Source organism: Porphyromonas gulae, from assembly GCF_000765945.1.
Lineage (GTDB): Bacteria > Bacteroidota > Bacteroidia > Bacteroidales > Porphyromonadaceae > Porphyromonas > Porphyromonas gulae.
On sequence record NZ_JRAT01000022.1, the window covers coordinates 57,672 to 102,800 of the forward strand.

At 50.9% G+C, this 45,129-nt stretch carries 37 protein-coding genes and 4 tRNA genes (1 of these 41 cut by a window edge); 25 read left to right on the forward strand and 16 right to left on the reverse strand.

Annotation, left to right across the window (positions count from 1 at the left end; translation table 11 throughout):
* The 7 genes from HQ49_RS08300 to pflA all read left to right on the forward strand — a co-directional run.
* Positions 1–1,450, forward strand: partial view of a DUF6029 family protein gene (locus HQ49_RS08300; RefSeq protein ID WP_039419470.1) — the 3' portion only. It extends 311 nt beyond the left edge of the window; only the last 1,450 of its 1,761 coding nucleotides appear in the window; the start codon falls outside the window, past its left edge; its stop codon occupies positions 1,448–1,450.
* Between the two features lie 19 nt (positions 1,451–1,469).
* Complete coding sequence (omp28, locus tag HQ49_RS08305; RefSeq protein ID WP_026292211.1) at positions 1,470–2,339, forward strand: outer membrane lipoprotein Omp28; 870 nt, start codon at positions 1,470–1,472, stop codon at positions 2,337–2,339.
* 22 nt (positions 2,340–2,361) lie between these two features.
* Entirely contained in the window at positions 2,362–3,084 is a 723-nt protein-coding gene (locus HQ49_RS08310; protein WP_018965158.1) for a T9SS type A sorting domain-containing protein, read from the forward strand.
* A gap of 227 nt (positions 3,085–3,311) precedes the next feature.
* Positions 3,312–4,271, forward strand: a complete 960-nt coding sequence (locus tag HQ49_RS08315; protein ID WP_039419472.1) for a 2-hydroxyacid dehydrogenase family protein — start codon at positions 3,312–3,314, stop codon at positions 4,269–4,271.
* A 35-nt stretch (positions 4,272–4,306) separates the two neighbouring features.
* A complete protein-coding gene (locus tag HQ49_RS08320; protein ID WP_026292323.1) occupies positions 4,307–5,596 on the forward strand; it encodes an MFS transporter in 1,290 nt (429 codons plus the stop codon).
* A gap of 181 nt (positions 5,597–5,777) precedes the next feature.
* A complete protein-coding gene (gene pflB / locus HQ49_RS08325; protein ID WP_039419473.1) occupies positions 5,778–8,012 on the forward strand; it encodes a formate C-acetyltransferase in 2,235 nt (744 codons plus the stop codon).
* 198 nt (positions 8,013–8,210) lie between these two features.
* On the forward strand, positions 8,211–8,951 hold the full coding sequence (pflA, locus tag HQ49_RS08330) for a pyruvate formate-lyase-activating protein (protein ID WP_039419474.1): 741 nt from the start codon (positions 8,211–8,213) through the stop codon (positions 8,949–8,951).
* 246 nt (positions 8,952–9,197) lie between these two features.
* Here pflA and abc-f read toward each other — a convergent pair whose 3' ends face one another.
* From abc-f to HQ49_RS12260, 5 genes are all read right to left on the reverse strand, one after another.
* Positions 9,198–11,135 (reverse strand): ribosomal protection-like ABC-F family protein, encoded by a 1,938-nt coding sequence (gene abc-f, locus HQ49_RS08335; RefSeq protein WP_039419475.1) that lies wholly within the window; start codon positions 11,133–11,135, stop codon positions 9,198–9,200.
* Positions 11,132–13,219 (reverse strand): tetratricopeptide repeat protein, encoded by a 2,088-nt coding sequence (locus HQ49_RS08340; protein WP_039419476.1) that lies wholly within the window; start codon positions 13,217–13,219, stop codon positions 11,132–11,134. The genes abc-f and HQ49_RS08340 overlap by 4 nt, the downstream gene beginning before the upstream one ends.
* Positions 13,220–13,255: 36 nt before the next feature.
* Entirely contained in the window at positions 13,256–13,825 is a 570-nt protein-coding gene (gene def / locus HQ49_RS08345; protein WP_018965780.1) for a peptide deformylase, read from the reverse strand.
* A gap of 106 nt (positions 13,826–13,931) precedes the next feature.
* Positions 13,932–14,348 carry a Holliday junction resolvase RuvX gene (ruvX, locus tag HQ49_RS08350; RefSeq protein WP_018965779.1) on the reverse strand — a complete coding sequence of 139 codons (417 nt, stop codon included), beginning with the start codon at positions 14,346–14,348 and terminating at the stop codon, positions 13,932–13,934.
* Between the two features lie 32 nt (positions 14,349–14,380).
* Entirely contained in the window at positions 14,381–14,569 is a 189-nt protein-coding gene (locus HQ49_RS12260; RefSeq protein WP_039444518.1) for a hypothetical protein, read from the reverse strand.
* Between HQ49_RS12260 and HQ49_RS11470 the strand changes: the two genes are divergently transcribed.
* The 3 genes from HQ49_RS11470 (at position 14,501) to HQ49_RS08360 (ending at position 21,459) form a co-directional block, all read left to right on the forward strand.
* On the forward strand, positions 14,501–14,710 hold the full coding sequence (locus tag HQ49_RS11470) for a DUF1661 domain-containing protein (RefSeq protein WP_230587310.1): 210 nt from the start codon (positions 14,501–14,503) through the stop codon (positions 14,708–14,710). The two genes, HQ49_RS12260 and HQ49_RS11470, sit on opposite strands and share 69 nt — an antisense overlap.
* Positions 14,711–14,783: 73 nt before the next feature.
* The gene (locus HQ49_RS08355; protein ID WP_039419478.1) at positions 14,784–20,501 is read left to right on the forward strand and encodes an alpha-2-macroglobulin family protein; all 5,718 of its coding nucleotides are present in this window, start codon (positions 14,784–14,786) and stop codon (positions 20,499–20,501) included.
* Between the two features lie 13 nt (positions 20,502–20,514).
* Complete coding sequence (locus HQ49_RS08360; protein WP_039419508.1) at positions 20,515–21,459, forward strand: 2-dehydropantoate 2-reductase; 945 nt, start codon at positions 20,515–20,517, stop codon at positions 21,457–21,459.
* A gap of 135 nt (positions 21,460–21,594) precedes the next feature.
* Here the strand turns inward: HQ49_RS08360 and HQ49_RS08365 are convergent, their stop codons facing one another.
* From HQ49_RS08365 to HQ49_RS12770, 9 genes are all read right to left on the reverse strand, one after another.
* Complete coding sequence (locus tag HQ49_RS08365) at positions 21,595–23,211, reverse strand: ABC-F family ATP-binding cassette domain-containing protein (protein WP_018965776.1); 1,617 nt, start codon at positions 23,209–23,211, stop codon at positions 21,595–21,597.
* 272 nt (positions 23,212–23,483) lie between these two features.
* A complete protein-coding gene (locus tag HQ49_RS08370; RefSeq protein WP_039419480.1) occupies positions 23,484–24,503 on the reverse strand; it encodes an NAD-dependent epimerase/dehydratase family protein in 1,020 nt (339 codons plus the stop codon).
* Positions 24,504–24,671: 168 nt separating this feature from the next.
* Positions 24,672–24,926 (reverse strand): GlsB/YeaQ/YmgE family stress response membrane protein, encoded by a 255-nt coding sequence (locus HQ49_RS10875; RefSeq protein WP_080745579.1) that lies wholly within the window; start codon positions 24,924–24,926, stop codon positions 24,672–24,674.
* Between the two features lie 86 nt (positions 24,927–25,012).
* Positions 25,013–25,267 (reverse strand): GlsB/YeaQ/YmgE family stress response membrane protein, encoded by a 255-nt coding sequence (locus tag HQ49_RS08380; RefSeq protein WP_039419483.1) that lies wholly within the window; start codon positions 25,265–25,267, stop codon positions 25,013–25,015.
* A 27-nt stretch (positions 25,268–25,294) separates the two neighbouring features.
* Positions 25,295–28,153, reverse strand: coding sequence for an excinuclease ABC subunit UvrA (uvrA, locus tag HQ49_RS08385; protein WP_052073472.1), 2,859 nt, complete (start codon positions 28,151–28,153; stop codon positions 25,295–25,297).
* 124 nt (positions 28,154–28,277) lie between these two features.
* Positions 28,278–28,361, reverse strand: a tRNA-Leu gene (locus HQ49_RS08390).
* 33 nt (positions 28,362–28,394) lie between these two features.
* Positions 28,395–28,477, reverse strand: a tRNA-Leu gene (locus HQ49_RS08395).
* A gap of 86 nt (positions 28,478–28,563) precedes the next feature.
* A tRNA-Gly gene (locus HQ49_RS08400) sits at positions 28,564–28,639 on the reverse strand.
* Positions 28,640–29,058: 419 nt separating this feature from the next.
* Positions 29,059–29,397, reverse strand: a complete 339-nt coding sequence (locus HQ49_RS12770) for a DUF1661 domain-containing protein (protein ID WP_394331907.1) — start codon at positions 29,395–29,397, stop codon at positions 29,059–29,061.
* A 154-nt stretch (positions 29,398–29,551) separates the two neighbouring features.
* Here HQ49_RS12770 and HQ49_RS08410 point away from each other — a divergent pair, with 154 nt between their 5' ends.
* The 12 genes from HQ49_RS08410 (at position 29,552) to nqrF (ending at position 42,375) form a co-directional block, all read left to right on the forward strand.
* Positions 29,552–30,280 (forward strand): cell division ATP-binding protein FtsE, encoded by a 729-nt coding sequence (locus HQ49_RS08410; RefSeq protein WP_039419511.1) that lies wholly within the window; start codon positions 29,552–29,554, stop codon positions 30,278–30,280.
* Between the two features lie 17 nt (positions 30,281–30,297).
* Positions 30,298–31,638 carry an aspartate kinase gene (locus HQ49_RS08415; RefSeq protein ID WP_018965769.1) on the forward strand — a complete coding sequence of 447 codons (1,341 nt, stop codon included), beginning with the start codon at positions 30,298–30,300 and terminating at the stop codon, positions 31,636–31,638.
* A 28-nt stretch (positions 31,639–31,666) separates the two neighbouring features.
* The gene (lysA, locus tag HQ49_RS08420) at positions 31,667–32,815 is read left to right on the forward strand and encodes a diaminopimelate decarboxylase (RefSeq protein ID WP_039419486.1); all 1,149 of its coding nucleotides are present in this window, start codon (positions 31,667–31,669) and stop codon (positions 32,813–32,815) included.
* Positions 32,805–33,692 (forward strand): 1,4-dihydroxy-2-naphthoate octaprenyltransferase, encoded by an 888-nt coding sequence (menA, locus tag HQ49_RS08425; protein ID WP_039419487.1) that lies wholly within the window; start codon positions 32,805–32,807, stop codon positions 33,690–33,692. Before lysA ends, menA begins: the two co-directional genes overlap by 11 nt.
* A gap of 91 nt (positions 33,693–33,783) precedes the next feature.
* Positions 33,784–34,164 carry a BlaI/MecI/CopY family transcriptional regulator gene (locus HQ49_RS08430; protein WP_080745580.1) on the forward strand — a complete coding sequence of 127 codons (381 nt, stop codon included), beginning with the start codon at positions 33,784–33,786 and terminating at the stop codon, positions 34,162–34,164.
* A gap of 33 nt (positions 34,165–34,197) precedes the next feature.
* Positions 34,198–35,514: a M56 family metallopeptidase gene (locus tag HQ49_RS08435; RefSeq protein WP_039419489.1), complete on the forward strand. Its 1,317-nt coding sequence runs from the start codon at positions 34,198–34,200 to the stop codon at positions 35,512–35,514.
* 972 nt (positions 35,515–36,486) lie between these two features.
* A complete protein-coding gene (gene nqrA, locus HQ49_RS08445; RefSeq protein WP_039419492.1) occupies positions 36,487–37,842 on the forward strand; it encodes an NADH:ubiquinone reductase (Na(+)-transporting) subunit A in 1,356 nt (451 codons plus the stop codon).
* 30 nt (positions 37,843–37,872) lie between these two features.
* Positions 37,873–39,072 carry an NADH:ubiquinone reductase (Na(+)-transporting) subunit B gene (gene nqrB / locus HQ49_RS08450; RefSeq protein ID WP_018965761.1) on the forward strand — a complete coding sequence of 400 codons (1,200 nt, stop codon included), beginning with the start codon at positions 37,873–37,875 and terminating at the stop codon, positions 39,070–39,072.
* Positions 39,073–39,095: 23 nt separating this feature from the next.
* Positions 39,096–39,851: a Na(+)-translocating NADH-quinone reductase subunit C gene (locus tag HQ49_RS08455; RefSeq protein ID WP_039419493.1), complete on the forward strand. Its 756-nt coding sequence runs from the start codon at positions 39,096–39,098 to the stop codon at positions 39,849–39,851.
* Positions 39,835–40,464, forward strand: coding sequence for an NADH:ubiquinone reductase (Na(+)-transporting) subunit D (nqrD, locus tag HQ49_RS08460; RefSeq protein ID WP_018965759.1), 630 nt, complete (start codon positions 39,835–39,837; stop codon positions 40,462–40,464). The genes HQ49_RS08455 and nqrD overlap by 17 nt, the downstream gene beginning before the upstream one ends.
* A 39-nt stretch (positions 40,465–40,503) precedes the next feature.
* Complete coding sequence (gene nqrE / locus HQ49_RS08465; protein ID WP_039419494.1) at positions 40,504–41,118, forward strand: NADH:ubiquinone reductase (Na(+)-transporting) subunit E; 615 nt, start codon at positions 40,504–40,506, stop codon at positions 41,116–41,118.
* A gap of 18 nt (positions 41,119–41,136) precedes the next feature.
* The gene (nqrF, locus tag HQ49_RS08470; RefSeq protein ID WP_039419496.1) at positions 41,137–42,375 is read left to right on the forward strand and encodes an NADH:ubiquinone reductase (Na(+)-transporting) subunit F; all 1,239 of its coding nucleotides are present in this window, start codon (positions 41,137–41,139) and stop codon (positions 42,373–42,375) included.
* Positions 42,376–42,645: 270 nt separating this feature from the next.
* On the opposite strand, the gene HQ49_RS08475 is transcribed toward nqrF, so the two are convergent.
* Positions 42,646–42,717 (reverse strand) — tRNA-Met (locus HQ49_RS08475).
* Positions 42,718–43,062: 345 nt separating this feature from the next.
* On the opposite strand from HQ49_RS08475, the gene HQ49_RS08480 reads away from it, so the two are divergent.
* Entirely contained in the window at positions 43,063–43,329 is a 267-nt protein-coding gene (locus tag HQ49_RS08480; protein ID WP_018965756.1) for an HU family DNA-binding protein, read from the forward strand.
* A 189-nt stretch (positions 43,330–43,518) separates the two neighbouring features.
* Positions 43,519–44,094 carry an outer membrane beta-barrel protein gene (locus HQ49_RS08485; RefSeq protein WP_039419498.1) on the forward strand — a complete coding sequence of 192 codons (576 nt, stop codon included), beginning with the start codon at positions 43,519–43,521 and terminating at the stop codon, positions 44,092–44,094.
* Here the strand turns inward: HQ49_RS08485 and HQ49_RS12875 are convergent.
* Positions 44,069–44,524, reverse strand: a complete 456-nt coding sequence (locus tag HQ49_RS12875; RefSeq protein ID WP_080745581.1) for a DUF1661 domain-containing protein — start codon at positions 44,522–44,524, stop codon at positions 44,069–44,071. The genes HQ49_RS08485 and HQ49_RS12875 overlap by 26 nt on opposite strands.
* 9 nt (positions 44,525–44,533) lie before the next feature.
* On the opposite strand from HQ49_RS12875, the gene HQ49_RS11710 reads away from it, so the two are divergent.
* Positions 44,534–44,860, forward strand: coding sequence for a hypothetical protein (locus HQ49_RS11710; protein ID WP_160224195.1), 327 nt, complete (start codon positions 44,534–44,536; stop codon positions 44,858–44,860).
* Positions 44,861–45,129: the final 269 nt, after the last annotated feature.

Genomic DNA, 45,129 nt, shown 5'->3' on the forward strand with positions numbered 1-45,129 from the left:
TCTCTATAAACCGTTGCCGGGACACGAACCCGAAGTGGGACGCGGCATCCCTCACATGTACGTCAAGGGGAACTATCGCTGGGCAGAGCTGACGATGGGCGATTTCTACGATCAGTTCGGCAGCGGTATGGTATTCCGTACCTACGAAGAGCGCAACCTCGGTATCGACAACGCAGTCCGTGGGGGACGTGTCGTGCTGGCTCCTTTCGAGGGCGTACGCCTTAAGGCTATTGCCGGACAGCAGCGCAACTACTTTGATCGTACGGGCAAGGTATTCAATTCCGATCGTGGCTATCTGCTGGGTTCGGACTTGGAGCTGAATGTGGAGCGCTGGAGCAGTGCTATGCGGGACAACGACTATCATTTGGCTATCGGAGGCTCGTTTGTCTCCAAACACGAAGCCGATGAGGATATATACGTAGGAGTCGGAGAAGATCGTAAGCGACTCAACCTGCCGTTGAACGTGCCTATCATGGGCATACGTGCCAACTTCCAGAAAGGCGGCCTCGCTCTCTATGCAGAGTATGGCTACAAATACAACGACCCCTCGGCCGACAACGACTACATCTACCACGACGGGCAGGCCGCGCTACTCTCCGCTTCATACTCCAAAAAGGGAATGAGCGTCCTCTTGCAGGCCAAACGCTGTGAGAACTTTGCTTTCCGCAGCAAGCGAAGTGCTCAGCTTACACCGCTTATGATCAACTACATGCCGGCCTTTACGCAAGCACACACCTATACGCTGGCGGCCATCTACCCGTATGCTACTCAGCCTCAGGGCGAATGGGCTTTTCAGGGAGAATTGCGTTACAACTTTGCTCGCCGCACGGCTCTCGGCGGACGCTATGGTACGGGCTTGCGCATCAACGTATCGCATGTGCGGGGTCTGGACAAAAAGATGCTGAAAGAGAATCCTGACGAACTGATCGGAACGGATGGTTATACGGCTTCTTTCTTCGGCATGGGTGACCTCTATTACTCGGACATAGATGTAGAGATTACCAAGAAGGTAAGCCCCGGATTCAATTTCACGCTTACCTATCTGAATCAGATCTACAACAACATGGTGCTCCATGGTGCTGCCGGTGAGAAACATGAGAAGATCTATGCCAATATCTTCGTCTATGACGGTAAGTATAAATTGAGCAACAAGGTGGCCCTTCGTACCGAACTACAATACCTGCACACCAAGCAGGATCAGGGCGACTGGATCTACGGCATGGCGGAGCTATCCATCCTGCCCTCTCTGATGCTCTCCCTCTCCGAACAGTATAATATCGGTGAGACCAAGAAGCACTACGTCATGGGAGCCATTACCTATACTCACGGTGCGCACCGTGTGGCTTTCTCTGCGGGCAAAACACGTGCGGGAATGAACTGCTCGGGCGGTGTATGCCGTGTGGTTCCCGAGACTCAGGGTTTCTACCTTTCTTATAGCACCAATCTCTAATTAAACGAAGAAAACACGGATGAAAAAGCTATTTCTCTCGCTTACGAGCCTTGCAATGGTCTTCGCTGTTGCAAGTTGCGATATAATCGACAAGGATCAAACCCTCTTGCCGGCTCCGATCAACGTGACTCCTGACAATCCGGATGACAATCCTACTGAGATCGATATTACGCAGACGCATACAGAAAAATATGTCTTGGCCGAAGAATTTACCGGCCAAAAGTGTCTCAACTGCCCGAAAGGTCATCGCAAACTGGCGGCTCTCAAGGAGCAATACGGTAAGAGATTGACTGTTGTCGGTATACATGCCGGCCCTGCATCTCTCGTGCCGCCTCTTTTCCGTACAGAAGCCGGAGATGCATATTATAGCAAATTTGCCAATAATGCACCTCTTCCTGCCTTGATGGTTTCTCGCAAAAAGTTCGGCTCCTCCTACGTTTATGACAAGAGCTACAAAACGTGGGACGTGCCTATCGCCGAACAGATGGACCAAAAGGCGAAGATGAATATCTTTGCCGTGGCCGAGTATACCGATGCCCAAAAGATCAAAGTGACAGTAAAGGGCAAGATCCTGGAGGGAAATACACTCCCGAAGTCGATGGTTCAGGTATATCTGCTGGAGGACAAAGTGATCGCTCCCCAGACGGACGGTGGTGCTACCATACAAGATTACGAGCACAATCACGTGTTGCGTGCGGCTGTTAATGGTATTTGGGGCGAAGAATTTGTGGATCTGAAAGATTATTCGTATAATTACGCCACTGAACCGCTCTCGGGTATGTCTTTCGTGGCCGAGAACTATTCTGTTGTGGCCTTTGTGTACGATGCGCAGACATTCGAAGTGTATGACGTCGTGCAAGTAAAGATCAACCCCAAATCGGGCAAATAACGAACAAAACAAAAAAAGAAATATGAGGAAAATCTTTATCAGTATCGCATTGTTGATCGGTTTGGTTGCCGCCCTCAATGCACAAGTTGTGATCAAGGTGGGAGATGCCATCTTGGAAAACAATGCCACTGTAGATATCACAGCTTTTACGACAGAAGGTGGCACGGAGACCATGGATATAACCGGAAATGTTATCAATCAATCCGCTACACCTATCAACGTAATTGGCAAGATCACCAAGCAAGAAATGATCGGAGGCGGACACTTCACCCTCTGTTTCGGCCAGTGCATGCAGGAGGATGTTCCTGTTTCTCCTGTAGTGGAAGGTCTTGATGGTGAAGGAGAGTTCTTCTCTTTGCATTATGCATTCCCTGTTTCTAATGAGGGACATACAGGTGCTTTCACCTTTAGTTGCTTCCCCGAAAGCGGTGCCCCGGGCACAGAGCTCGCTACCGTTAATGTCAACTTCAAGTACAAAGGTGGTGGCACGGGCTTGACCAACATCGGGTTGGAGCGTATAAGTCTTATCCAAAGCGGCAATACTTGTACATTGCAGTATAACAGCAATGGCAAGCGTCTTGCCCTTGAAGTGTACAATCTTTTGGGCGTAAAGGTATTCACCTCTCAGCTGCCCGCAGGATCAGGCTCTTACACGCTCCCGGTACGTTTGCAGCGCGGTGTGCATATCTTCCGCATCACAGAAGGAGGCAAGCCTGCATTCGTTCAGAAGTATCTGATTAAGTAATAAAGGGAGTCTGCTCGAAGCCTCCAGATATGGAGGCTGAGGGTTTTCCCTCCTGACAAAAGAGGCTGCCTCGGAGTTCGATATTGACTTCGGGGCAGCCTCTTCGTTATATATTTTCCGGTACAAACTGTCCGATAGAGGATTAGGCTTAGCTCATCTTTGCAATGGATCAATTATGCAAGGAGTAGGCATTTGGTCTCTCGGTGCGGGCAGCATACGTTATAATCATGGCAAAGATATTAGTGGCTTTTGACACGGTAACCGAAGGATTCGATCGGCTTACCGCTCATCACGATGTGATTTTCCCTCCGAAAGGGCGTGACTTTACGCAAGAGGAAATTGCAGAGCGCATTGCCGATTGCGATGTCCTCTGCTCGGTGTTCGACATTCCGATCGGCAAAGATTTGATCGAGAGAGGCCGATCACTTAAGTTGATCGCTAACTATGCTGTCGGTTACAACAATATCGACGTGGCATATGCCACGTCGAAAGGTATCGTTGTGACGAATACTCCGCGTGCGGTAGTAGAGCCTACCGCGGATCTGGCGTTGGCGTTGCTCCTAAGCTGTACACGCCGTATTGCCGAGTGGGACAGACTTTTCCGCCACGATGGCGAAGCGGTGGGGCGGGGACGTCTCTGTCGTTTGGGAGTAAACCTCTACGGCAAGACTTTGGGTGTCTTGGGATATGGCAATATTGGAGCGGCAGTAGCCCGCCGATGCAAGGCGTTTGGGATGAACGTCCTCTACAACAAGCGTACTCGACTGGGCGAAGCCGAAGAGAAGGCTCAGGGGGTCACCTTTGCTGAGAAAGACGATCTGATTCGCCAATCCGATGTCCTCTCGCTTCATACTCCTCTGACTCCTGATACCCGACACCTGATCGGAGCAGCGGAGCTTTCGATGATGAAGCCCACGGCTATACTGATCAATACGGCTCGTGGCGCCGTGGTGGACGAGCGAGCTTTGGTAGAGGCACTGCGTGAAAAGCGTATTGCAGCTGCCGGACTGGATGTGTTCGAGAATAACGACATACCCTCCCCCGAACTCTTCACGATGGACAACGTCAGTCTGACGCCTCATATCGGAACCCAAACCTATGACTCTCGTGTCGAGATGGTACATGAGCTTTGCGATAATGTCCTTGGCTTTTTGCAAGGCGATCGTCCCATCAGCCGTGTAAACTGATTCCGTCTGCAATAACTAATTAATCCATATAGAAGATGAATACAACTCAACAGAACAGAAACTTTCTTCTGCCCATTATCATGATGATCGCCCTCTTCGGGATGATCTCTTTCGTCACAGGTCTGGCTAGTCCGATGGGAGTCATTGTCAAAAATCAGTTTCAGACATCCAACTTCATGGCCACACTCGGCTATTTTGCCAATTTCATCGCTTATGCCTTTATGGGCTATCCTGCGGGAATGCTGCTCCAGCGAATCGGTTATAAGCAGACAGCCTTGTCGGCCATTGCTGTCGGATTTGTTGGTATAGGGATACAACTCCTGTCCGGAGAGATGGGCAGCTTTGCTGTTTATCTGACCGGTGCATTCGTGGCCGGTTTCTCCATGTGTATGCTCAATACGGTAGTCAATCCGATGCTCAACACGTTGGGCGGAGGTGGCAACCGAGGCAACCAACTTATTCAGGTGGGAGGTTCTTTCAACTCCCTGATGGCAACGCTCGTCCCTGTGCTCGTAGGCTATTTTATCGGCAGCAATGTACAGCAGGCCAATATCAAGCAGGCTTATCCTGCTATTATCTTGGCCATGTGCATTTTTGCACTTGCATTTGTAGTGCTTTATTTCGTCAATATTCCCGAGCCGGCCGTCACGAAAAACAGCAGTACGGAGAAGCTGCCGCATAGTCCTTTTGCCTTCCGTCATTTCGTATTGGGTACGATAGCCATATTCCTTTATGTGGGGATAGAAGTAAGCATTCAGGATTTTATCAATAAGTACATGACTTCCTCTCTCGACAAAGGTGGCTTGGGCTTTGATGCTACGATTGCCGGCTCTGTCGTAGGGACGTATTGGTTCCTGATGCTGATCGGACGCATGGTCGGAGCTGCGGTGGGGGCAAAAGTCTCCAGTAAGGCTATGCTGACTTTTGTATCCTCATTGGGAATAATTCTCGTCCTGGCTGCTATCTTTACCCCGATCGGACTACAAGCCTCTATGCCGGTTTTCCGCTCTGATATATCATTCGGCCTTAACACCATACCGATGAGTATCGTTTTCCTTGTGCTTTGCGGTCTTTGTACTTCTGTCATGTGGGGAGGTATTTTCAACCTCGCGGTGGAAGGTCTCGGGAAATATACCGAAGCAGCTTCCGGCTTCTTTATGGTTATGGTTTGCGGTGGAGGTATTTTGCCTCTGATCCAAGGTTATTTTGCAGACTGGGTCGGCTATATCAATAGCTACTGGGTGATCGTTTTGTCATTGGTATTTCTGCTTTATTATGCTTTGGCAGGCTATCGCAATGTAAATAAGGATATTCCCGTGGCTTGATCGTAAGTTTCACATTTTCAGACAAATGAGTAGAATGGCTCTGCACGGTGGTGCAGAGCTGTTTTGCATTTTACCTATAAAAGGGGATTGCAGACTGCATTATCTCCTCAATCTTCTTACTATCTTCGTCCGCGAAATGAGAAAAATCATAAACGTAACCATTGCTTAACTATTAGAAAAAATGACTGAAACTAAAGACTTCAAGGCCGGACTTTGGCAGAACGAAATTAACGTTCGCGACTTTGTCCTCCATAACGTTACCCCCTATGATGGAGATGCTTCCTTCCTTTGTCCTCCTACGGAACGAACCAAAAAAGTATGGGATGCCTGTGTGAAAGCTTTGGCAGAAGAACGCGCCAACAATGGAGTACGCTCTATCGATGCTCACACCGTATCAGGAATCAATGCTTTCGCAGCCGGCTATATCGATCGCGATAATGAGACCATCGTAGGCCTTCAGACAGATGCTCTACTACGTCGTGCCATGAAACCGTTCGGAGGCTATCAGGTCGTTAAAAAAGCTCTTAACGAAAACGGGTTGGAAATGGACCCGGAAGTAGAAAAGATATTCAAACATTATCGCAAGACGCATAACGACGGGGTATTCGATGCCTATACGGAAGAAATCCGTTCTTTCCGTTCACTTGGATTCTTGACAGGTCTGCCTGACAATTACGCACGTGGTCGTGTGATCGGTGACTATCGTCGTTTGGCCCTTTACGGTATCGACCGTCTTGTAGAAGCCAAGACAGCAGACCTTCACGATCTGACCGGTCCGATGACAGAGGCGCGCATTCGTCTGCGTGAAGAGGTGAGCGAGCAGATCCGTGCCCTCCATGAGATCAAGGATATGGCCGCCACTTACGGATATGACGTGAGCCGCCCCGCTTATACCGCACAGGAAGCTGTTCAATGGGTGTATTTCGCTTATCTGGCAGCAGTGAAAGAGCAGGATGGTGCAGCCATGAGTCTTGGTAATGTGTCTTCCTTCCTCGACATTTATATCAGCCACGATCTCGACAAGGGTCTTATCGATGAAAGCTATGCTCAGGAGCTGATAGACCAATTCGTGATCAAACTGCGCATGGTACGTCACCTGCGTATGGAGTCGTACAACGACATCTTTGCCGGCGACCCCACTTGGGTAACTGAAGCCATCGGAGGTAGATTGGCAGACGGTCGTCACAAGGTGACCAAAACCAGCTTCCGCTTCCTCCAGACGCTCTACAATCTCGGACCGAGTCCCGAACCCAACATCACCGTACTCTGGAGCTTGGATCTCCCGCAGGGCTTCAAGGATTTCTGTGCACAAGTATCTATCGACACGTCTTCTATCCAATATGAAAACGATGACCTGATGCGTTCAACTCGTAATTCCGATGACTACGGTATCGCATGCTGCGTATCTTTCCAAGAGATTGGCAAGCAGATCCAGTTCTTCGGTGCTCGTGCCAACTTGGCTAAAGCCCTCTTGCTGGCTATCAATGAAGGTCGCTGCGAGAATACTGGAACGCTCATGATTCCGGGCATACCTGCGCTCAAGCATCAATCGCCGATGGACTATAATGAGGTGATGGCTAACTATAAGCTCGTACTTAAGCAGGTGGCACGTGTCTACAATGAGTCCATGAATATCATCCATTATATGCACGACAAGTATTACTACGAACGTGCACAAATGGCCTTTATCGATACGGATCCGACTATCAATCTCGCTTATGGAGCAGCAGGTTTGTCCATCGTAGCAGACTCGCTCTCGGCCATACGATATGCCAAGGTGACTCCACACCGCAATGCGGAAGGGCTTACCGAGGGATTCGACACCCAAGGCGAATATCCTTGCTACGGCAATGACGATGACCGCGTGGATATGATAGCGAAGGAAGTAACGCATCTCTTCTCTAAGATGCTCAAGGAGCTGCCTATCTACAAGAATGCACAACCCACTCTCTCTGTGCTCACGATCACGTCCAACGTCATGTATGGCAAGAAGACGGGTGCTACTCCCGACGGACGCGCCAAGGGCGTAGCCTTTGCTCCTGGAGCCAATCCCATGCACGGACGTGACGAGAATGGAGCCATTGCTTCGCTGACATCCGTTGCCAAGTTGGACTATCGCGATGCAGAGGATGGTATCTCTAACACCTTCTCGATCGTACCCCATTCACTCGGATCCAATCAGGAAGAGCGTGTGGAAAACCTCGTTGGCATGATGGACGGTTACTTCTCTAAGGGCGCACACCACCTCAACGTGAATGCACTGAACCGCGATATGCTTATGGATGCCATGGAACATCCTGAGAACTATCCGCAGCTGACTATCCGAGTAAGTGGCTATGCCGTGAACTTCGTACGTCTCTCTCGTGAGCACCAGCTGGAGGTAATCTCTCGCAGCTTCCACCAGAGAATGCGCTAACGGATAGCTGCCTCCAAGCAGAATGCCATTCGGCAAAAACAAGACCGATCCGATTCGGATCGTCGGGGATCTCTTAGAAAGCCATCTCGGATGACAAGGAGAATATCCCCAAAACCTTTCAAGAGGCTGTGTCGGGCAGGATGAAAGCCCGATGCAGCCTCTACATACTTTTCCAAAACAAATGACGAAAAACCAAATATGCTCCCTGTAATACGCGTCCATTCTTTCGAATCTATGGGGACATTCGACGGCCCGGGATTACGTCTTGTAGCCTTCCTGCAGGGCTGTAACTTCCGCTGTCTCTACTGTGCCAATCCGGATACTATCGCTCGAGAATGCGAAAAAACCAAATTCTTGCCGGGCGATGAAATCCTCCGAAGAGCACTCTCTGAAAAAGCCTTTTTCGGTCGTCGTGGTGGCATCACGTTCTCCGGCGGAGAACCCACACTACAAGCCAAGGCCCTCATTCCTCTCTGTCGGGAGCTGAAGCTCAACGATATTCATATCTGCATCGACACGAACGGCAGTATCATGAATCGTGATACACAAGTCCTGTTCGAAACTGTAGATATGGTTCTTCTCGATTGCAAGCAGCTCAATGCCGATCGTCACCGCATTCTTACCGGCCGGCAGAACACCGTTACCCTGAAGACTGCCGAGCTGCTGTCGGAGATGAAGAAACCGGTTCGATTGCGTTACGTCGTTGTGCCTGGCTATAGCGACTCGCCGGAAGACATAGATCGACTGGGACAGGCCTTTTCTCGCTTCTCCAATATCGATCGTGTAGAAGTATTGCCGTATCATACCTACGGGAAGCACAAATACGAAGCTCTTGGTTGGGAATACCAACTGGATGGTGTCCGGGAGCCGAGCCATGAGGAAATAGATCAAATTGTGGATCGATTGGAGGCTTATTTCCCTTGTGTCTGGGCCCAATAGCACGCTTTTTCCTTTTATCTTCTTCGGAGCAGTCCATTCTTGAACCCTCCAGAATAATCCGAAGAACCCTTTTCTACCGCTTTACGGATCTTCATTGTACTTACAACCGGAAAAAAGGAGATAAAGACGGTGCGAAAATCAAAGGCATTCGGACGGATGTGAAAGGTCGTCCCGGCTTCTATGGATTGGTAGCGAGATCGTCTTTTGGGAAAGGTGGCGAGGAGATAAGGGGCGGAGACATTGAAATTATCCTTGGGCTTCGGATAAAGCTTCGGAAGCCTGTTCCCAGTCCTCCATGGCCTTTTCGAGTTCTTGCTTCATGCGGGCGTATCGCTCGAACAGATTCGCATCGGTCGCATGCTTCGGATCATGTAGTTGCACCTCTATTGCCTGTAATTCCGACTCCAATTTTCCGATCCGCTCCTCGCAGGCTGCTACGGTTCGCTCCAATGTACGCAGCTGTTTGGCTACTTCTTTCTGCCGACGGTAGTCCGCTTTGGCTTCCGTTTCGGGTATCGCCTCCCGTGTGTTTTTGGTTTCGATCATAGTGGTTCGCTCCAGCTCCGTCAGTGTCTGCATACGGCGAGTCCGGAGATAGTCGTATATGCCTCCGAGGTGTTCGTTCACCCGTCCATCGGCAAATTCATACACCTTGCTGACAAGCCCATCGAGGAACTCGCGGTCGTGAGAAACTACGATCACCGTCCCATCGAAGTTCCTGATCGCTTCTTTCAGTACATCCTTCGAACGCATATCGAGGTGATTGGTCGGCTCATCGAGAATAAGGAAGTTAGCCGGCTGTAACAAAAGCCTGATAATAGCCAATCGTGCTCGCTCTCCTCCGCTCAGAACGCTTACTTTCTTCTCCGATGCTTCGCCTCCGAAGAGGAAAGCCCCGAGCAAATCGTTCAGACGCAGACGGATGTCGCCCACGGCCTCGCGGTCTATCGTGTCGAATACGGTGAGATCCCCCCTTAGCTCCTGGGCTTCGTTTTGGGCAAAGTAGCCCAGCTCTACATTGTGCCCCAGTTCGAGCTTGCCGGTGTAGTCTGTCAGCTCTCCCATGATACACTTGACCATGGTACTTTTGCCGGCACCGTTTTTGCCTACGAAAGCCACCTTTTCGCCTCTTTCGATGGTGTATGTGGCTCCGGAAAATACCCGATGATCGCCATAAGCCTTGGCCAAATCATCCACTATTAGCGGATAACTACCGGAAGGCTGTGCCGGAATGAAACGGAAGTGAAATGCCGAACGATCCCGCTCGTCTATCTCCACGCGCTCCACCTTCTCCAACTGCTTGATGCGGCTCTGTACCTGTACGGACTTTGTGGCCTTGTATCTGAATCGTTCGATGAAGTCCTCCGTATCGCGGATCATCTTCTGCTGATTCTCATAGGCTCGCAGCTGCTGCCGCAGTCGCTCTTCGCGCAGCTCCACATAGTGGCTGTAGTTGGTCTTGTAGTCGTATATATGTCCCAGTTCTATTTCGATAGTGCGTGTCGTGGTATTGTCGATGAATGCCCTGTCATGGGATACGAGGATAACGGCTCCTGCATTGGTGGCGATGAACTGCTCCAGCCAGCCGATGGATTCGATGTCGAGGTGATTGGTCGGCTCGTCGAGCAGCAATACTTCGGGGCGTTGGAGCAGGAGTTTGGCCAGCTCTATCCGCATACGCCATCCTCCGCTGAAATCGGCTGTGGGGCGGTGGAAGTCCTCCCGGCCGAAGCCCAATCCGATCAGGGTCTGTTCGATCGCGGCATGATAGTTGCCCTGTTGCATGAGAGAGAGGGTCTCGCTCATATTCGTATAATGCTCTATCAGCCGGATATAGTCCTCCGATTCGTAGTCCGTACGTCCGGCCATCTCATCGGACAGACGCTGTACCTCTACCTCTATTTGGCGAATATCGTTGAAAGCCTGTTCGACCTCTTCGTAAACCGTGCGTCCGTCCTGTAAACGCATCACCTGCGGCAGGTAGCCTATGCGGATCCCCTTGGGGCGTGCTATGTGTCCGGATGTCGGTTCTTCCATGCCGGCAATCAGCTTGAGCAGCGTACTCTTGCCGGCACCGTTCTTCCCTACAAGGGCGATACGGTCGCGCCTGTTGATGACGAATGATACCTGATCGAAGAGCAGACGGATGCCGAAATCGACAGTCAGATTATTGACGGAGATCATGACTTCGCGCTCATTCGTTTGATGATGTTGTACGCCTTGTAGAGGCCGTATTCGCCTGCCCGGCTCAGATCGGCGATGCCTTCTTTGGCCTTTCCGCGCGAAAGCAACAGCAGACCGCGATTGAAATAAGCATCGGCAAACTCCGGATAGGCTTTGATGGCGCGGTCGTAGTCCGACAGGGCAGCATCCGTATCGCCTCGTCTGGCCAACAGTATGGCACGATTGTAGTAGGCGTAGGCAAAATTCGGATCCAGCTCGATCGTGCGGTTCAGATCGCGCATCACCAGCTCACCGTCCACATCCGATATGGCAGGCTTACGCTCAGGGGCATCGGCTGCCACCGGTACGCCCATCGCATTGGTTCGCGGTGTCGTGATCAGAGCTTTTGTCGTGACATTCACCGTTTCGGCCTCTTGGTGGATAAAGGAGGCTCCCTGACGGGCCTCGATCAGCTTGGCACGTGCTATGGCTCGTCCGAAGTATGCGAGGGCAAACTGCTTGTTCAGCTCTACGGCCTGATCGAAATCGGCGATAGCCTGCTCCAAATTCTGTATCAGCATATAGTCCAAAGCACGGCGGAAACACATGTCGGCATTGCCGGCAGTCCTCTCTGATATTTCCGTTATGTCCTGTTCGTGATAGGCCACCTGCTCTTGACTCAGAGCCACCTCACGGTTGATCGGCTTGAGTCGCTTGGGCAGAACCTTCTTATCGTTGAAGCGGGTAATGGCTTCCGAATAGTAGATGCGCGGCACTTCATCGGAAGAAGACTGCTCGTAGTAGCTGAGGACGAATAGCGGCGAAGGCTGTACCTCTACGTCGTTGTCCTGAATCCGCCCACGTATCCGACTGGAATAGCGTGTGCGTTTCTCGGAGGATTTCTCGGATACGACCAGCAGGTTGAACTTCTCTATCGTTTCGTCGCTGTCCTCACGTGTCTCTTTGGCTGAAGTCGAAGAGCTGCTTTTTTTCGTGTTTTTGGTCTTGCCCTGTGCCGCTTTCTCTATGTCGAAGGCGCGCCAGTAGTCCCGTTCGGCTCCGCGAGTGTCGCCCAATGCCTTTTTAGCTTGGGAGCGAGCATAGTAGCCCACGACAAAGTCGGGATAGTGCCCCAGCACTTTGTCGAAGTCGGCGATGGCTTTTCGGTTCTCGTTGATCTGCGCAAGGAGGATGGCACGGTTGTAGAGCGCATGATAGTTCTCCGGCTCCAGACGGATCACCACATCGAAGTCCTCGATGGCATTGTTCACGTCGCCGAGGTAGGAGCGGAGCAAGGCACGGTTGAAACGTGCCAGCTTGTCGTTCGGCTTTTGGCGAACGACGTGGCTGTAGTCGTCCATGGCTCCACGCAAGTCGTTCGATTGGTAGCGGATGACACCACGGTTGATATAGTTGGACAGTTCGCTCGGCTCCAATTCTATGGCTTTGTCCAGAGCTGCCATAGCCTCTGCGTTGCGCTTGCTCTTGAGGTGCAGCATGGCCATCTGCGAATAGGCAGGAGCAAAGAGAGAGTCCATCCGAAGCACCTCGTTCAGTTCGCGAATGGCTGCCGCGGTATCCTGTTCGCCCAGCTCTATTGCGCTGAGAGCTATATGTGCCTGCTTGCTTTTGGGGTAGAATCTGAGCAGCTCGGCTACCCCTTCCCGTGCTTCGGCGTAGCGTTTGCTGTCGGTGAGCACTCCGGTCAGATTCACCAGCATGCCCTCATCGTTCGGCATCAGCTCCAATCCGCGGCGGTAGTCCTGAATGGCCGAATCGATCTTGCCCAGATTCTGCCGTGCCACGCCCCGAAGAAGATATGCTTTGGGGATGAGCGCATTGCGCTGCAGGCAGGCCGAAGCATCGGCTTCCGCCCCTGTATAGTCTTCCAGACTGATCTTGGCTATTCCCCTATAGAAGTAAGGCTCGGCCATCCATGGGCGCAGGCCTACCACTTGGTTGAAGTACCCGATGCTCACCACGTAGTCGTTGAAGTAGAGAGCGTTGCGCCCGATCGTGATCACCCGATCGACGTCTATCTGCGCCCGAGCTGTAGCCACAGAGAGCAGGAGCAGGAGGAAGAATAAGGAGCGTTTGAATGTCATAATCAGGAACCGGGGAGAAATGGATTCGGCTACGGCTTACCGCTTTTTGCCGGTCGGAGCTGTCACTACGCGGTACGAAGTCCGCACGTTGCCTTTGATGATATTTTGCAGCTTCCCTTTGATCAGCTGCTTGCGTATCGGACTGATGTGGTCGATGAAGAGCTTCCCGTCGATATGGTCGTATTCGTGCTGTACCACTCTTGCCGCAAAGCCGTGGAGCACCTCTTCGTGCGGCTGAAAGTCCTCGTCCACATAGCGAATGCGGATGGAGGTGGGGCGTTCCACCTTCTCGTGTATGGCCGGAAGGCTGAGGCAGCCTTCGTATTCGGTGCAGAGATTTTCGCCTCGCTCTTCGATATGGGCGTTGATCATCACGCGCTTGAATCCGGCACATTCGGGGTAATCCTCTTTCAGCGGATCGGCATCGATCACGAGTACCCTGATGGGTAAGCCTATTTGAGGAGCTGCCAAGCCGATGCCGTCGGAGTGGTACATGCTCTCCGTCATGTTGGCTATCAGCTCTTTCAGTTTGGGATAGTCCGGAGTTATATCTTCTGCTACTTTTCTCAGCACCGGATGTCCGTATAGGTAGATGGGAAGAAACATGATTCTATTGAATAGTCGTTGTGTCTTTGTGATTGTCTTTTCTCTTGTCTTTTGGTGGGGATCGCTACCACCCCGTCCCAAAACAGGGGAGGGGGGATCGTCTCGTTCATCTCTCGGGATTGTCCAGATACGACTGTAGGATGATGACTGCGCTGACCTCGTCCACCAGTGCCTTGTCCCGCCGTTTCATCTTGCCTATCCCGGCCTCCAGAATGGCTCTCTGCGCCATGCGCGAAGTGAAGCGTTCGTCCACGTACGTTATAGGTATAGAGGGGAAGGCCTGGGCAAGTTTAACGGCAAAGGGGCGGATATAGGACATCGATTCGGACTCTTCGTAGTTCATCCGGCGCGGCAGTCCCAGCACGAAACGCTCCACCGGCTCCCGACCGACATAGTCGCGCAGGAAGTCCAGCAGCGTATGGGTGGGTACTGTGGTCAGTCCGCCCGGAATGATTTTCAGCGGGTCGGTGACGGCAAGTCCCGTCCTTTTGCGTCCGTAGTCGATAGCCAGTATTCGTCCCATATCCGTGCAAAAATACGAAACTAAAGCCAGTTCTATTCTTTTCGATTCCCTTTGGATTCTGCAGCGCATTCCTGAACCGAAAAAACACGAACCGCAAACGCCCGAATTGCCGCCCCGCAATTACTGAAAACACGCGCCAAAACATTTTCGTTTTGGCGCGAAAAATTTTTCATTCCCGAACCAAAACGAAAAAAATCTCGCGCCACGTTTTTCACCACCATAAGCCACGTTTTTTACGCACCATTTTTGTTTTTCTCTCGCCCTGCCGCCTAAGGGGGCAAAGCCTTCTCGCCCGAACCTCGGTGTGCGGACTGCATCCCGTGGCGGTGTCAGCCTCATTGGACAGGGTGGATATTCGATAACAGGCTGGTTTACAACGAGACAATACTTTCCATATATTTGGGGTAATATGTCAAATACCAAAGCGACAGTACGATGAACATACGAGTTATCTTCAGTCTATTTCTTGCTTTGACTATCGGTCTTACTGCAATGAATGCACAGAATCCTTATGCTACCTTGGAAAAGGAGCTGGAACAATACCGTCAGGAACGCCGTCCGCGCAAGGTGGCTGAGACGCTGAAGAAGATCAGGGTGATGGCCGAATCTCGCCGTGATGTGCCCATGCTTCTGCACAGCCTGTTCCTCTATGACGATCCGGAGAACGACATCAACGACTATCCCGAGGAGTCGTTGATGAACGACCTCGACAAGCTCATGCAAGCCACATGGATCAGACCCGTGGATCGGGCCATGATTCTCTTCATGCGACTGAGGATGTATATGCGATACCGACAGCTCGGGCCTGCGTATATGATGGATGCAGTCCAAGGCAATCCGAAAGACAATCGTCTGAGCCTATGGAGCGAAAAGCTGTTCGAAGACGCTTTCCTGCGAGATTTCGATGCATTCCTTTCCTATCGCAAAGCCCTCCTGCAAGCCCGAACGGAGGACTTCCGTCCTTTGTTCGAATCCCAACCGAAAGAATGTGATGCACCTCCCCGTTCGCTCTATCAGAGCTGTATATCCGTCCTTGCCCTTGCTGTCGGTAGCAGTTCGGAAGCTGACGAAAAGATTTCGCATGCTCTCGAACAGGAACTGCGCCAAGCAGCATCTTATCTCTCTGACAGACGTGAGCGTCTCGAGATGGAGACCGACCGATTGGACTACGAGAAGCGGTGTCGAAAGCTCGATGATGCAGCTTCCTATCGTCGGATGGACGAGCTGATAGCAGCGTATTCGGATCTCCCCGATGTAATCGATTTGGTGGACAGACGGGTGAATGCTTACTGCAATGAAGAGGACTATATATCTGCTCTCGATCTGTGCAACAGCTATCTGTCCAAGTATCCGGAGGCTCCTCGTATCAACCTGCTGAAAAACTCTCGGGCTTCGTGTATTTTGGCTTCTTTCGTCAAGTGCGACTATCCTCTCCGGCTGCATACACGTCTTCCGAAGAGCATGCGGATTGCATCGCGCAATGTCGGCACTGTCCTCATCAGTCTGTACAGACTGAAAATGAATGCCTTGCAAGCTGCTGGTATAAAGCAGGAGGATCTGCACTCGTATGCGAAAGGAACACCTGTTTGGACGGAAAGCATCCGGACACAGGGCCGGGCCGATATGAAAATGGATTCGATCCGCTGTACACTTCCGGATCTGCCCAAGGGGGTCTATCTGGTGAAAGCCTCGGCAGAGCAGTGTGTACTCGAAGAGACCAAGCCGGTGCCCCAATACAGTCTGCTCCATGTATCGGATCTCTTCTTCCTCGCTCAGCAGGCCATGCCGGGTGTGCAGGTACTCGATGCGCTGACGGGCAAGCCCGTGGAGGGCGCATCGGTGGATGCTTCCATGCGTTATTCTACAGGCCCATCGGTTCATACCCTTTCTCCCACGGATCGGTATGGCCGGATCGATCTGCCGAAAAGCTACAATTGCTTCTTCCCCTATACCGACGGTGACCGCTCGCATCCCGTTGTTTCTGCTTACACCTACAAACAGGATCAGGTGGATCTTTCCAAGAAGAATGAGCGCAAGTATATCGTCTCCACGGATCGCGCCATCTATCGTCCCGGGCAGAGAGTCCTTTTCTTCGGGCAGTGCGACCGGATAGGTTATGCCGTGGAGGACGCACGTGCCATCGGTGGATCGGAAGTTGAAGTCGTGCTGCAAGATGCTAACTTCAAGGAGATCGGTCGGCTGCTATGCGAGGCAGATGAGATGGGACGTTTCTCCGGTAGCTTCGACCTCCCGGCAGGGATCTTGAATGGCCTGTTCGCACTACGAGTGGAGGGGAATACATATCCCTTCAGTGTGGAAGAGTACAAGCGGCCTACATTCGAAGTCGGTCTCCGGAGTCCCGATGCTGCATACGCTATGGGCGACTCCCTCCGCATACGGGGCGAAGCCAAGACCTTTACCGGAATCGGTATGCGAGGAGCTACGGTGAACTACCGGCTCAGCCTGACCCCCTATACGCGTTGGTGGTGGGGTAGGCCTGTGGCCGATAAGATCGTACAGACCGGTGAGGCAGTGGTCGATGAATCGGGGTACTTCGTCATACCTGTTTCGCTGTCTCGGCCGGAAGGGCGGGAAGACTATTCCTACTTCCTCTACACGCTATCGGCAGATGTGACCGCCCCCGGTGGCGAGACGCAGACCGCCGTACTCCGAATACCCGTGGGAAAAGAACCCAAGAGGGTGGATGTCCAAGTGGGTAAATATATTCGTGCCAACGAAGACAACTGGCTTGCCACCGATCTGCCGGATCTGACATTCACCCTTACCAATACTTCCGGACAGACGGTGCAGGGATCCATCGCTTACTTCCTGTGCGATAGCAACAATGAACGTATCGGTCGGCTTTATACCGCAGCTTCAGGTGTGGTGACGCCTGCTCCGGCCGAATGGGGCAAGTTGCCTTCGGGACAGTACCGATTGCGTTTTGGCGAGAGTGGCGGAGAGGATTCCGACTTTGTTACGAAGGACGTTTATCTCTTCCGTCCGAAAGATCGTCAGTTGTCGAATCCCTCCCAAGGCCTTTGGACATATGTGGCGGAGGAGAAATACGACAGTCACCGCCCTGCCCGCATCCTGGTCGGTGCCACTCCCAAGGATGCGGATGCTCAGGAGTTGTATCTGTTCTACGACCTGACTCAGGCAGGCCGATTCATCGAAAGGGAGATGATCGCTTGCCGGCCGGGTGAGATCGTCGAGATAGTGCCGATGCTTCCGGCAGCTCCGTTGCCGGAGAGTATGAATGTTTCTCTCTATTATGTATACGGAGGGAAGCTGTATAGTCGAAGCATAGATCTGGAACGCAGACTGCCCAAGCGAGAGATAAAGATGTCGTGGAGTACTTTCCGCGACAAGCTCCGACCCGGCGAGAAAGAGACATGGAAGCTCCGTCTCGCCGATGCGGAGGGCAAACCGCTCTCTCATACCATGATGGCTGCTTGGATGTACGATGCTGCTCTTGATAAGATCGTGCACAGTTCTGTTTTCTCCTCCCGATTCTTCTCTTTTGCCGACTCTCCGGCTTCTTTGGTTAGGTTGTCTTTCCCGAATAGCGGGTATCGGGTGTCGGGATCTGTGGAGGATTCTTACGTGCAAGTCGGTTTCAAACACCCTGTTTTCAAAACTCCCCAACTCTGTCTCTGGTCTGCTACCGGTTATAGATATGTGTCTTCGGATTATTATGATGAACCGGTGATATTGGGATATGGAGTTTCGCGAGCCAAATCGGTCGATGCTTTCCCGATGGCGGTGGAAGCTGCTCGGGCAGATGCCGCAAATGAAGCAAAACCTAAATCGCAGGAACCTCGGATTGAACAGCCCTCGCTGCGTACCAATTTCGCTGAGACTGCATTCTTCGAACCGGCATTGCTGACGGACGAACGGGGTGAAGTCTCCTGGTCTTTCACGCTGCCGGAGACACTGACGCGCTGGCACTTGCTCCTCTTTGCACATACGAAGGATATGCGGTTGGGCATGAAAGACGAAAGCGTGGAGGTGCGGAAAGACTTTATGCTTACACCCAATTTGCCACGATTCCTGAGAATGGGAGACAAGGGTACTGCCTCGGCTTCTATTCGGAACCAGAGCGAGACGATGCAGCAGGGCTTCGTCCGCATGGAACTGTTCGACCCTGCTACCGACAAGCTATTGGGCGGCGAGAGGCTTCCGTTCTCGGTGGAAGCCGGTGGTACGGTTACGGTGTCGTTTCCGCTCGATCCTGTCTCCGGATATGATGCTCTGGGTGTACGTTTCTTAGCCGAAAGCCAAGACTTCAGCGATGGAGAGCAACACTCGATCGTGCAACTGCCGGCTACGGAGCGAGTGGTGGAGACCATACCGCTGATTCTCTACGGCGGACAGTCCCAAACGGTGGATCTGGATAGTCTATTCCCCCATCGCAACGGCAGACCGGCTATGGGTACAATGGCTCTTCAGGTGGTGAGCAATCCGCTTTGGGTGGCCGTACAGGCCTTGCCCGTGATGACTGATGTACAAGAGGAAGATGCCGTTTCGGTGGCTTCGGCTCTTTATGCCAATAGTATTGCTGCTGCCCTCGTTTCGGGTCGCTTGCTGCATGCTCCTGCTTTGGGTGAGAGTTTGCGGCACTACTTGGCGCAGCCTTTGGATACACTCGCTTTACAAAAATCGCCCTTGTCCTCGGACGAATTGCCTTGGCGTGCGGAGATGCTGGCCGAACAGAACAATCGTCAGCGTTTGCAGGCTCTCGTGGCTTCGGATCGTCTGACATGGACGGAGCAGATGCTGACTGACAAACTGAAAAGGCTGCAAAAGTCTGACGGTTCGTGGGCTTGGCATCCTGAGATGTCATCCAACGATTATCTGACGGACTATGTGATGACGATGCTGGTACGTCTCTCCGCTCTTACCGCTGCACCGGAGCATAAGGTATTTCAGGCGGTGAAGCGTATGGGGTGGAATGCTCTCGATGATGCTGCCTCACGACTGATGGATAGAATGAAGGAATACGAAAAGAAATCCAAGAGTAAGTACAAAATACTGCCGGAACGAGCACTCAACTATCTCTATCTGCTTACGCTCGACAGTCGCAACCCCGGCTCTCGCGGTCATGCTGCCCGCAAGTATTTCCTCGATATACTCGGCCGATCCCTTCCGCATATTTCCATTTTGGATATGCCGCGAGCTGCCATCGTACTCCACGGTGTAGGGCGTAAGGCACTGGCCGATGATTTCCTCCGTTCTATCCGTGAGCATATCATCCGCACACCGGATCAGGGCGCGCACTTCGCACTGCCTTCGGGCGGTTATTACTGGTGCGACCGTCGCTATGGTATGCAGACGGAGGCGATCGAAGCCTTCGCTCGTATCGGTACACCTGAGGACAGCTCTCGTATCGAAGGCTTGCAGATGTGGCTCCTCAATCAGAAAAGAACTCAGCTTTGGCCGAGTCTGCCGGCTTCTTCCGATGCGGTATATGCTCTCTTGTTAGGTGCAGGAAAAGAACAAATGGAAGAGGCTACTGTGTCTGTCCAAGCTCCTATACCTGCCTTGTCGGGCACATTTGCCGGTGCAGGCGAAAGTAGGATAGCTGCGGTGGAAGATCTTCCGCAAGGCAAACTAAGTGCAGAACTTGCTCGTTCGGGCAAAGGCTTTGCATGGACTTCTTTCCTGGCAGAATACGATGCGCCGGCAGCGGATCTCGTGGCTACGGGTAATGGCCTGTCGGTGGAGAAGCAGCTTTTCTCCGAGCAGGTGATAGATGGCAAGCTAACACTCATTCCTCTGCAAGAGGACGATCGGCTGGAAGTTGGCAAACGGCTCGTGACGCAACTGACCATTACGCTTGATCGCGATATGGATTTTATCGTCCTGACGGATAAGCGAGCGGCTGCGGTGGAACCTATCGGCCAACTTTCCGGTTATGATTATGCAGCCGGAACGTTCTACTACAGGGAAATAAAGGATAGCAGCACGCGTTTCTATTTCGACCGTCTGGTAAGAGGATCCTACAAGCTCCAATACTCCACCGTTGTGGTTCGTTCGGGAGCTTATGCCTCGGGTATCGCTACCGTGAGCAGTGCCTATGCGCCGGAGTTTACCGGTCATACCGATGGCGGCAGACAGCTGCAAACAGTTCCGGTCGCAAATACTCAATAAACTAAAGAAGCAAATGAACCAACAACCAATCAAAATCGCCGTATTCGGACTCGGTGGGGTAGGTGGCTACTACGGAGCCATGCTTGCCCTCCATGCAGCTGCGACGGACGGCCTCCTCGAAGTTTCATGGATAGCGCGCGGAGCGCATTTGGATGCCATCCGTGCGGCAGGGGGTCTGCGAGTGGTCACTCCCTCACGAGATTTCCTTGCTCGTCCTACCTGCGTCACGGATAATCCTGCCGAAGTCGGCACGGTCGATTATATCCTCTTTTGTACCAAGGACTATGACATGGAGAAGGGAGTAGCAGAAATCCGTCCGATGATCGGGCCGAACACGAAGATCCTGCCCTTGCTCAACGGTGCAGACATAGCCGAACGCATGCGTACCTATCTGCCCGATACGGTCGTATGGAAAGGATGTGTCTATATTTCTGCTCGCAAGAGTGCTCCCGGTTTAATCACGCTGGAGGCTGATCGCGAACTTTTCTATTTCGGTTCGGGACTTCCCGAGCAGACGGATGATGAGGTGCGCCTTGCCGAACTGCTTACTGCCGCGGGTATTCGTGCATATAATCCGACCGACATCGATTGGTACATTATGAAGAAATTCATGATGATCTCCGTAACGGCTACCGCTACGGCCTACTTCGATAAGCCTATCGGCTCTGTTTTGACCGAGCACGAGCCTGAGCTGCTGTCTTTATTGGAAGAGGTGGCCGAGCTTTTCCGTGCCAAATACGGGCAAGTCCCGGACGATGTAGTCCAACAGCTACTGGACAAACAGCGGAAGATGCCTCCCGAAAGTACTTCGTCTATGCACAGCGATTTCTTGCGGGGCGGATCCACGGAGGTGGAGACGCTGACCGGCTATGTCGTGCGTGAGGCCGAAGCTCTCCGTGTGGATCTGCCGGTGTATAAGCGGATGTACAGGGAGTTGGTAAGCCGAACCGCGAGCTGATCCGAAGAAACAACGATAGATAAAGCGAGAGGGGAGACAAACCCGAAGGAAAGCAGGCTGTTGCAGCCATTATGCTTCTCGGGTTTGTCTCCCCTCTCCTTTGCTTGTATGTCTCTTTGCGACCGAAATAGACGCTTATTGGCCGTATAGCTTCTGGCGCATCTCTGCTACGATCGGATCGGTGATGTAGTCATCGTAGTCCATGATCTTGTCTATGATTCCATTCGGTGTCAGCTCGATGATACGGTTGGCCACAGTCTGGATAAATTCATGGTCATGGCTGGCGAAGAGAACATTGCCGCGATAGGTCTTGAGCGTATTGTTGAATGCCTGAATGGATTCGAGGTCGAGGTGGTTGGTCGGCGTGTCTAAAACGAGTGTATTGGCATCCAGCATCATCATCTTGGAGATCATGCAACGCATCTTTTCCCCTCCGGAAAGAACGGATGCCTTTTTGAGAATCTCCTCTCCGCTGAATAGCATACGGCCCAGGAAACCTTTGAGATAAACTTCGTTCGTGTCCTTGGCAAACTGGGACAACCACTCCACGAGATTCAGATCCGTATTGAAATAGCTCGAGTTGTCCAACGGCAAATAAGCTGTGGTAATGGTTTGCCCCCATTCGTAAGTGCCTTCATCGGGCGTCATCTCTCCGTTGATAATGCTGAACAGGGCGGTCATCGCACGAGGATCTCGGCTGATAAAGACAATCTTGTCGTCCTTTTCGACATTGAAATTCAGATCACGGAAAAGAAGTTGTCCCTCGATACTCTTCGTCAGCCCCTTTACTTCCAAAATCTTATTGCCGGGTTCGCGACCGGGTGTAAAGAGAATACCCGGATAGCGACGGGAAGAGGGAGTAATCTCTTCGACGTTGAGCTTTTCGAGCATCTTCTTGCGGCTCGTCGTTTGCTTACTCTTAGCCACATTGGCACTGAAGCGGCGGATAAACTCTTCCAACTCCTTACGCTTCTCTTCTGCCTTCTTGTTTTGCTGCTGTTGCTGGCGCAGAGCGAGCTGGCTGGATTCGTACCAGAAGCTGTAGTTGCCGCTGAACTGTTGCACCTTGCCGAAGTCGATGTCCACCGTATGGGTGCAAACCGAATCGAGGAAGTGGCGGTCGTGGCTTACGACGAGCACAGTGTTTTCGAAGTTGCTCAGATAGTTTTCCAACCAAGAAACGGTCTCGAGGTCGAGGTCGTTCGTCGGCTCGTCGAGCAGAAGGTTGTCGGGCTTACCGTATAGGGCGCGCGCCAGTAATACACGCACCTTTTGCTTTCCGCTCAGATCCTTCATCAGCATATAGTGCAGATCCTCTTTGATGCCAAGTCCGCTCAGCAACATGGCTGCATCGCTCTCGGCATTCCAGCCTTCCATTTCGGCGAATTTGTCCTCCAGCTCCGCCACGCGTGTGCCGTCTTCGTCGCTGAAGTCCGGTTTGGCGTAGAGCGCATTCTTCTCCTCCATGATAGCCCAGAGGACGGAGTGCCCCATCAGCACGGTATCCATCACTGTATTCTCATCGAAAGCAAAGTGATCCTGACTCAGCACTGAAAGACGCTCGCCCGGTCCTAAGGTTACCGTCCCGCGTGTAGGATCGAGCTGCTTGCTGATCACGCGCAGCATAGTGGATTTGCCCGCGCCGTTGGCACCGATGATACCATAGCAGTTACCGGGGGTGAAAGTGAGGTTTACGTCTTGGAAAAGTATTCGCTTGCCGAACTGGACACTCAGGTCATTGACTGTAATCATTATTATATGCTTGATTCGTGTCGGGGAATCTCCGAACGAGAGGGTGCGGAGTAGTTGTTTTCCCCCTGATTATATTTTTCGAGCGACAAAATTACTGAAAATAAAGAGACTAACTCCCGTCCCATGAAAGTATGGCTGTAAAGAATCGTAGGCACACGGAAGTTTAGGCTCGGCACTTTATTGAAAACAGAAAGCGATGCGACAAGATTGCTGTCGCGTAAGCAATCTTGATACACCGCCTCTATGTCGTATGAGGGAAAGAGGGCCAGCTATTAGAAGTAGTACTTCTTTTTGGCTTTGTCGTTCTCTTTTATCGCCCGAAGCGGAGCACTTTTGCCCTCCAGACTCTTTCGCTGCATACCGCCGAATATCTTGTTAGCCAGCTTTTTCAGAATAGGCTGTTGGGATGCCAACTCCTTAAAGTAGTCGTCTAACGTATGACTGCGGAAGTGCAGGATCGCTTCCAGTGCATCTCCATCGGCGAAGTACCCCCCGAAGCGATTGCGCGTAGCGAAGGCTCTGTCCGGAAACTCCGGGTAGCCCAGGCTGAGCAACTTGAACAGGCGACGGATATAGTCGGAGTAAACGATGCGGCAGGTTTCGCCCCCTCCCACATTGTATGTGCGTCCCCAGAGGGAAGCCTTATGCTCGTAGGCTTTGACGCAAGCAGAGGCCAGGTCGCGGATATGGACCGTCTCGAAACGCGTAGCCAGCGGCATACAGAATACCGAGCTGTTCAGCAGGGACGAGTCGTGTCCGAGGATGATGCCCGGGCGGTAGATAGTCCATTCGAGGCTGGATTCCTGCACCAGCTTTTCGGCCTGCAGCTTGGTCAGAGCATCGTAGTCACCCATGGAGGGGCAGGTCATATTGTCCGCACTGATCATAGGTGCTTTCAGTCTGTCGCCATATACCCCTACCGTAGAAATATATAGCAGATAAGCGCCGGGGGAGAACCGTTCCAGATTCTCTATGATGTAGCGCGTACCCATCGTATTGACGTCCTCGGCCAAGCGAAGACGCTTGTCGGCATTGGCCTTCTCCAGACTTTGGCAATGAATCACAAAATCCTGTCCCTTACAAGCCTCTACAGAATTGTCCTGTATCGAACAGTCTCCATAGAAAATATGAATCTCCTTCTTGTACTTTTCGAAGAAAGCCATCGTATGCCCGCGCTTGATGTCCAAAACGGAAATTTCGAAGACCTTGCGCATTGTGAGGAGTTGAGCCAAGATCTCTCTTCCCAGCGCACTGCCGGCACCTGTCAGAAGAACTTTTATCCTGTTAGCCATAACTGTTTTTTCGTCTGTAAGGAATTAATGTTTATTGTGAGTTCAAATATAAGGAATTAGACAATAGTTTCCAAGCTGAAAAGGCTGAGCACAAGCGCAATGTGGCTCACAGGATTGCCATGCGCAGCCTTTTCCTCGATTGTATTTGCCCTTGGGAATGATCCCCTCCTACCGCTTTCCGCCGAAGAAGTCTACGATCGCCAGCAGTATGATGGCTCCGAGCGTAGATGTGGCAAGCCTTGCCAAAAAAGATCCACCGTCCGAAAAGCCTAAAATACTCAACACAAAACTACCCAAAACAGCACCGATCAAGCCGACAATGATGTTGAGCAATAAGCCCAACGACCGGCCTTTTCGTAACTTACTTGCTATAAAACCTGCTAAACCACCGATAATAATGGAACCTAAAATCGATCCTAACATTTTGCATTCATTTTATAATTAGACACTCAAATAATATAAGCAACGGGCGCTGCACCCCCAATCGCCAAATAGATAGCTGACCAATCTCAATGTTTTTTGCTGAAGAGATCGGCCAGTAACAATAGAACGATGGCCCCGAGCGTAGACGTGGCAAGTCTGGCCAAGAATGATCCACCGTTATATACACCTATTAAATTCAGCAGGTATCCGCCCAGGACACCGCCGATCAAACCGATAAGAATATTGAGAAATAAGCCTAATGACTTTCCTCTCCGTAATTTACTTGCTATATAACCGGCCAAAGCGCCGATAAAAATTGAAGCTAATACTGATCCTATCATATTGTATTCATTATTATAATTGGTACGCTAAGTGTTTTGTTCGCTCGCCAATACCTCTTTGAGCCATATTCCCGTATAGGAAGTAGGACAGCGCATCACCTCTTCGGGTGTGCCCGAAGCCACCAAATACCCACCGGCTCCTCCCCCCTCAGGGCCTAAGTCGATGATACAGTCGGCACTCTTGATCATCTCCATATTGTGCTCTACCACCACTACCGAATGCCCTTTGTCGATAAGAGCACTCAGTGCGTGCAGCAAGGTACGAATATCATGGATATGTAAGCCCGTAGTCGGTTCGTCGAAGATAAAAAGCGTGGGTGCGGGTTTGGCTTGTCCCAGATATGCAGCCAGCTTGACGCGCTGGTTTTCCCCACCGGAGAGTGTACTGCTGCTCTGTCCCAGTTTGAGATACCCGAGTCCGACCTCTCGAAGACATTCGAGCTTCTCCACGATCTTGTCCGTGTAGCCGGCTTTCGGATGATCGGTGAAAAATTCAACGGCCTGATTGACCGTCATCTCCAGCAAGTCGTAAATATTCGCGCCGCAGTACTCCACATCGAGAATCTCCTTGCGGAAACGTTTGCCATGACACTCTTCACACTCCAATACTATATCGGCCATGAACTGCATCTCCACCACGATACTGCCCTCTCCTTTGCAGACCTCGCAGCGGCCTCCTTCCTTATTGAAACTGAAGAAATAGGGCTGGTATCCCATCTGTTTGGACAGTGGCAATGCACTGTAGAGCTTGCGAATATCATCGTAAGCACCTATGTATGTGACGGGGTTGGAGCGAGTACTGCGGCCGAAATTGTTCTGATCCACGTACTGAATGTCTCGGATAGACTTGAGGTCTCCGATGATGCCCTCACAGGCCAGTCCCTGTGTATTGCCTCCTTCGAGGATTCTTTTCACTCCTTCGTAGAAAAGATCGCGCACCAAGGTACTCTTTCCCGATCCGCTCACACCGGTCACCACCGTGAGTACGTGCAGCGGAAAGCGCACATTCACCCCTTTCAGATTGTGCTTCGAGGCCTCTCGTACTTCTATATAGGAGTTCCATGGACGCCGCGGGCACGGCACTTCGATCTTCTCCCGTCCCGTCAGATAAGCTGCCGTATAGCCCGGAGTATCCTTGTCTATGCGGTCATATTCGCCGGCATAGACCACTTCGCCTCCTTGGCGGCCGGCCTTCGGCCCTATGTCGATGATATAATCGGCTGACCGGATTGTCTCCTCGTCATGCTCCACGACCACAACGGTATTGCCCAGATCGCGCAGCCGCTTCAGAACACCGATAAGCCGATGCGTATCTCGCTGATGCAGACCGATACTCGGCTCGTCCAGCACGTAGAGCGAACCCACCAAGCTGCTGCCGAGCTGCGTAGCCAGACTGATGCGCTGGCTCTCTCCACCCGAGAGCGTATTGGACAGGCGGTCAAGCGTCAGATACCCCAATCCCACTTCGAGCAGGAAGCGTAGCCGCTTGCCTATCTCCTCCAGCAGCCGTCTGCTTATATGTAGATCGTCTTCCGATAGCTGTAGCCCCTCGAAAAATGCCGAAGCCTCCTCTACGGTCAGAGCCGTCAGTTCCGATATGTTCCGTCCGCCTATTCTCACGCACAGAGCATCCGGCTTGAGTCGCATCCCACGGCAATCGGGACAGGTGGCCTTGCCGCGAAAATGTGCCAATCGGACACGGTTCTGAATCTTGTGCATATCCCTCTGCAACATGGAGAAATAGTCATCGATGCCGACACTCGGGTAATCCGGTTCTCCCGTGGGTACACCACGCCACAGCATATCGCGTTCGGTAGCGGATAGCTCTTTGTAGGGCTTGTGTACGGGAAAACCCAGTGGCGCACTCTTTTGGATAAAATAGTCCTTCCACATCTGCGACTTAGGTCCTATCCAGCAAGCTACACATTCTTCATAGACAGAGAGAGACTTGTTCGGTACCACCAGATCCTCATCGATCCCCATTACCTTCCCGAAACCTTCGCAAGTAGGGCATGCCCCGATAGGATTGTTGAAGCTGAACATCTCCGGACTCGGCTCTTGAAAGGTACGCCCATCGGCTTCGAACACATTGCTGAACATCCGTTCCTCCACCGTTCCTTCCGGGCTTTCGATGCGCAGCAGGCACGCCCCGTTTCCTTCGAAAAAAGCTGTCTCGGCCGAATCCGCAAGACGCGACTCATAGTCCGCCTTATTCTCTGCCACCGCGAGCCTGTCGATAAGCAGGAAGCAGGAGGCGGTATCGGGGAGATCGGCTTCCATGGATAATATATCCTCGATGCGCTTCATCTCTCCTGCCACAAAAACGCGGGTATATCCCTGCTGTTGTTGGATCTGCAAGTGCTCACGCAGACTGCGCCCTTGAGGAGCTTGCAGCCCTACCAGAAGATACAATTTGGAGCCGACGGGTCTATCGGAAACGTAAGCGACCAGATCGGCCACCGTGTGCTTCTTCACCTCTTCGCCGCTTGTGGGTGAGATGGTCTTGCCCACACGAGCAAAAAGCAGACGCAGGTACTCGTATATCTCGGTCGATGTGGCTACGGTACTCCTCGGATTGCGGCTTACCACGCGTTGCTCGATGGCAATGGCAGGAGGCACACCGGCGATCAAGTCGCACTCCGGCTTGCGCATCCTTCCCAGAAACTGACGCGCATAGGCAGACAGGCTCTCCACGTAACGTCTCTGGCCTTCCGCATAGAGCGTATCGAAAGCCAAAGAACTCTTGCCCGAACCGGATAGTCCGGTCACCACGACCAGCTTGCCCCGCGGTATAGTCAGCGATATATTCTTCAGATTATTGACGCGTGCCCCTTTGATGATGATGGCTTCGCCACTTGTGGGATGCTCGCTTTCCTGCTGCTTCATTCTGCCTGTTTTTTATTATACAAAGATTAAAGATATCTATTTATACCGTTTCACGCCATTGGGCACCTTCCTTAAACAAAAAAAAGAGGATGCCCAATCGAATGAACATCCTCTTCATTAAAAGTACGCGAGATGAGATTTGAACTCACACACCGTAACCGGCACTACCCCCTCAAAGTAGCGTGTCTACCAATTCCACCACCCGCGCAAAAAAATTGTTTGTCTTTCCCTCGATAGTCGGTGCCCGGGACAGGAATCGAACCTGCACGTCTTTTGAACACTCGCACCTGAAACGAGCGCGTCTACCAATTCCGCCACCCGGGCGTCTGTTTATCGACCGATCTTTCTTGGAAAGATGCACCCTTTTTCAGGATGAGGAGACTGCCATAGGCCGCATGCCTACTGCCTCTTGGAGCGGAAGACGGGACTCGAACCCGCGACCCTAACCTTGGCAAGGTTATGCTCTACCAACTGAGCTACTTCCGCGATTGCGATGCAAAGGTAGTATCTTTTTTCAGTTGCACAAGCGTTTCACTCCCTCTTTTTTGACGAAAGCGGGCATCAGTCTCTGTCGGACCGGTGGGAGGGGGAGATCGAGCAGAGCCGGAAATCAATTTTCACAACTCTTCCGTGTGTTAACTTTTTCAGCATTCGTTAGAAAAGGAGTGAGAAAAATCTGTACTTTAGTTTCGAGAGATATTTCAAAACAAACATTGTAATCAATAAGACATGAGCTCACGAGAAGAAGATATTCGTTTTCTAAAATCTAAAATCAGGAATTTAGAGGACATTATTAGGGAAAATAGAGGACTCCTACCAGACAGAAATATTGAGGAGTTGGAAAACCAACTAAGCGGATTGTATGAAAGACTCCGTTGGGTGGAAAGGGGAGATTGAATAAAGAGTTAATTGGGTTGTGGAAAAACACTGTGAAAAAATATTTTTTCAGTAGATAAGTGTTTGAGGTGTTTGATTTTGTTGTTTGCTTCTTTGTGTGACTTTATTGAAGTGCAAGGAGGTGAGGATTGTACTTCCTGCGGTTCAAGGTGGAATGTGCAGAAAATACACAGGAATCGAATGTTGTAGTGTGCCCAAATCACAAGATCAAGAGCAAAATATCTTCGTTCCCTTTCCGAATGGAAGTTTACGCACCGAAAACCACTGAATTGTCGCGCCAAAAATCTGAAAAACTCGCGCGAGAAGTTTTTCGTCTTGGCGCGTAAATTTTTTACTTCCCGAACCAAAACTCCAAAAATCTCGCGCCACGTTTTTTAGCACACCAAACAGGAAAATTATGGCGCGTAAACCGATCCGAGCCACTCGGTAGTGGCTGTCCTCCACGGTTTATTTTTAACTTTGCTTGGAAATAGCCTCTAAAAAACGAATGGATATTTGAGTATGGCCGATAAAGCTCTTGTAGTGGAGATGAGGGATGTGACCCTCTGTCAGGAGGAAAACGTCATTTTTCAAAATTTGAATCTGACCCTTTCCGCCGGTGACTTCGTCTATCTGATAGGCTCGGTGGGATCGGGGAAGAGTACTTTGCTGAAGGCTTTGTATGCCGAGGTGCCTATCTCTGCCGGTTATGCCCGTGTGATAGATTATGATCTGGCGAAGCTGAAACGGAAGCAGTTGCCCTATCTGCGCAGGAATTTGGGCATTGTGTTTCAGGATTTCCAGCTGCTGAGCGGACTTACTGTTGCGGAGAATTTGGATTTCGTTTTGCGGGCTACGGACTGGAAGAACCGAGCCGATCGCGAGCAGCGTATCGAGGAGGTTCTGACCCGTGTGGGGATGTCCCGAAAGGCATATAAGAGACCGCACGAATTATCCGGAGGCGAGCAGCAGCGCGTAGGTATCGCCAGGGCATTGCTGGCGAAGCCTGCTTTGATCCTGGCCGACGAACCTACCGGCAATCTCGACTCGGAGACCGGATTGCAGATCGCCTGTCTGCTCTATGAAATCAGCAAGCAGGGCACTGCAGTACTCATGAGCACGCATAATAGCAGTCTGCTGTCGGATCTGCCGGCAAGGACTTTGGCCGTCCGCAAGAATGGCGATGCCTCCTCTTTGGTGGAGCTGGGGGCAGATGCTGCTGCTTCAAGAAAAAATACGGAAATAGATTAGCACGATAAGATCAGGAATTGAAAGTTCTCAAATTTGGCGGTACGTCTGTAGGAGATGCTGAGCGTATCCGCAGTGTTGCCCGACTGATTACTTCGGTAAAAGGCAGAAAGATTATAGTCCTTTCGGCAATGGCCGGAACGACCAACTCGCTTGTCGAAATAGCTTCGCACCTCGTCAAACGCAATGTGGCACAGGCCAAAGAGGTGGTGCAGGTGCTGCGAGAGAAATATCATCGCGAAATAAATGCGCTATACAAGCGTCCCGACACCCTGAGCACAGCCATGAAGGCCGTCGACTCCATCCTCGACTCCCTGGATCATATGTGCGACGTGGAGGGCTTCACCCTCTTCGAGGAAAAGCGTGTGCTGATCCTCGGCGAGCTGATGAGCACGGCCATGATGCAGATCTATTTGCAGGAGATGGGCGCAGTGGTAGCCATGCTGCCGGCTTTGGATTATATGCGCACCGACAAGAATGCAGAGCCGGACAAAGACTATATCCGGAAGCATCTCTTGCCGATGATAGAGGCTCATCCGGATGAGGATATGCTGTTCCTGACGGAGGGTTACATTTGCCGGAATGCTTTCGGGGAGATCGACAATCTCCAACGTGGCGGTAGCGACTATACGGCTTCTCTGATCGGAGCGGCAGTAAATGCCGATGAGATTCAGATATGGACGGATATAGACGGCATGCACAACAACGACCCCCGTGTCGTGGACGTTACGGCACCCGTTCGCCGTCTCCATTTTGAAGAAGCTGCGGAATTGGCCCACTTCGGGGCCAAAATCCTCCATCCCACCTGTATCAAGCCGGCCAAGGAGAAGAATATTCCGGTACGTCTGCTCAATACGATGGATCCCGATGCGCCCGGTACGCTGATTTCGCTGGATACCGAAAAGGATTGCATCAAGGCCGTTGCAGCCAAGGATGGCATCACGGCTATCAAGGTGAAGAGCAGCAACAAACTCCTTTCATGGCACTTTATGCGCAAGCTCTTCGAGATATTCGAGTTCTACCAGGAGCCTGTGGATATGGTCGCTACGAGCGAAGTGGGCGTTTCCCTGACCATCGACAATGACAAGAATCTGCCCGATATTGTTCGTGCCTTGTCTGACATCGGAGATGTGACGGTCGATAAGGATATGGTCATCATCTGTATCGTAGGCGATATGGAGTGGGACAATGTGGGCTTCGAGGCTCGTATCATCAATGCGCTCAAAGGAGTGCCGGTTCGGATGATTTCATACGGTGGGAGCAATTACAACGTCTCGGTACTCGTCAAGGCGGAAGACAAGAAAAAAGCACTGATAGCATTGAGTAACAAGCTCTTCAATTCACGTGCGACAAAAGCCTGAGGCTTCCCCTGCCACTTCCTGTTTTTCAATGAAAACACCTTTCTATTTTTATGATCTGACGCTCTTGGACAAGACGCTCGCTGCGCTTTCCCGGAGTGCAGTAAGCCATGACGTTGTCGTTCACTATGCGCTCAAGGCGAACAATCACCCGCGCATTTTACAGACGATTGTCGCAGCCGGCTTCGGGGCGGACTGTGTGAGTGGGGGAGAGATCGAAGCAGCTATCGAGGCAGGCTTTCCCGCTTCCGATATTTTCTTTGCCGGGGTAGGCAAAAGTGATGAAGAGATCTTGCTCGCTTTGGAGGCGCGGATAGGTGCTTTCGTAGTCGAGAGTGCGCCCGAGTTGCTGAACATCGAACGATTGGCTGCATCGAAGAATAGCATCGCGCCCATATTGCTTCGGCTCAATCCGGAGGTCGATGCGCATACGCACAGCCATATAACGACAGGATTGGCAGAAAATAAATTCGGTCTTTTGCCCGAAGATGCACTCGCACTGATGCCCCACATTTTACAGTCCGGATCATTGGCATGGAGAGGATTGCACTTCCATATCGGATCGCAGATACGGTCGGCCGAGGTTTTTGAGGAGCTATGCGAAAAGACCAATCGCATCCTTGCTTCTTTCCGTACGGCCGGCTACTCCCCTGACATCATAGATATGGGAGGCGGGCTTGGTATCAATTATGACGAGCCGGAGGCCGAGCCTATACCTGATTTTGCCGCTTATATCGAGCGGTATCGACGGATGATAGAGACCGGTGAGGCCCGGCTGCATATCGAACCCGGGCGTTCGGTGGTCGCACAATGCGGCAGTCTGATCACTCAAGTGCTCTACATCAAGGAAGGAAAGGCCAAGAAGTTTGCCATAGTGGATGCCGGTATGACCGACCTCGTCCGTCCGGCTTTGTATGAGGCGCATCACCAAATCCGGTTGGTGCAACCCGGGGAATGGGCGATGTGTGCGACTTATCCCTCAACGGCTCGGACAGAAAAATACGACGTAGTCGGTCCCATCTGCGAATCCAGCGACATATTCGAGCGCGAATTGCTCATGCCCGAACTCAAGCGCGGCGATTATCTGGCTATTCGTTCGGCCGGAGCATATGGAGCCGTGATGGCTTCTTCCTATAATATGCGTCCGCTACCGGGCTGTCTTTTCTCAGATGAGCAATAACGAATCCCCCTCTCGCCTCAGGGCTTGGCTTGCACTGCTTCGCCCCCATACGCTGCCGGCATCTGTCAGCCCCGTCGTTGTAGCCATAGCTTATGCCATAGCCGATGGCAATTTTCGCTGGATGCAGGCTGTTTTGGCGTTGATCGTGGCGGTGTCTGCCCAAACGGTCAGCAATATAGCCAACGACTGGTTCGACTATAAGAAGGGTGCGGATACCGATCAGCGTGTAGGCTTCGATCGGGGGATCTCCAAAGGTTGGTTGTCGGAGCGGCAGGTTCTCGCAGCTCTTTTCTCTTTTCTTTTTCTGCTCGGCCTTAGCGGTTTTCTGCTCTGTGCCATTAGCGACTGGTGGTTGCTGCTCGTGGGAGTCGTTGTCGCTATCGGGGCTTTGTCGTATAGCGCCGGCCCTTATCCTCTGGCCTATCATGGATTGGGCGAAGTGGCAGTCTTTATTTTTTTCGGTCTGATCCCGGTCCTCTTCACCTATTACGTCCTGGCCGGAAATTTCCCCGCCGATCTTTGGCATTTGGGCGCAGCGATGGGATTTGCCGGAGTCAATATCCTCATCGTAAACAACTATCGGGACTATGAAGAAGACCGCAAGAGCGGCAAGCGTACTATCCTCGTGAAGAAAGGACGCGACCTCGGCCCCAAGCTCTATCTCGCCTGCGGTCTGCTTTCCATGATGGTGCTTTATCCTTTCTTCTCGGCCGGCGGTTTGCTGCTTCTGCTGCTCTATCTTTCTTTTTTCATGACCAATTACCGCCGTCTTCTCCGAGAGGAGGGTGCGGCGCTGAACGCACTTCTTGTCCGTACGGCCAAGGCCCTTTCTCTTTTGGCTCTCGTCACGATAGCCATGCTTTTCCTTGCTCGATAAATATATCTGCGAAATTTTCGTAGAAAAGGCTTGCGCACTTACGAATTATTCGTATGTTTGCGGTGTAACAATGTATTAGCAAAAGAAAAGTATGCCGAAGGAGATCGAACGACTGACCGCTATAGAGGAAGATACGATGAATATCATCTGGCAATTGGGGACGTGCAACATTCGTCAGGTACTGGCCGAAGTGCCGGAGCCTAAGCCTCCTTACACGACCCTTGCATCGGTATTCAAAAATCTGGAACGCAAACACTATATCAAACCGTTTCGTGACGGGAAGACCTACCAATATCGTATCTGCATCTCTCGCGAAGAGTATGCTACGCGAACCATGCACCGCATGGTGGACAACTACTTCACGGGCAGCTATAAGCATCTGGTGCAGTTTTTTGCCGTCGGTAGCGATATTTCCGTGAAGGATCTGCGCGAAGTGATCGATATGATCGAAAAAGGAGAGGAAAGCGAGTAGGGACTCGGTTCATTCAAACTATTAGAACGCACTATGTCATACACCCTTGTCTTATATATGGTAGTGGCTTCTCTCGGACTGGCTCTCTTCTGGATATTCGAGAGGCTGATGATCCATGGCAATACGCACTGTCGTCTTCGTCGTGCTTACTACTTGGGAGGATTCGTCTCGGTAGCCATCTTGCCTTTCCTGGGCTATTTCCTTCCCTCTTGGCCGGGCTTATTTGTCCAAAACAGGTCGGTCGGGATGGAGATACTCCGTTCCATCGAGATTGTATTGCCCGAGGCTTTGGTCAGAACGGCGGGGGCGGATGCTATTCCTGCCGTCTCGCCTCTCCTTCGGGGCCTGTTCTTGGCTTGGTTACTTGGCATAGGCGTACTGCTGATTCGTTTCGGTATCCGCCTCGGTTCCCTCCTGTGTCTTATTCGCGGTGCCGAACGGGCAGAGATAGAGGGTGTACCGGTTTACTTTGCGCCTCGCGTCAGGACGCCGTTCAGCTTCCGGGGACGTATTTATCTTCCGACCGATCTGCGGTCATACCCTTCTGTGCGAAATATTCTCATCCACGAACAAGAACATACCCGAGCAACGCATTTTGTCGATCTTTTGATCGCCGAAGTGGCATGTATGCTGTTTTGGTTCAATCCGTTTGCTTGGGCTTTGAAGCGCGATATGCAGCGCAATTTGGAGTTTTTGGCCGATCGGGCTGTGCTCCTCAGTGGTGCGAGCAGACGCGAATACCAATATGAATTGTTGGGATTTACGATGGAGGTCGCGGCCGGACCTCTGTGTAGTTCTTACAATATAAACGACTTAAAAGAAAGAATTAGAATGATGAACAAAACGAAATCCAATCGTGCGGCCGGAGCCAGGTATCTTGTCGCGCTCCCGTTGGCTGCCCTTATGCTTCTGAGCGGTAAATGGCTGTGGGCAGGCAATGCCGTATCCGAAGTCCGGGAAGTAGTAGCAGCCGTTGCGAGCGATCCCACCCCCTTGTCTGATGCTCCTGACATCTCCCTGCAGCAGGACGAAGATCCTGTGTACTCCGAGGTAGATACTCCACCATCTTTCCCCGGGGGAATGTCCGAACTGATGCACTTTCTGAGTAAGAACTTAAAATATCCGGAACAATCTGCAAAGAACGGTATCGAAGGTAAAGTCATAGTTTCGTTTATTGTCGAAAAAGACGGCAGACTGACTAACATACGAGTAGAAAAAAGCGTAGCACCCGAATTGGACGCAGAAGCCGTCAGGGTCATTTCAGCTATGCCGAAGTGGAGTCCCGGCAAGCAAAAGGACAAGAAAGTCCGCGCGAGGGTAAACCTGCCAGTCATATTCCGCCTGAAATAAGCTCTTAGAAACTCTCAGAAAACATAGCTCTATCCAATCGTGCCCTAAGCCGAAAAAGGTTTAGGGCATTGTTGTGATCGGTCGGACTTTACCACCCTTGCGGAGATAAAAAGACCGATGGCTCCGAGAGTTTTATTTGCGGTGCCAATAGATTGTGCGACGCGGTTCTGAAAAACGTGGCGCGGGAAAATTTTACTTTTGGAGGCCTTTGAAAAAAATTATTGCTCCCCCTCTCATTTTTTCAGAGGACTATATCGATTTACTCCTCGCCGTCAGATTGTTTTTTTTCAGGCCTGGAAAAGTTTCCCTGTCGGCCGACAAAAATAAATTATCCGGCCGGAAAATCTCTAAACAAAGTCTTCGTATATATAAACGAAGTCTTTGTTTATATATTTGAAAGCTTCATTTATGTATCCGAAACCTTTGAATAAAGAATTGCACCCTGATTTTTCAACTTTTCCCTACTGCAGAAAAAACTTTTCCCGGCCGGGAACGATCATTTCTTTTTATTGCTGTGACCTGTGTGCCGTGTACAGAAGAGGGGTCTGCTTCGTGATCAATTACAGTGTTTTCTCTAAAATCCGTTGTCGGTTTACACTCCTTACTCCTTAAAACGGCTTTCGGTTGATAACAGCCCAATACACCCTTTGCCGGGCAGTCATTTTGAGGTGCAGTTTGGGCATGGTTCGGAGGAGATCCTCCCCGGGGGGCGGCAAGGAGCTTTTCGCTCCCGAGAGGATGATTTGCACCGGGAGGAAGTGCCCGGTGCTGTTTCTAAAGTGCTGATTTGTGGCTTTTTGCAGTTGGCAAACAGTGTGAAAAACTTTCTTTCGACAAAGACCTGCGGAATATGGGTGAAAAAGGTCGGAAAAAACTATGTGGAAATTTTTCCTCAAATGCATCCATACTTATAGGTATATATAGGGGAAAAAGCTACTTTTGCGACACAAATTGGAATAATAATTCTGTGTCATGGCAAAAGTTATAAAAATAAAAAAAGGCCTTGCACTTAATCTGAAAGGCAAACCGCTGCCGGAAATGCTGCCGGAACCGTCCAAAAGCCCGACTTATGCGGTGGTGCCCGATGATTTTCAAGGTGTTATCCCCAAGGTAACGGCTCGTCCGGGGGATAAGGTGCGTGCCGGCTCAGCACTGATGCACCACAAGGCATATCCGGACATGAAGTTTACCAGTCCGGTGAGCGGCGAAGTGGTCGCGGTGAATCGTGGTGCCAAGCGCAAGGTGTTGAGTATCGAGGTAAAACCGGACGGACTGAACGAATACGAATCATTCTCCGTCGGAGATCCGGCATCCCTCTCTGCCGAACAAATCAAAAGCCTCCTCCTCTCAAGTGGTATGTGGGGCTTCATCAAGCAGCGTCCTTACGACATAGTGGCTACACCGGACATCGCTCCGCGCGACATTTATATTACTGCCAACTTTTCTGCTCCATTGGCTCCGGACTTCGACTTCATCGCCCGCGGGGAAGAGCGTGCTCTGCAGACTGCTATCGACGCCTTGGCCAAGCTTACGGCCGGCAAGGTCTATGTGGGGCTGAAGCCGGGCTCGTCTCTGAGCTTGCGCAATGCAGAGATCGTAGAAGTGCACGGACCTCATCCGGCAGGAAACGTGGGCGTGCTCATTAACCATACCAAACCGATCAATCGGGGCGAAACGGTGTGGACACTCAAAGCCACCGACCTGATCGTGATCGGACGCTTTCTGCTTACAGGCAAAGTCGACTTTACCAGAATGATTGCCATGACCGGTTCAGACGCTGCAGCTCACGGATACGTCCGTATCCTGCCGGGCTGTCACGTCTTCGCCTCATTCGGTGGCCGACTGACAATAAAAGAATCTCACGAGCGTGTGATCGACGGCAATGTGCTCACCGGAAAGAAGCTCTGCGAGAAAAGCCCCTTCCTCTCTGCCCAATGTGACCAGATCACGGTCATCCCTGAAGGAGACGATGTGGACGAGCTCTTCGGCTGGGCTGCCCCCCGTCTGGATCAGTACAGCATGAGTAGAGCTTATTTCTCATGGCTACAGGGCAAAAACAAGGAGTATGTGCTCGATGCGCGTGTCAAAGGTGGCGAGCGCGCTATGATCATGAGCAACGAGTACGATCGTGTTTTCCCCATGGATATCTATCCGGAGTATTTGCTCAAGGCTATTATAGCATTCGACATTGACAAGATGGAGGACTTGGGTATATATGAAGTAGCTCCGGAGGACTTTGCCACTTGCGAATTTGTGGATACCTCCAAGATCGAACTCCAGCGCATCGTACGCGAGGGCTTGGATATGCTCTATAAGGAAATGAATTGACGAATCCCTCACACTCTAAAGCATAAGACATTGAAAGCGTTAAGGAATCAACTGAACAAACTGAAGCCCCATTTTGAAGAAGGCGGCAAGCTCCACGGCCTGCACTCCGTCTTCGACGGCTTCGAGACCTTTCTCTTTGTGCCGAACAGGACATCGCAGCATGGTGTGCACGTACACGATGCCATCGACAGCAAGCGCACGATGATCGTCGTGTGTATGGCTCTCCTGCCTGCCCTGCTCTTCGGCATGTATAATGTGGGGGTACAACACTATATGGCCATCGATGCTCCTGTAGTATTCTGGCCTGCTTTCCTCTTCGGACTTCTCGCCGTACTGCCTAAGCTCATCGTCTCCTATGCCGTTGGTCTGGGGATAGAGTTTACTATAGCTCAGTATAGAAAAGAAGAGATCCAAGAGGGGTTCTTGGTGTCGGGTCTGCTTATCCCGATGATCGTGCCGGTGGATACTCCGCTGTGGATGATAGCAGTGGCAACGGCCTTTGCCGTGGTTTTTGCCAAAGAAGTGTTCGGTGGTACGGGGCGCAACATATTCAACGTGGCTCTCGTGACGCGCGCCTTCCTCTTCTTCGCCTATCCGGCAGCTATGAGCGGCGATCAGGTTTTTGTCCGCACGGCTGACACCTTCGGCCTCGGTGCAGGTCCGGTGGCGGATGGGTTCTCCGGTGCTACACCTTTAGGTCAGATAGCTACCGCCGGTGCCAATATGCCGGAAATTCATAATGTGGTGGGCAATCCCTCTTCCCTGATGGATGCTTTCCTCGGTTTTATCCCCGGTTCCATAGGCGAAACCTCTACTTTGGCTATCCTGATCGGAGCCATCCTCCTGATATGGACAGGGATTGCCAGTTGGAAGATCATGCTGAGCGGTTTGGTGGGAGCCTCTGCGATGGCTCTCGTATTCAATGCCATCGGCACGACAGCTGCTATGCAGATCACGCCCCTGATGCACATTGTCTATGGCGGTTTTGCCTTCGGATTGGTCTTTATGGCTACCGACCCCGTCACCTCTGCCCGCACGGAGAAGGGCAAGTGGATCTTCGGCTTCTTCGTCGGTCTGATGGCCGTATTCATCCGCGTGCTCAATCCGGGGTACCCTGAGGGTATGATGCTTGCGATCCTGCTCATGAACGTATTTGCCCCGCTTATCGACTATTTCGTGGTGGATAGCAACATCAAGGCGCGCAAAGCACGTATGCTCAAGAAATCCTAACCGCTAAACATTTCGATAAAGACATGAATAGAGATAAAAACTCATATACCGTTCTCTATGCCTCGGTGATGGTTATTGTCGTGGCGGTTTTGCTGGCTTACGTCTCTCAGTCATTGGGCGACAGACAGCGTGACAATGAGAAGATAGACAAGATGCAGCAGATCCTCCGCTCGGTGAATGCCGGGACAGAGGATAAGGGCAAAGTGATAGCTCGATACACGGATGTGATCAAGCAAGAGCTGCTCATCAATCAGGATGGTACAGTGGCTAAGACTTTCGAGGGCGAGCAATTAGCCCAAAACGAAGCTTTCACACTCAATACACGCAATGCTTTCAAGCTGGCTGCCAACGATCCAAGCGTCTCTCTCCCTCTCTATATTGCCGAGGTGGAAGGCCGGACGAAATATATTGTCCCGATGAACGGTGCCGGTCTCTGGGGGCCGATCTGGGGGTACATTGCGCTGAATGATGATTGCAACACGATATTCGGTGCGGACTTCAGTCACGAAGGTGAAACGCCGGGATTGGGAGCCGAAATCACTCGTGCGGAGTTTTCCGGCCAGTTTATCGGCAAAGAAATCTTCAAAGAGGGCGAATTCCGATCTGTTGCCGTAGTCAAGAAAGGCCAGAAGGCCGAAGGAAAGGACTATGTGGATGGTATTTCCGGCGGTACGCTTACGAGCGATGGAGTGAATGAGATGCTCATATCCTCCCTTCGTCCTTATGCACTATACCTAATGAACAACGTAAAAAATAAGGGCTATGTCACTTTGGAATAAAAAGAATAAGGAAATTCTTCTCGGGCCGCTAAGCAGCAACAATCCCGTTATCGTGCAAATGCTCGGTGTCTGTTCTGCATTGGCCGTAACGGCTAAGCTACAGCCGGCTATCGTTATGGCCCTGTCCGTTACTGCTGTAATGGCATTTGCCAACGTTATTATTTCACTCTTGCGCAATACGATCCCCGGGCGTATCCGTATTATCGTTCAGCTCGTAGTAGTTGCTGCCTTGGTGACTATCGTGAGTCAGGTGCTGAAAGCATTTGCTTATGATGTGAATAAGCAGTTGTCCGTTTTCGTCGGTCTGATCATTACGAACTGTATTCTGATGGGACGTCTGGAGGCTTTTGCCTTGGCCAATCGTCCTTGGGAGTCTTTCCTCGATGGCGTTGGGAATGGACTGGGATACGGATGGGTTTTGGTTATCATCGCTTTCTTCCGCGAACTGCTCGGTTCCGGTACGTTGCTGAACATGCAAATCATTCCCAAGAGTTTCTATGAACTGGGCTATGTCAATAACGGTCTGATGATTCTGCCTCCGATGGCTCTGATCACCGTGGCGGTTGTCATCTGGGTACACCGTGCCCGCAACAAGGATTTGCAAGAGAACTAAGTAGGACACGCCTGACAATCAATTAAGACAGTATCAATTATGGATTACATAAGTACGTTTGTCCGCTCGATATTCGTGGACAACATGGTTTTCGCCTACTACTTGGGGATGTGCTCTTTCTTGGCCGTTTCCAAGAATGTGAAGACCTCTATCGGACTCGGAGCTGCAGTTACGTTCATTCTGGTCTGCACCTTGCCCATCAACTATCTGCTACAGAACTATATTTTCAAGGCCGGTGCTCTTTCTTGGCTCGGATCCCAATATGCCGAAGTGGATCTGAGCTTCCTCTCGCTGATCATCTTTATCGCGGTGATCGCATCCTTTACGCAGCTCGTGGAAATGGTGGTGGAGAGGTTCAGCCCCTCCCTCTACGCTTCGCTGGGTATCTTCCTTCCCTTGATAGCTGTGAACTGCGCTATCCTCGGTGGATCGCTCTTCATGCAGCAGCGCGAATTTATCAATGTCGGGATGGCTACCGTCTATGGATTCGGCTCCGGTATCGGCTGGATGCTGGCCATCGTCGGTATGGCTGCCATACGAGAAAAACTGGCATATTCGAATGTTCCCAAACCATTGAGAGGGTTGGGTATCACCTTTATTATCACCGGTCTCATGGGTATTGCTTTCCTGAGCTTCTCCGGCGTGAAACTCTAAAAAGAACAAAGTAGAAATATGAGTACAGTAATTATTACCAGTGCAGTCGTATTCCTGCTGCTCACGCTGATTCTGGTTGTCGCCCTGCTTTATGCCAAGAGCAAATTGGTGCCTTCCGGCAATGTGACGATCACCGTGAACGATGAACGCAAGATGGAAGTCCCTCTTGGCGGTACTTTGTTGAATACGCTTCAAAATCAGGGAGTATTCCTTTCTTCGGCTTGTGGCGGTGGCGGAAGCTGCGGTCAGTGTCGCTGTCGTGTCGTCGAAGGCGGTGGCGAGATTCTCCCGACGGAAAAGGGATTCTTCTCTCGCAAAGAACAGAAGGATCACTGGCGACTATCATGCCAGACGAAAGTGAAGGAGGATCTTAGCATCGTTATTCCCGAAGAAGTCTTCGGTGTCAAAGAATGGGAGTGCGAAGTGCTCTCGAATAAGAATGTCTCCACTTTCATCAAAGAGTTTGTGGTGAAGCTCCCCGAAGGCGAGACCATGAACTTCAAGAGCGGTAGCTATGCCCAGATCAAGATCCCGAAATACAATATTCGCTATGCCGACTACGATATTCAGGATCGCTTCCGTGGCGACTGGGACAAGATGGATGCATGGTCATTGACCTGTAAAAACGAAGAAGAAACCGTTCGAGCTTATTCAATGGCCAACTATCCGGCTGAAGGCAATATCATTACGCTCAACGTTCGTATCGCTACTCCTCCATTCGACAGGGCTGCCAATAAGTGGAAGTCCGGTATCAAGCCCGGTATTTCCTCTTCATATATTTTCTCACTGAAACCCGGAGATAAGGTGATGATGAGTGGCCCGTATGGAGACTTCCATATTCAGGATACGGATGCCGAGATGCTTTATATTGGCGGTGGCGCCGGTATGGCTCCTCTGCGTGCACAGATTCTGCATCTATTCCGCACACTGAAGACCGGTCGTAAAGTTTCTTATTGGTACGGTGCTCGTTCCAAAAACGAGATTTTCTACGAAGAAGACTTCCGCGAGATCGAGAGAGAATTTCCGAACTTCAAGTTTCATATTGCTCTCTCCGATCCGCAGCCGGAGGATAATTGGACAGGTTATGTAGGCTTTATCCACCAAGTAATCTATGACAACTATCTAAAGGATCACGATGCTCCGGAAGATATAGAATACTATATGTGTGGCCCCGGGCCTATGGCCAATGCGGTGAAAGGTATGCTGGAAAACCTTGGTGTACCGCGCAATATGCTCTTTTTCGACGACTTCGGATAAGTTTTTCCGGCAAATTCGATTTATCATTCATTGGAGAGACTGCTTCCCTTGGGATGGCAGTCTCTCTTTTTTGTTTAGTAAGATGCTATCATGGGATAGTTTTAGAGAAAAGGATATAAGTCCGGAAAATGCTCCCTGTCAGATCAAGCAAAGTTCCGCAGTGTTGAATCAGGCCTCATGTCTCTCTCTCTCTCTCTTTCTTGGCCTTGGCGTACAAAAAACAAGAGACTGTCCGGACATTACGTCTATGGACAGCCTCTTTCTCTCTAGTTGCGGAGGCAAGACTCGAACTTACGACCTTTGGGTTATGAGCCCAACGAGCTACCACTGCTCCACTCCGCGATCAATTGTGGCACAAAGGTAATGCTTTTTGTCTAATAACCAAACGGAAAAAGATTTCTATATTGCCAGCACCCATTTTGATTCGCTGGTATCAGTCTCGAAAAATTTAGGGCACTATTGCAATCATTCCCACTAATAGCAAATTTTTTTCTCTAAAATGCACCAGAAAAGGCTAAATTCCTCTTGAAATCATTGCGCGGAAAAAAAAATCGTTACTTTTGGCTTGTTCATTTACCCATAGCTCTGAGAGAGAATCTCGTCGTTGTTTGTGACAAAGAAGATAAACTTACGGGGCGGTGATATGATCTAACTAAATTTTTTGTCTAACTAACTAATCGTGAAAAGATGAACAAGACAGATTTTATTGCAGCTGTAGCTGAAAAGGCCAACCTCACCAAGGCTGATGCCCAGAGAGCAGTAAATGCATTTGCAGATGTTGTAAAAGAGCAGATGGCCGCCGGAGAGAAAATTGCTCTTATCGGATTCGGTACTTTCTCTGTAAGCGAGCGTGCTGCACGCAAAGGCATCAATCCTAAGACGAAAAAGTCTATTTCTATCCCTGCTCGTAAGGTAGTTCGCTTCAAAGCGGGTTCTGCTTTAGACCTCAAGTAATTCGCATTTCGTGCTAAATACAACGAAGCTACTGTGCCCTATAGCGGTGGCTTCGTTGTATGTTAATATGGTATATGCAGCGAACAGTCTTGCCTTATGGAAGGGGAGACTGTTCGCTTTCATTTTTTGAAGCAGTTCGCATTAGGTGACAATTCATGAATAAATTTTTTCCGAAGACAAATCAATAAGATGCAGATGAGAACATTTCGTGTCGTTGTGATCGTTTTGCTGATCGTTTCTTCTTGGATGACGCTTATAGCGCAAAACAACAGTTGGTGGGTGGGTGTCCATGCCGGACGCGAGTACTTCAACAACACAAGTGAGGATATGAAGAAAGGATGGAATACCGGAGTAGTCCTGCGCTACTACTTCTCCGATCGAATATATTCTTTGGCTACAGTCAATTATGGATTCACTTCTTCTTTATCCCCTTCCGGCTATTTCGATGAGCTTGGTAATAGTCCTGACGCGCGCTTCAGGCGCCATAGTATTTTGCCGGCAGTGGGGTTAGGGTATGAATTTCTCCAAGGCGATTTTTATTCGTGCTATGCTCAGGTAGGCATTGGTTACGGAATGGAATTTAATACAGTGTCCTATCCACAAGAGTCTGATGTTTCCGTAAAACGTTTTGGTTGGTTGGGAGAGTTGGGGGGCGATTATTTTCTTCACGACAATTTGTCACTTGGTATCTCTGTTGCACACTTGCGTGTGGGGTGGAGAAACAATTGGACGGCCAACGTCAAGTTGTCGATACTGCTTTTTTAGGATTGCTATAGAAAACCCTTTTTTCAGACGTAAGTCTATCCCCTCTAATGATGATGTCTTCACTTTTGGTGCTTAGCTCTGTCATATCCATTTTGGTTTGAAAAATTCGGTGTATTTGGGGCTGTAAAACGTGGTCTGAGAAAAATTTTGTTTTGGTGCGGGAGTTGAAAAAATCTCGCGCCGGAACGAAAAGAATCTCGCGCCATTTTTTGTGGATTTTGGTTTGAGATTTGGGCGATTTTCGGTTCGAGTTTCGGCTTGTGCGATTGATAACCTCTGTTTTTTCGACACCCTTCTCTCCCCCCTTGTGCCCTTTATTCCCGACCAACCGCCAACATTTCAGGTTGAAATTCTTTTTTGCATAGGAAATTTTCTTCTTCTCATTTTCCTCCTCTTTCAGCCTTTTTTCTCTCCTACGCGCGCGAACCATATTATATATATGCCTGTATTTCCGGTTTTTCTCATGGGTGATGTCTTTCCTTTTCCGCATGTTTTGTGGGCATTTTCGAGGAAAAAAGATTTTGAAAGATTTGGTTGTAAAGAAAAAAGGAGTACTTTTGTGACCGCAAAAGCGATCGATGACCGATTGACCGAGGATGAAGGGGTTTTTCCGACAAGCGCGTCGGGGGGTTCTTTTACGGGAAGGACGGCAAAACGCCTCCTTTATTCAAAGTCAGGCGAAAAAACGCCGATTGATTTTGCTGATTCGGAAAAAGGTTTTACTTTTGCACCCACTGTCCGCCGCTTGATCGGCTCCGTGCCGTGATGGGGGGATAGGGGATAAAAAGACAGCGATCATTGACATTGTTCATACGAAGAACAAAAGTGTAGTACAAGAAAAAGAGGCGAGAGAGAAGGGCTTCGTTTTCCTTGGCTCTGCCCTGAAACCGGGGGATAGAGGCAAAGGGCGATGCATACTGCTCTCGACTCAAAAAAATACTCTGTCAAAGAGAAAGAAAAGACCGAGAGGGAAAAAGAAACCGAGGTGTACTACCTGATAAATCGAATTATCGTCAAGGATAATTTTTTCAGTCT

Bases quoted from the DNA above. Each gene is read 5' to 3' on its own strand.
- omp28 (WP_026292211.1), top strand. From the start codon at position 1,470: ATGAAAAAGCTATTTCTCTCGCTTACGAGCCTTGCAATGGTCTTCGCT.
- HQ49_RS08310 (WP_018965158.1), top strand. From the start codon at position 2,362: ATGAGGAAAATCTTTATCAGTATCGCATTGTTGATCGGTTTGGTTGCC.
- HQ49_RS08315 (WP_039419472.1), top strand. From the start codon at position 3,312: ATGGCAAAGATATTAGTGGCTTTTGACACGGTAACCGAAGGATTCGAT.
- HQ49_RS08320 (WP_026292323.1), top strand. From the start codon at position 4,307: ATGAATACAACTCAACAGAACAGAAACTTTCTTCTGCCCATTATCATG.
- pflB (WP_039419473.1), top strand. From the start codon at position 5,778: ATGACTGAAACTAAAGACTTCAAGGCCGGACTTTGGCAGAACGAAATT.
- pflA (WP_039419474.1), top strand. From the start codon at position 8,211: ATGCTCCCTGTAATACGCGTCCATTCTTTCGAATCTATGGGGACATTC.
- abc-f (WP_039419475.1), bottom strand. From the start codon at position 11,135: ATGATCTCCGTCAATAATCTGACTGTCGATTTCGGCATCCGTCTGCTC.
- HQ49_RS08340 (WP_039419476.1), bottom strand. From the start codon at position 13,219: ATGACATTCAAACGCTCCTTATTCTTCCTCCTGCTCCTGCTCTCTGTG.
- def (WP_018965780.1), bottom strand. From the start codon at position 13,825: ATGTTTCTTCCCATCTACCTATACGGACATCCGGTGCTGAGAAAAGTA.
- ruvX (WP_018965779.1), bottom strand. From the start codon at position 14,348: ATGGGACGAATACTGGCTATCGACTACGGACGCAAAAGGACGGGACTT.
- HQ49_RS12260 (WP_039444518.1), bottom strand. From the start codon at position 14,569: ATGGTGGTGAAAAACGTGGCGCGAGATTTTTTTCGTTTTGGTTCGGGA.
- HQ49_RS08355 (WP_039419478.1), top strand. From the start codon at position 14,784: ATGAACATACGAGTTATCTTCAGTCTATTTCTTGCTTTGACTATCGGT.
- HQ49_RS08360 (WP_039419508.1), top strand. From the start codon at position 20,515: ATGAACCAACAACCAATCAAAATCGCCGTATTCGGACTCGGTGGGGTA.
- HQ49_RS08365 (WP_018965776.1), bottom strand. From the start codon at position 23,211: ATGATTACAGTCAATGACCTGAGTGTCCAGTTCGGCAAGCGAATACTT.
- HQ49_RS08370 (WP_039419480.1), bottom strand. From the start codon at position 24,503: ATGGCTAACAGGATAAAAGTTCTTCTGACAGGTGCCGGCAGTGCGCTG.
- HQ49_RS10875 (WP_080745579.1), bottom strand. From the start codon at position 24,926: ATGTTAGGATCGATTTTAGGTTCCATTATTATCGGTGGTTTAGCAGGT.
- HQ49_RS08380 (WP_039419483.1), bottom strand. From the start codon at position 25,267: ATGATAGGATCAGTATTAGCTTCAATTTTTATCGGCGCTTTGGCCGGT.
- uvrA (WP_052073472.1), bottom strand. From the start codon at position 28,153: ATGAAGCAGCAGGAAAGCGAGCATCCCACAAGTGGCGAAGCCATCATC.
- HQ49_RS08410 (WP_039419511.1), top strand. From the start codon at position 29,552: ATGGCCGATAAAGCTCTTGTAGTGGAGATGAGGGATGTGACCCTCTGT.
- lysA (WP_039419486.1), top strand. From the start codon at position 31,667: ATGAAAACACCTTTCTATTTTTATGATCTGACGCTCTTGGACAAGACG.
- menA (WP_039419487.1), top strand. From the start codon at position 32,805: ATGAGCAATAACGAATCCCCCTCTCGCCTCAGGGCTTGGCTTGCACTG.
- HQ49_RS08430 (WP_080745580.1), top strand. From the start codon at position 33,784: ATGCCGAAGGAGATCGAACGACTGACCGCTATAGAGGAAGATACGATG.
- HQ49_RS08435 (WP_039419489.1), top strand. From the start codon at position 34,198: ATGTCATACACCCTTGTCTTATATATGGTAGTGGCTTCTCTCGGACTG.
- nqrA (WP_039419492.1), top strand. From the start codon at position 36,487: ATGGCAAAAGTTATAAAAATAAAAAAAGGCCTTGCACTTAATCTGAAA.
- HQ49_RS08455 (WP_039419493.1), top strand. From the start codon at position 39,096: ATGAATAGAGATAAAAACTCATATACCGTTCTCTATGCCTCGGTGATG.
- nqrD (WP_018965759.1), top strand. From the start codon at position 39,835: ATGTCACTTTGGAATAAAAAGAATAAGGAAATTCTTCTCGGGCCGCTA.
- nqrE (WP_039419494.1), top strand. From the start codon at position 40,504: ATGGATTACATAAGTACGTTTGTCCGCTCGATATTCGTGGACAACATG.
- nqrF (WP_039419496.1), top strand. From the start codon at position 41,137: ATGAGTACAGTAATTATTACCAGTGCAGTCGTATTCCTGCTGCTCACG.
- HQ49_RS08480 (WP_018965756.1), top strand. From the start codon at position 43,063: ATGAACAAGACAGATTTTATTGCAGCTGTAGCTGAAAAGGCCAACCTC.
- HQ49_RS08485 (WP_039419498.1), top strand. From the start codon at position 43,519: ATGCAGATGAGAACATTTCGTGTCGTTGTGATCGTTTTGCTGATCGTT.
- HQ49_RS12875 (WP_080745581.1), bottom strand. From the start codon at position 44,524: ATGGTTCGCGCGCGTAGGAGAGAAAAAAGGCTGAAAGAGGAGGAAAAT.
- HQ49_RS11710 (WP_160224195.1), top strand. From the start codon at position 44,534: ATGCCTGTATTTCCGGTTTTTCTCATGGGTGATGTCTTTCCTTTTCCG.